The organism is Streptomyces sp. NBC_01241, from assembly GCF_041435435.1.
Classification (GTDB): Bacteria; Actinomycetota; Actinomycetes; order Streptomycetales; family Streptomycetaceae; genus Streptomyces.
On record NZ_CP108494.1, the window covers coordinates 1,777,942 to 1,827,500 of the forward strand.

A 49,559-nucleotide genomic window follows, 5' to 3' on the forward strand; every position below is an offset into this window, starting at 1 on the left:
CGCGTCCATCCGACGGCCCAGATGATGGGCGAGCAGGATGCCCTTGTGCAGTTCCACGGCCATGTCCGCGAGCTTGGCCTGGGTGAGCTGGAAGCCACCGATCGGCCTGCCGAACTGCTCCCGGGTCCTCGCATAGTCGAGGGCCGCTTCGAAGCTGGCGCGTGCCGCGCCCATGGCTCCCCAGACGATGCCGTAACGGGCATGGCTGAGACAGCTGAGCGGGCCGCGCAGACCGGTGACCCCGGGGAGTACGGCATCGGCCGGCAGCCGTACCTCGTCGAGGACCAGCTCGCTGGTGACGGAGGCGCGCAGCGACCACTTGTGCTTGATCTCGGGCGCCGAGAAGCCGGGGGTACCGGCCGGCACGACGAAGCCGCGGATTCCGCCGCCCGCGTCGCCCTCGTCGGTCTGCGCCCAGACGACGGCGACGCCGGCGACCGAGCCGTTGGTGATCCACATCTTGCGGCCGGTGAGTACCCAGTCCTCGCCATCGCGCTTGGCGTACGTCCGCATCCCGGCGGGGTCGGAGCCGTGGTCCGGCTCGGTGAGGCCGAAGCAGCCGATGATCTCGCCGGCCGCCATGCCCGGGAGCCACTGCTGCCGCTGCTCCTCGGAGCCGAAGCGGTGGATGGCGTACATGGCGAGCGATCCCTGTACGGAGACGAGGGAGCGGATTCCCGAGTCCGCCGCTTCGAGTTCCAGGCAGGCCAGCCCGTACTGGACGGCGGTGGCGCCCGCACAGCCGTAGCCCTGGAGGGACATGCCGAGGGCGCCGAGCGAGCCGAGCTCACGGGCCAGTTCGCGGATGCCGGGCAGCTCGCCGTTCTCGTACCACTCGGCGATGTGCGGCAGGACCCGGTCGGTGGCCCAGTCGCGGACGGTGTCGCGGATGGCGAGGTCCTCGGCGCTGAGCAGATCGTCGATGCCGATCGGGTCGGCGGGGTCGAAGGGCGGGAGCTTCGAGGACGGAGTGGTGGACATGAGGGTGCCTCCGGCGGCTCGCACGATGCTAAAACTAGCGGTGTTAGTTATGGCGTCGCACCGACGTTACGGCTCAGTGTCCCGCCCGTCCAGAGCCGGTCGCCTCGGCGGGTCGCGGGCGCCGGACGGGTATCGCCGGCGGCCGCTGCGCACAGCCTGCGACGGGCGCCTCCTGCGGACCGTGGATCTCCGGCGCCTCGCTCGCGTCGGCCTCGTGAGGTTCGCGGAGAACCGGCGACAGGCACTCCATCCTCCGCGGCAGCCGCAGCGCGGCGAGCGCCCCGATCAGCAGCAGAGCCGCACTGACCAGCAGCGTGACGTGCAGCCCGATGATGAAGGAATGACGGGCCGTGGAGCGCAGCGCCTCGCCCAGCGGACCGCCCAGCCGGTCCGCCACCTGGTAGGCCTCGCCGAGCGAGTGGGCGGCGGCCGCACCGTCCCCGGCGGGGACGCCCGCTGCGGGAAGTTTCGCGAGTCCGGGGGTGTAGGCGGCGTTCATGACGCTGCCGAGCAGGGCGATCCCCATGCCCGCGCCCAACTGGTACGAGGTCTCCCCTATCGCCGCCGCTCCGCCCGCCCGGTCGGCGGGCGCCTCGCTGAGCATGGATTCGTACGCCCCGAAGAGCGTGGACTGGAGCCCGAAGCCGAGCGCGACGAAGGCCGCGGTCAGCAGACCGGGCCGGTCGTGCTGCCCCATCGCCGTCAGGACCAGCACCGAGGCGGCCGTGAGCACGAAGCCCCAGCCGACCATCCGGCGCGGCCCGATGCGGCGCAGCGTGTACGAGCCGGTGGCGCCCGCGGCCATGGCCGCGAAGGTGAGCGGCAGCAGCCGCAGCCCGGTCTCCAGCGGACTCAGGCCGAGGACGAGCTGGAGGTACTGCACGGCTATCAGTTCCAGCCCGACCAGGGCGAGCATCGCGAGGACGATGCAGCCCACCGCCGTGGAGAACGCGGGCCTGGCGAACATCCCGATGTCGATCAGCGGATGCGTACGGCGCTTCTGGCGGCGTACGAAGGCGATGAGCAGTACGGCCCCGATCAGCAGCGGGCCCAGCGTGGCCGGGCTCAGCAGTCCCTCACCGGTGCCCGCCCGCTTCACCCCGAGGACGACACCGAGCACTCCGGCCGCGGCCATCAGCGCACCGAGCACATCCCACGGGCCGTCGTCGCTGCCGCGCGACTCGGGCAGCAGCAGGCGGCCGACCGGCAGGACCAGGGCCATCAGCGGGACATTGATCAGGAAGACGGAGCCCCACCAGAAGTGCTCGACGAGGAAGCCGCCTATGACGGGTCCGGTGGCGGCGCCGACGGCGGCGACCGCGGTCCAGACACCGATCGCCACGGCCCGCTCGCGCCGGTCGGGGAAGACCTGGCGGAGGATCGACAGCGTCGCGGGCATGATCATCGCGCCGCCGACTCCGAGCAGGGCACGGGCCGCTATCAGTACACCGGGACTGTCGGCCAGCGCGGCCACCCCGGAGGCGACGCCGAAGAGGGCATAGCCGAGCAGCAGGATGCGGCGCCGGCCGACCCGGTCACCCAGGGTGCCGAAGAGGATCAGCAGCGAGGCGCAGACCAGCGGATAGGCGTCCACGATCCAGAGCAGCCCGACGGCGCTGGGCCGCAGGTCCTCGGTGACGGCGGGGACGGCGACGTGGAGCACGGTCGCATCAAGGGCGACGAGCAGCAGGCTGAGGCAGAGAACGACGAGGACGACCCATCGGTTGGCACCGTCGGCGGCTGAGCGCAGCCGGAATCGGGCTGTGGTCGTCCAGGACATGCATGTACCTCCCAAAAGGCCCCTCGCGCTCGGCGGGCCAACCGGGAACGCAGCTGTTCACCGGCTCCCGGGGCCCGGCATCGACGGGCGAGTGATCCGTCAGCGTACGCGAGTTCGGAGCACTCACACGTGGTCCACCTCATACCTCGATGACCCGTGAAGTGTGGCGTACGCCACGCCGGCCGCCGCTCCGAACCCCTCGGACCTGCACGGACGCCCCTCCTCCGTACCCGGCACAGAAGGTACTCGGCGTCATGCCGCGAGCACGCGCCGGGCCCGCACAGAAGGAGGCCGGTGACCGGATGGATACGGTCCGCTTCCGCCTCCCCGGGGCGCCGGAGAAATTCACACCGGCGCCTCCTGCGCTTTTCTGCCCGCGCCCAAACACCCTTCCGAAATAAGTGCGAAATCAATAGCGTGGAGACTCCTGAGCGCGCTTCTTCGGATCAGGAATTAAGGGCCGACTGAGACATAGTCCACATCACATCGTCATCACAAAGAGACCGGATCGACCGGTTCACTCACTAACTCGCTGTAACGTCGATTGGGTGCGTACCGACATCTTTGCCCGCCTGGACCGGGAGCCGGAGCCGCCGAAGATAGAGCCGCCGCGGATGAGCCGTCACCGCATCGCTCTCTTCTGCGGGGCGTTGGCGTTCTATCTCGCCATCGTCGTTGCCGTGCTGGTCTCTTCCCGGCTGGTGGCCCTGGACTGGAAGGTCATGCTCTTCCGGCCGTATCAACAGTGGCCGGAAATCCACGCCTTCCTCGACTACTACATCGTGCTGGGCCAGCGCGGCCCCACCGCCACCATGGTCGCCTGCTGGCTCGGCTGGCGCTCCTGGCGGCAGCACACGATGCGGCCCCTGCTGACGCTCGGTGCCTCGCTGCTGCTGCTCAATGTGACGGTCGGCGCGGTCAAGATCGGCCTGGGCCGGCTCGGCCCGCACTACGCGACTCAGATCGGCTCGGCGGAGCTCTTCGCCGGCGGCGATATATTTCCCTCGGGCCACACCGCCAACGCCGTCGTGACCTGGGGAATCCTCGCCTATCTGGCGACCACCCCGAGGGCCAGGCGCTATCTGTCGGCCGCCTCGGCGATCGTCTCGCTCGGCGTCGGGCTCACCACCGTCTACCTCGGTACGCACTGGCTCAGCGATGTACTGCTCGGCTGGACCGCGGGGCTGCTGATCCTGCTGAGTCTGCCCTGGGTCGAGCCGCTGATCACCCGGGCCGAGGCCTGGATCTTCGCCCAGCGCGAAGCTCTGCGGGGACGCGGCCGTCCCGTTCCTTCCGTGCCCGTCGCGGCCTGCGGACCCCGGACCGTGGTGCTCCCGCAGCCGGTCGGCGCCACGGCGGAGACCCCGGTACTGGAGCCGGTCGCCGCCGGAGGACACCCGGCGACCACCACAGGCACGGTCGCGGGTGCCCGCTCGCGGGCGCACCCGGCGGCCCCGTCCCATCTGGTGCGCTCGGAACGGACCCCTGTCACCCCGGCCGGCAGCCGCCGCCCGCCGCACGCGGACCGTACGCCACGCGGCGGCACGGCCCCGGCCCGCCCGATGTCCGGCGGCTGAACGCCCCGGAAGCCTTGGGGCGGCCGGTACGCACAACCACCACCCCGCACCGCGAAGGCCCCGACTCCGGTCGGGGCCTTCGCGCATGCCGGGTCCGGGCCGCGCGAAGCCTCAGCCCACCCAGCACCGGGTGACAACGGCATCGTCGACCTCGAAGTTGATCCGTCCGGCCTGGAACTCCATGGTGATGATCGCGCCGGGCGGCAGGGACCTGACGCTGGTCCAGCCCTGCCTGCGGGCGCGCTGTTCGGCCGCGTCGACGGCGAGGCCTACGTACGCACCGGGCGTGTCGTCGGGCTGGGCGGGAGGGGTCGGTAGGTGTGCCATGCCTCTCACCGTAGGCGGCCGCGGACCGCGGCGGAAGCCGGGGCGCCGGCCGCCGCACTGCATCCCCGCCTCCCCTGCCGGTCACACTTGTGTCACAGGATCACGACACGCCTGCCACGCGCATCACGCCACCCCGACATGCGGTCCGCCACCCGACACACAGTAATCACACAAGCCAGGAAACGATCGTACGGAAGACCCGAAAACAAAGCAGAATACCCGCTTCCGAGCGGGTGGAATTCTTTCGCCGAATAACCCACGTAAATGAGCATGCCACCGGGAATTCACGCTTCCTTATGGCAGCCTTATCTTCTCGTCACAAAATCCACACCACAGGCCGGGGATGCCCCCACAGCCGCTCACTGCCGCCCATATAACGGACAACTCGAACCTCCGCGATGCGTCTGCGAACCGTCCCGACCGCCCCTCGGTCATGCACCGGTCCACGCATCGGTCCCCGCGTCAGGACGGCTGTGGTGGCAGCGTTCGGTCCAGGGCCCGGGAGAGCCGGTCCCTGGCCACCCTGATCGCGTCCTTGAGCTCCGGCGGTTCCACGACCTCGAAGTCGATTCCCAGCAGCATGACGTGGATGACCAGCACATCGAGACCGGCGGCCCCTGTGCGCAGCAGACAGCTGTCGGCGCCGTCCGCCTCCAGCACCCCGGAGGTCGGCGAGATCCGCTCGGCCGCGTGCTCGATCCCGGTCTTCAGCCGGATCACCGCGCGGCTCGCGTACACGGTGGTGGAGATCCCCTTCGAGACGTAGGCGGCCAGATCCTCGGCCGGTGCGGCGCGGGGGACGAATCGGGGGCCGTGCGGCGGCGTGGGGGTGATCCGGTCCGCGCGGAACGTCCGCCAGTCCGCACGGTCCAGGTCCCAGGCGACGAGATACCAGCGGCGCTCGGTACACACCAGCCGGTGCGGTTCGACGGTCCGGCGCGATGCGGAACCGGAGTGGTCCCGGTACGCGAAGCGCAGCCGCTCGCTGTCCCGGCAGGCTCCGGCCAGTTCGGTGAGGACCCCCGGATCGGCGGTGGACGCGCCGGGGCCGCGGAGCAGCGGCACGGTAAAGGTGTTCAGCGCACTCACCCGGCGCCGGAGCCGGTCCGGCAGCACCTGTTCGAGCTTGGCCAGGGCGCGTACGGACGTCTCGCCGATGCCCTCGACGCCGTTGCCCGCCGCGGTGCGCAGCCCCACGGCGACGGCGACGGCCTCCTCGTCGTCGAGGAGCAGCGGCGGCAGCTGGGCACCGGCACCGAGCTGGTATCCGCCGCCGGTGCCGGGGCCGGCATGGACCGGGTAGCCGAGTTCGCGCAGCTTGGCGACGTCACGCCGGACGGTCCGCGGGGTGACGCCGAGCCGTTCGGCGAGATCGGCGCCCGCCCAGTCCCGGTGCGCCTGGAGCAGTGAGAGCAGGCGCAGCAGCCGTGCCGAGGTCTCCAACATGGGGGCGAGTCTGCCAAAGGTTGCGGACAGCCTCGGTCCGCAACCGACCGCCGACGGCCTACCGGGCCTGTGCCGGGTCCGGTTCGATCCGTACGCACAGGTCGTTGTCGCCCGAGTAGCAGGGAGTCGCGCGGACGCCCTCTCCGGCGCTGCGGCCGGGATAGACAAAGCTGTTCCTGCGGTCCCAGACATCGTCGAGGATGCGCGAGATCCGTACATCGCCGGCCGGCCTGCCGGCCGCCTGCTTCCCGTCGGTCCGAGTCCGCTCGGAGGGCTCCTGGGCGCCGGCCGTCCCTGGCACGAGCCAGAGCGTCCACAGCTGCTGCCCGGTGACCGGACCGGTGCCCAGCCGGTCGAGGGGAAGCGTGAAGGAGAACGTCCCCTCCTTCCCGGTGACCGGCACCCGGCAGGTCCGGTCGGGAGCACCCGTCAGTCGCGCCTCGACGCGGGCGTCGTCGCCGAGGGCGGTCCCGTACAGCGCGCCCTCCACGGTTATCGCGTCCCCGTCGAAGGTGACCGGCCCGGCCTCGGCGTGCGGTGAGCGGATCCAGCAACGCACCGCGAGCCGGCCGTCGGCGGTCGGGTACGGGATACGGACCGCGATCCGCCCGGTGTCGGGTGTGCGGTCCATCAGGAGCCGGATGTCCCGGATCCCGGGCCGCACGGCCACCGCCCCGTCGTCGTCGGTGCCCGGCGCACGCACATGGACGTCCCAGCGGCCCTCGGCGGGCTCCACGGTGCTCGCCAGCACCGCTCGCAGCCGTCCCTCGCCGAGCGGGGTCAGGGGCAGTCGTACGGAGGTGCCGTCGCCGCCCTTGTCCTTGGCGCCGCGCAGCCGGAGCAGCAGTTCGGGCGCCTCCCCGTCCTCGTACCTTTCGGGCCTCTCGGGCCTTTCGGGGCCGGGGCCGAGATGCAGGTCGAAGACGATCCCGCCGTCGGCGTCCGCGGTGCAGTCGGCTTGCGGTGCCGGGTGCTCTGTGGAGACGGTCATGCGGGGTTCCCCTTGCGAATGACATCGGCGGCCTTGTGGCGCAGGGCGTACGCCCCGTCCAGCACGGTGCCGCGGGCGCGGTGCAGTGTGGTGCGCAGAGCGCCGTGCGCGCGGTCGCGCGGGGTTCGGGAGGCGAGTTCGGCGAAGAGCCGTTCGTGGCGTTCGGCGATCCGCGACGGGTCGAACCGCTCTGCCGCGGCCCGCGCGGCGCGCCCCGAGCGGCGCCGTGCTTCGTCGTCGTCGATCAGACCGAGCAGGGCACCCGTCACCGCCGCCGCGTCACCGACCGGCACCAGGCGTCCGTCGGTGCCGTCCTCGATGATCTCGCGGGGTCCGTGCGGGCAGTCGGTGGCGACGACCGGCAGTCCGCAGCGCATCGCCTCGACGATGGTCATGCCGAAGGACTCGCGGTCCGAGGTGACCGCGGCGATCGCGCCCTTCGGCCACTCGGCTTCCAGCGGGTTGACCGGCCCCATCAGGAACACGTGGTTGTGCAGGCCGAGTTCACCGATGAGCGCGAGCAGCGCCAGGCGCTCGTTCCCCGTCGCGTCGCCGCCGCCGTAGATGCGCAGCCGCCAGTCCGGTCGGGCGGCGACCACACCGGCGAACGCCCGGACGAGGAGGTCGTACCGCTTGACCTTGTGCAGCCGTCCTGCGGCGATCACCCATTTACCGGTGCCGTCGGCGGGCGCGATCGCGGGCGCGGGCACGCCGTTGGGGATGGACTCGATCCGTACGCCGGGCAGCTTGAACCCGCTCCGGTAGGCGCGGGCGTCGGCCTCGGTAACGGTGGTGAGTGCGTCGAGCAGGGCGTAGCGGTGCCCGATCTCGCGGCGCAGCCGGTAACTGTGGCTGTCGAGGGTGAGGTGCTCCTGCCCGATCAGGACCGGGCCGCGCCGGGTCTGCCTGCTGATCTGCACATTGAGCCCGGGCCGGGTTCCGACCACCACATCCGCGTCCATGGAGCGCAGATGGTCCGCCACCCGTGCGTCGGTCAGCCTGCTGTACTGCCGGTACCTGCTGTCGCCGCGTGGGAACACGGTTGCGGGGCGGGCGTGTTCGGCCGCGTCGCCGTCGTACGCCGGACTCTTCTTCCGCAGGTCGACGAGGTGGTTCAGGCGCACGCCCGCAGGGGGTCCCAGCGCGGGGACGTCCCGGTGCCGGAAGACGGACACGATCTCGATGTCATGGTGCTCGGCCAGGGCCCCGGCGAGATTGAACGTCGTACGGATGGTGCCCCCGACTCCGTAGGCGTTGTGGAGCAGGAACGAAATATGCATGAATCGCCACGTCTCCCGGTTCGGCTGGTCGGCTGGTCGGCTGGTCGGCTGGTCGGCTGGTCGGCTGGTCGGCTGGTCGGCTGGTCGGCTGGTCGGCTGGTCGGCTGGTCGGCTGGTCGGCTGCGAACGACACGTGCCATGACGACGGAGTGGCCGGTGTGCGGTTCACTCCGGGACCAGCCGGATTCAGCCACTTTCACTTTCACCTGTTTTCCCGCTTTGTCGACGTATCAGCGAACCGGCCCACAGTCGAGTCGACCACATCACCGCGCGGAAAACGCGGAAAATCTGGATGAACAGGTCGCAAGCGGCCCTTCCGATCCCGGGATTCACCCTCTGCTCCGGTTGGTTCGATTACGTTCCCTTTCTCGCGTGACCCCGGCCACGGATCGCCCGTTGTCTTCTTCATGAGCCGGGAACCGCCCGGCGCACGCACCGAGTTCGAGGAGCCAACCGTGCCGCGCATGCTCGACGTCAGCGAGGACGTACGCGCCGAGATCGGCGATGCCGAAGCCGACCGGCTGCTCGTCGGCGACAACACCCCAGGCAGTTACGACTGCACCTCCTGCCGCACCCCCGGCGACTCCGAACAGGAACGCACCAGCACGGTTCTCTTCGTCGGTGACGAGACCGCCGTCCTCGCCTTCGCGCACGCGACCTGCATCCCCTCGCAGGTCGTCCAGGTCGCCGAGGATCAGCTTCAGGGCGCGGTACGCAGCATCACCGGCGGCGACGCGGAGCACCGGGAGTACCCGGAGGACCCCGGCACCGAACAGGCCGTCCTCGGGATCACCAGCGGCCTCGTCCTGATCGACGACGAGGTCCACCCGGCCCTCGTCGTCGAGCCGACCGGCCCGATCGCCCGTCCGGGCACCGATGGCAGCCGGGGGGACGAATTCCTCCAGCTGCTGCTGGAGCAGGGCTTCCAGCCGGTCCATCGGATGGACCGGCTGCCCACGGTGCTGCACGGCTGGTCGATCCTGCTCGCGATGGGCCAGCTGCACGCCGTGCTCCAGCCGGGCACCGATGGCGGCGCGCCGGTCGCCTGGTGGCAGGCACATGCGCCGCTCCAGGTCACCGAGGGCTGGCGGACCACGGCCAACAAGTCGCAGACCGTGCTCGTCTTCGCCGCCCCGGCGGGGGTGATCGGCCAGCAGCCCCGCGAGGACCTGCTGCGCGACGCGCTGGACAAGGCCGCCGCCGGCGGGCTCCTGGTCGCCGCCGCGATGCCGCTGGCCGGGACCTGACCGTGGCCGTCGGCACCTCGCACCTGCGGCGAACAGCTATTTCTCCGCCGGGCCCGCATCCGACGGCCAGTGGGGTCGTTGGCACATACGTGCACTCATACGACTCCTCCCGCCAGCGCCCGAGCCCGATCCCTGCCATGCGCCCCGCGCAGGACCCCTCGGGCGGTCAGTCCCACACCCCGATCTACGACGCGCTGTACTCCGAGTACCGCCGGTCGTTCCGGGCGCTGCCGGGTGATCGTAGCGGCGAGGAGAATCTCGGCTTCGTGGCCTTCGGCAGCGGGTGGTCCGGCAGTCGCATGCCGCTGAGCAGCCACTCCGGTCACTCCGGCGCCCTCTCGGTACACAGCGGGGTCACGGGACACACCGGCGGCACGAGCACGCACACCAGCGGTCTCGGTTCCTGGCAGCGGGTGGGGCGGCACTCCGGGCGGTCCCAGCCCGCGGCTCTGCCCCCGGGATCGGGATCGCGAGGGGCCTGACTACGACGGAGCCCCGGACCGTTTCGGATGCGAAACGGTCCGGGGCTCCGTCGTGGGGCCTGCGTGCTACTTGTTGCGGCCACGCTTCTCGCGCACCCGCACCGAGATGTGGATCGGGGTGCCCTCGAAGCCGAACTCCTCGCGCAGCCGGCGCTCGACGAAGCGTCGGTAGCCGTGCTCCAGGAAGCCCGAGGAGAACAGCACGAAGCGCGGCGGCTTGGTGCCCGCCTGGGTACCGAAGAGGATCCGGGGCTGCTTGCCGCCGCGGACGGGGTGCGGGTGCGAGGCGACGACCTCGCCGAGGAAGGCGTTCAGCCGGCCGGTGGGGACGCGGGTCTCCCAGCCGGCGAGGGCGGTCTGGATCGCCGGGACCAGCTTCTCCATGTGCCTGCCGGTGACGGCGGAGACGTTGACCCGCGGGGCCCACGCGATCTGCGCGAGCTCCGTCTCGATCTCGCGCTCCAGGTAGTAGCGGCGCTCCTCGTCGAGGGTGTCCCACTTGTTGTACGCGATCACCAGGGCACGCCCGGCCTCCACGGCCATGGTGATGATGCGCTGGTCCTGGACGCTGATGGACTCGCCGGCGTCGATCAGGATGACGGCGACCTCGGCCTTCTCCACGGCGGCGGCGGTACGCAGCGAGGCGTAGTAGTCCGCGCCCTCCTGGAGGTGGACGCGGCGGCGGATACCCGCCGTGTCGATGAACTTCCAGGTGATGCCGCCGAGCTCGATCAGCTCGTCGACCGGGTCACGGGTGGTGCCCGCGAGCTCGTTGACGACGACGCGGTCCTCGTTCGCCACCTTGTTCAGCAGCGAGGACTTGCCGACGTTCGGACGGCCGATGAGCGCGATCCGGCGCGGTCCGCCGACGGCGGTGCCGAAGCGCTGCGCCGGCGCCTCGGGAAGAGCTTCGAGCACCGCGTCGAGCAGGTCGCCCGTGCCGCGGCCGTGCAGCGAGGAGACCGGGTGCGGCTCGCCGAGGCCCAGCGACCAGAGCGCGGTGGCGTCCGCCTCGCCGCTCTGCCCGTCGACCTTGTTGGCGCACAGCACGACGGGCTTGCCGGCCCGGCGCAGCAGCTTGACGACGGCCTCGTCGGTGTCGGTCGCGCCGACCGTCGAGTCGACCACGAAGACGACCGCGTCCGCCGCTTCGATGGCGTACTCGGCCTGGGCGGCGACGGAGGCGTCGATGCCCAGTACGTCCTGTTCCCAGCCGCCGGTGTCGACGACCTTGAAGCGGCGGCCCGCCCATTCGGCCTCGTAGGTGACGCGGTCGCGGGTGACGCCCGGCTTGTCCTCGACGACCGCCTCGCGGCGGCCGATGATCCGGTTCACCAGCGTCGACTTGCCGACATTGGGGCGGCCGACGACGGCGAGCACGGGAAGCGGTCCGTGACCGGCCTCACCGATCGCGCCCTCGACCTCTTCGGCGTCGAAGCCCTCCTCCGCGGCGAGCTCCATGAACTCCGCGTACTCGGCGTCGCCAAGCGCTCCGTGCTCGTGGTCCGAGCCGTCGGAGTGAATCTGGTCGTTCATGAAGTCCGTTCCTCTTTGCGTCATCATCGATGGGCCACGACCACGCGGCCCACTACTCAAGTCTTACCTACGCCCGGTGAAACGCCTGGCGTCTTCCAGATGGGCGGTCAGCCGCGCCTGGATCCGCACCGTCGCCTCGTCCAGCGCCTTCCGCGTCCGCCGCCCACTTCGGTCGCCCGCCTCGAAGGCGTCGCCGAAGACGACATCGACCCGGCTGCGCAACGGCGGCAGTGCCGATACCAGCCGTCCGCGGCGCTCGGTGCTTCCCAGTACGGCCACGGGCACGATCGGCGCCCCGCTGCGTACGGCGAAATACGCGAGCCCGGCACGCAGGGAGGCGAAGTCGCCCTCGCCCCTGGTGCCCTCGGGGAAGATCCCGAGCACCCCGCCGTTCTCCAGCACGCCGAGGGCGTCGGTGATGGCGGTGCGGTCGACGGTCGTACGGTCCACCTTCAGCTGCCCGATTCCGCGCAGGAACGGGTCGAGCGGGCCGACGAACGCCTCTTTCTTGATCAGGAAGTGGACCGGCCGGGGCGCGGTGCCCATCAGCATCGGACCGTCGATGTTGTGGGAGTGGTTCACCGCGAGTATGACGGGTCCGGAGGCGGGAACCCGCCAAGCACCGAGGACGCGGGGCTTCCACAGCCCGTACATCAGGCCGATCCCGATCCCGCGACCGACCGCCGCACCGCGCAGCGAGGACGAGCCCGTGGCACGGGTCACTTCACGGCCCGCTTCTCCTCGACGAGGGTGACGACGCACTCGATGACCTGCTGGAGGGTCAACTCGGTGGTGTCCACCTCGACGGCATCGTCCGCCTTGGCCAGCGGGGAGGTCTTGCGGCCGGAGTCGGCCGCGTCCCGCTTGATCAGCGCCTTTTGGGTGGCGGCGACGTCGGAGCCCTTGACCTCCCCGCTGCGGCGGGCGGCACGCGCCTCCGGCGATGCGGTGAGGAAGATCTTCAGGTCGGCGCCGGGCAGCACCGTAGTGCCGATGTCGCGGCCCTCGACCACTATGCCCCGGTCGGCCGCGGCGGCGATGGTGCGCTGCAGCTCGGTGATCCGGGTGCGCACCTCGGGAACCGCGCTGACGGCGCTGACCTTGGAGGTGACCTCCTGGGTGCGGATCGGGCCCGAGGCGTCCTCGCCGTCGACGGTGATCGTCGGGGCGGCCGGGTCCGTACCGGAGACGATGACGGGCTTCGCGGCGGCGGTCGCCACCTCCATCGCGTCCTGCACGTCGATACCGTTGTTCAGCATCCACCAGGTGATCGCCCGGTACTGGGCGCCGGTGTCCAGGTAGCTCAGGCCGAGCTGGGCGGCGACGGCCTTGGACGTGCTCGACTTGCCGGTGCCGGAGGGCCCGTCGATGGCGACGATCACTGCGGCCGGAGCCGTCCGGGTGGCGGCGCTTGCGGTTTCCACGGTGGTGGACACCTTCCTGGTACACGGGGTGGGCGGGACGGGGACGCGCGAACCCGCCCCGCACAAGGTTACCGAGTGTCGGCGCGGTCCTCTGCACCCCTGTGGACAACCGCCTCCCGGTCCCGCCGCCCCGCGCCTACTGGCGTATCGACCAGCCCCGCTCGCGCAGTGCCGTGCGCAGCTCGGCGGCCGCGCTCGGCTCGACCATGAGCTGGACCAGGCCCGCCTGCTGCCCGGTGGCGTGCTCGATGCGGACGTCCTCGACGTTGACTCCGGCCCGGCCGGCGTCGGCGAAGATCCCGGCCAGTTCGCCCGGCCGGTCGCTGATGAGTACGGACACGATCTCGTACGAGGCGGGGGCCGTCCCGTGTTTGCCGGGGACCCGGACCCGGCCCGCGTTGCCGCGGCGCAGCACGTCCTCAATACCCTCGGTGCCCGCGCGGCGCTTGTCGTCGTCGCCGGACTGCAGACCGCGCAGCGCGCGTACCGTCTCGTCCAGATCGGCTGCGACCCCGGCCAGCACGTCCGCGACCGGGCCGGGGTTGGCGGAGAGGATCTCCACCCACATCCGGGGGTCGGAGGCGGCGATCCGGGTCACGTCCCTGATGCCCTGGCCGCAGAGGCGTACGGCGGTCTCGTCGGCCTCCTCCAGCCGGGCGGCGACCATCGACGAGATCAGCTGCGGGGTGTGGGAAACGAGAGCGACGGCCCGGTCGTGGGCGTCGGCGTCCATGACGACCGGGACGGCGCGGCAGAGCGCGACCAGTTCCAGGGCGAGGTTGAGGACCTCGGTGTCGGTGTCACGGGTCGGAGTGAGGACCCAGGGGCGGCCCTCGAAGAGATCCGCGGTGGCGGCGAGGGGGCCGGACCGCTCCTTGCCGGCCATCGGGTGCGTACCGATGTACGGGCCGAGGTCGATGCCACGGGCTTCCAGTTCGCGGCGCGGGCCGCCCTTGACGCTGGCGACGTCGAGGTAGCCGCGGGCGACACCGTCCCGCATGGCGGTGGCCAGGACCGAGGCGACATGGGCGGGCGGCACGGCGATGATCGCCAGATCGACGGGGCCCTCGGGCGCCTCGTCCGTACCGGCGCCGAGCGCCGCCGCGGTGCGGGCCGAATCGGGGTCGTGGTCGGCGAGGTGGACCTGGATGCCGCGCCCGGCGAGGGCGAGGGCCGCGGAGGTGCCGACGAGGCCCGTTCCGATGACGAGGGCGGTTCTCACTGGGCGATGTCCTTGCGGAGGGCGGCGGTGGCACCGAGGTACACGTGCGCGATCTCGGACTTGGGAAGGTACGTCTCGACGTGCGCGAGGATCCGTACCACGCGGGGCATGGCACCCACGATGTCCAGTTCCTGGGCGCAGATCAGTGGTACGTCGACGATACCGAGCCCGCGCGCCGCGGCGGCCGGGAAGTCGCTGTGCAGATCGGGAGTGGCCGTGAACCAGATGCTGATCAGGTCGTCCGCGACGAGGCTGTTGCGCTCCAGGACGGCGGTGAGCAGGGCACTGACCCGCTCGGCCATGTGTCCGGCCTCGTCCTGCTCCAGTTGGACGGCTCCACGGACCGCTCGTACCGCCACGTCGTGCTCCTCGCTTCTTCGTACGTGTCGCGCCTGCTGTCCGCCTGCGTGATCTTTCTGCACGGTCAGCCTAGAGGGGCGGCGCGACGGGCGGCCGGGGCGCTCTCCCAGTGAGACGGGGCGGGACGAGGCGGTGAGGCGGGAGAAGGGCGGCGGCCGGAGGGTTCCGCCGTGGTGGCGAAGACCTTCCGGCCGGGCGAGGTGTCCCGGGCGGCCTTCTGTACGTGACCGGTTCCTCCGGCCGCCCGCCCTCTGGGCTCAGAGCTGCTGTTCCCGGACCAGTTCCTCGAGCGAGCGGCCCTCCGGGACCTCTCCCGTCGGAGTCAGCCTGTCGACCGCCGTCGGAAGCGAACGGGCGATCACGTCGGCCGCCCGTTCCGTGGAGACCCCGGTCTCCCGGGCGACCCTCTTCAGGGTCTCGTCCGGCAGCGCCTCGGCGATCTGGGCGCCGCTGACCGCATGGTTCGCACCGGTCCCGACCCAGGACTGCGCCTGGTCGACGAGGCCGGACCTGGTGAGCATCCCGATCAGCCCTTCGAGCGCGTTGGCACTGCCGCCCGACCCGCCCTGGCCGCCGCCCAGCGCACCCAGCAACGAGCCGAGGATGTTCCCGGCGCCACCAGCACCACCGGAGGCGCCGGAGGCACCGCCGCCCTGGCCGCCGCCCAGCAAACCGCCCAGCAGGCTACCGAGGTCGTTTCCCGCCATGGTCACGCCTTTCCAGAGGAGGTGATTTATCGACAATGTCGATCAGATCCCGGGCTTCTGCCACTTGAACCGCGGGCGCTTCGCTCACGTACCCTCGCCGGCATGATCACCCCTGCGCCAGAGGCCCTCGTACGCGATCACACGGTCTACGCCTGTGTGATGGGCTCACGCGCCTTCGGGCTCGCCACGGACGGCAGCGACACGGACCGGCGCGGTGTCTTCCTCGCGCCGACCCCGCTGTTCTGGGGGTTCGAAAAGCCGCCCACGCATGTCGAGGGCCCGGCGCAGGAGCAGTTCTCCTGGGAGCTGGAGCGCTTCTGCGTGCTGGCCCTGCGTGCCAACCCCAATGTGCTGGAGTGCCTGCACTCAGCGCTGGTGGAACACGTCGACGCCGTGGGCCGCGAACTCCTGTCCCTGCGCGGGGCGTTCCTGTCCCGGCTGGCCCATCAGACGTTCGTCCGCTACGCGTCGGGCCAGCGCAGGAAGCTGGAGGCGGACGTCCGGCAGTACGGGGCGCCGCGCTGGAAGCACGCCATGCATCTGCTGCGGCTGCTGGCCAGTGCCCGGGATCTGCTGCGTACGGGCGAGCTCACGATCGAGGTGGGCGCGGCCCGGGAGGAGCTGCTGGCGGTGAAGCGCGGCGAGGTCCCGTGGGCCGAGGTCGAACGCCGCATGACCCGCCTGGCCGAGGAGAACGACGCGGCGGTCACCGCCTCACCACTGCCGGCCGGACCGGACCGGGCCCGGGTGGAGGACTTCCTGGTCCGCACCCGCCGGGCGTCCGCGTCGTAATCCGACCAGGGGCGAACGCCCGGGGTGGGCGGCGGGCGGGGCCCGCTCGGCCGTCACCCCGGAATCGGCAGGGCACCCCCGTTCGTACGGCGAACCGGTCGTCCACGGCATCCGCGCCCCTGGACGGAAATTCGTCCGCATCGATCATTCGTCCGCACGGATCAAGAGTCCCAGAGCGCCCCCAGCGACAGCAGGTCGCTCCGGTACTCGATCCGCTCCGACCACTCCTTGGGCCAGGCCCCCGCCCCCAGATGCGCCCCGGCGAGCGCGCCGGTCAGGCAGCCGAGGGAGTCCGAGTCGCCCCGGGTGCAGGCGGCCCGGCGCAGGGCCGTGACGGGTTCTTCGGGGAAGAGCAGGAAGCAGTGCAGGGCCGTGGCCAGGGCCTCCTCGGCGATCCAGCCGTCGCCGGTCGTCTCGCAGGGATCGGTCTCCGGGGACGGGGCGCGCAGGGCGTCCTGGACGCGGGCCAGCGCGGTGAGGCATTCCTCCCAGCCGCGCCGGATGTACAGCTCCGGCGAGGAGTCGCCCGCGTACCGCCAGAGGTCGCCGAGCCAGCGCGTGAGATAGCGGCTGCTGTTCTCGTACGCGTAGCTGCGCAGCTGCCCGATCAGGCCCATCGGCTCCGCGCCCTGCGCCAGCAGGTACACCGCGCGGGCCATCAGGTCGGACGCGGCGAGCGCGGTCGGATGTCCGTGGGTGAGGGCCGCCTGCAGCTGGGCGGCGCCGGAGCGCTGTTCGTCGCTCAGCCCCGGCACGAGCCCGACCGGCGCGACCCGCATGTTGGCGCCGCAGCCCTTGGAGCCGGTCTGGCTGGCCTCCTGCCAGAGCCGGTCGCTGTCGAGCAGGCGGCAGGCGGTCATGCAGGTGCGGCCGGGGGCACGGTTGTTGTCGGGCGAGTGGTACCAGTCGACGAACTCCTCGCGGACCGGGCGGGCCAGCCTGAGCGGGGTGAGCAGCCCGCGGTCCATGGCGGTGCGGATGCCCCGCCCCAGGGCCAGCGTCATCTGGGTGTCGTCGGTGACGATCGCCGGCTTCGGCAGCCGCATCCGGCGCCACGGCCCGCACTTGGCAAGGATCGAGGGCACGTTGTTGAACTCGGTCGGGAAGCCCAGTGCATCGCCGAGCGCGAGCCCGGTCAGTGCGCCGGTGGCGGCCTGTTTGGTGATGGTCCTGGTCACGATCACGTGGTTCTTCCTTCCGGTCTCAGGAGTGGAGGGTGCAGGGCGGTAGCGGCACCCGCCCGGTAGAGAGCGGCCGGCTTTCCCCGTCCGCCGGTAAGGCGCGGCGATCCCTCCACGGCCTGGACGAAGCCGGGCGTGGTGAGGACCTTGCGCCGGAAGTTGGGCCGGTCCAGGTCGACGCCCCAGACCGTCTCGTAGACCCGCTGGAGCTCCCCCAGGGTGAATTCGGGCGGGCAGAAGGCGGTGGCCAGGCAGCTGTATTCGAGCCTGGCGCCGATGCGGTGGTGCGCGTCGGCCAGGATGCGGTCGTGGTCGAAGGCGAGCGGGCCGAGGCTTTCGGCGTCCCACCACCGGGCGTTGGCGGCGTCGCCGCCGCCTCGCGGTTCGGGCAGGTCGGGGACGAGTGCGGCGAAGGCGACGGAGACGACCCGCATCCTCGGGTCGCGGTCCGGGTCGCTGTAGGTGCGCAGTTGTTCCAGGTGGAACGCGGACACGGCGCCCTCGGTCAGGCCGGTCTCCTCGCCGAGCTCCCGCCGGGCGGCTTCCTCGGCGGACTCACGGGACTGGACGAAGCCGCCGGGCAGTGCCCACTGGCCCTTGTACGGGTCCTCGCCCCGCTCGACGAGCAGAACGTTCAGCCGGGTTTCGCGGACCGTGAAGACGGCGAGGTCGACGGTGACCGCGAAGGGTTCGAAGGCGTACGGGTCGTAGCCCGCGGGAACGTCGGCACTCATCGGTGCTCCGGGAGGGGCGCGGCGAAGTTCCAGCCGGCGGCGAGCAGGGTGTCGACGGCGCCGACCGCGGTGGCCAGGCGTTCTTCGTGGGTTCCGGTGAGTTCGATGAACCGCCTGCCGGTACGGGTGAGTTCGGCGCGGAAACGGTCGGTCATCCAGGGCCGCAGCTCCTCGCCGTCGCGCAGCCCGTCGTCCTCGAAGGCGACGCCCTCGTGGTCGGTGAGCAGCCACAGGTGGTGGGCGACGCGGTCGGCGGTCTCCTCGACGAGCGGGTTGCGGCCGCCGATGTACCGCTCGTGCCAGACGGTGGTGGCGAAGGAGTCGGTGTCGCAGAAGAGCACCGGTGACCCGGTGCGCGCGGCCGCCTCCTCCTTGGCGTTCTGCGCCTCGGCGATCAACGGGAAGTCCTCGGTGGTGAAGGCGACGTCCTCCCACTGCGCCCCGGGCCACCGGGCGCGCAGCTCGGCCAGCTTCTGTTCGCTGAACTCCCGCCCGTACTCGGCGACGTAGCGGGTCTGCGCCCAGACGCCGCCGCGCCGCCGGTAGTGGTCGGCGAGGGCGAGGGCCATCGTCGTGGTCCCGGTGGATTCCGCGCCGAGGACGACGATCCGGCGGCTGAGCGCGGCCCGTACGGGCGGTTCGAGGAAGTCCCAGCAGCCGACCGGGTCCTTGCGGACGGCGGTTCCGGAGACCGGGAAGACCGTGCGGTCGGGGTCGACGCAGACGGATTCGGCGCCGAACCGGCACGCCAGTTCGTCCCCGTACGACTCCGAGGTGAAGACGGCGTCCACCGGCTCGGGCACGGCCCCGGTGAAGACGGCCATGTGGGCGTCCCAGATGGCCGGGTCGTGGAGATCCATGCGGATGTCGTCGACGGCGCCCACGACCCGTACGTCCGGATGCACCTCCCGCATCCACGCCACCCGTTCGTCGAGCGGCACGGACTCGACGGAGGCGGCGCACACCAGGACCGTCAGCCGCTCGCACCGGTCCTGCGCGGTGCGGACGAGGTGGTGGTGACCGGCGTGGGGCGGGTAGAACTTGCCGAGGACGAGCCCGTGCGCGAAGCGCTTCACGCCGCTGCCCCGTGGAGACCGACCAGTCACAGCGACCCCCCACGCCCGCGGCCCACGCCGACCCCGTACCCGGGTGCCGCCGCCTCCACGGGCCGGTGCCGTACGGCGAGATCGCGCCGCCAGTTGCGCAGGCCGGTCAGGCACAGCGCGAGGAAGCCGACGTACAGCAGGGAGGTCAGATACAGCTCCTTGTACGCGTACAGCGGGATGTACACCACATCGGCGGCGATCCAGAGCCACCACGACTCGACGAGCTTCCTGCACTGCCCGTACGTCGCCGTCAGGGACAGCGCGGTCGTCAGGGCGTCCCAGAAGGGCACGGTCGAGTCGGTGGCGTGGTCCAGCAGGACGGTGAGGGCAACGGCCCCCACCACCCCTGCCGCGAGCAGCCAGGTCCATTCGGTGCGGGTGGTGCGCCGCACCGGCAGGTCCGGTGCACCTGGTCCACCCCCGTGGGTCCAGGTCCACCAGCCGTAGGCGGCAAGGGTGATGAAGACGATCTGGAGGCCGGCGTCGGCGTACAGGCCGGACTGGGTGAACAGGAGGATGAAGAAAAGGTTGTTGGCGATGCCGATCGGCCAGTTGGCGAGGTGCTGGCGGGCCACGAGCCAGACGCACAGCGCCCCACTGCCGAAGCCGAGCACCTCGGTCCAGCTGACCGGGGTGCCGAGGACCGTCACCAGGGGTTGCTGCAGGGGATCGAGGACATCCGCGAGACTCACTCCCGCCTCCTTAATAGTCACTCTGACTATAAAGGCGGAACGGGCGCAGCAAAAGACCCGCGGCCGGTTCCTGTTCGAAATTCGAAAACAGGAACCGGCCGCGGGCCGTGGAGCGGACGGAGCCGGGTTACGGAGCCGGGCTACGCAGTCGGGTTACAGACCGACCTCGCGCATCAGCATGCCGACCTCGGTGTTGGTGAGGCGGCGCAGCCAGCCGGACTTCTGGTCGCCCAGCGGGATCGGCCCGAAGGCGGTCCGTACGAGCCGCTCGACCGGGAAGCCGGCCTCCGCCAGCATCCGGCGGACGATGTGCTTGCGGCCCTCGTGGAGGGTCACCTCGACCAGGTAGTTCTTGCCGGTGTTCTCGACGACCCGGAAGTGGTCGGCGCGGGCGTACCCGTCCTCCAGCTGGATGCCGTCCTTGAGCCGCTTGCCCAGGTCGCGCGGGAGCGGTCCCTGGATGGCGGCCAGGTAGGTCTTCTTCACCCCGTACTTGGGGTGGGTCAGGCGGTGGGCGAGCTCGCCGTGGTTGGTGAGCATGATGATGCCCTCGGTCTCGGTGTCCAGCCGGCCGACGTGGAAGAGCCGCGTCTCACGGTTGGTGACATAGTCGCCGAGGCACTGGCGGCCGTCCGGGTCCTCCATGGAGGAGATGACACCGGCGGGCTTGTTCAGCGCGAAGAAGAGGAACGACTGGGCGGCCACGGTCAGGCCGTCGACCTTGATCTCGTCCTTGTTCACGTCGATGCGCATGCCCTGCTCGACGACGATCTCGCCGTTGACCTCGACGCGGGCCTGCTCGATCAGCTCCTCGCACGCACGGCGCGAGCCCATGCCGGCCCGGGCAAGGACCTTCTGCAGCCGCTCGCCCTCCTGCTCGGCGCCGGGGTGGGTCTTGGGCGTCCTGACCTCGGGCTTGCCCGCGTACCTGTCCCGGTTGCGCTGCTCGATCTTGGCGTCGAGCTCACGCGGACGGGACGGGGCGCCGTACGGGGCCCGCCGGCCGCCGCCCTTGGAACCGCCCGACGCGGCCTTCGGGCCGCCCTTGGCGCCGCCGCGGGCGGCCGCGCCGCGGCCCTTGCGGGTGCCGCCGTCGCCGCCGGGCTTGTCGTTGCCCACGTCGTAGCGCCGCTCCTCGGGCCGGGGCCGGCGGGGGCGCTGCTCCTGCTTATCGTCGCGCTCGGAGCGGGGAACCCGGGGGTTCGGGTTACTGTTCCTGCCGCTGCCGCTGTTGTTCCTGCCGCCGCTCCTGGCTCCGCCGCCGCTGCTTCCGCTGTTCCTGCCACTGCTTCGCATCAAAAATCCGTCTTGTCGTCTGCGTGAGTATCCGGGGTGTCCGGTGCGTCCGGATCGAACGACGGCACACCCTCTAGCGTCTCAGCCTCGATCGCGTCCGCCTCGGGAAGGAAGGGCGCGAGCTCCGGGAGCTCATCCAGGCCACGCAGGCCCATCCGCTCCAGAAAGTAGTTCGTCGTCCTGTACAGGATCGCACCTGTTTCGGGTTCCGCGCCCGCTTCCTCGACCAGGCCCCGCTGGAGCAGGGTCCGCATGACCCCGTCGCAGTTCACGCCGCGGACCGCGGACACCCTCGACCGGCTGACCGGCTGGCGGTACGCGACCACGGCGAGAGTCTCCAGGGCCGCCTGTGTGAGACGGGCCTGCCGGCCGTCCAGGACGAAGCCCTCGACGGCCGCCGCGTACTCCGGGCGGGTGTAGAAGCGCCAGCCGCCCGCGACCAGCCGCAAATCGAAACCGCGGTGCTGTGCGGCGTACTCGTCGGCCAGCTCGTGAAGGGCGTCGGCGACGGCCCTGCGGGGCCGCTCCAGCACCTTGGCGAGGTGCTCCTCGGTGGCGGGCTCGTCGACGACCATGAGGACGGCCTCCAGGGCGGGCTTGAGATCAAGGTCCGCGACGGGGGAACCGGTGGTGTCCTGCTGACTCATGCCTTCACATCCTCCTGGGCGTCCTGCGCCTCGGTCACCTCGGTGTCGAACTCGTCCGTCACGACGGGCCCGGCCCCCTCTCCCCCGGCCCAGCGCACCAGAAGCTCGCCGAGCGCCTCGTCCTGATCGAGCGCGACGGCCTTCTCCCGGTACAGCTCCAGCAGCGCGAGGAACCGGGCGACGACGGTGAGGGTGTCCTGGGCGTCCTCGGCGAGCATCCGGAAACTGATCTCCCCCGCCTGCCGCAGCCGCGCGACCACGATCTCGGCCTGTTCCCGCACACTGACCAGCGGTGCGTGGATGTGGTCGACGTACACCTGCGGCTCGGGCCTGGGCTGCATCGCCTTCACGGCCAGCCGGGCGAACCCCTCGGCCCCGATGCTGATGACGACCTCGGGCAGCAGCTCGGCGTAGTGCGGCTCCAGCCCCACGGTCCGGGGGAAGCGCCGCCCCTCCGACTCCAGCCGGTCGCTGAAGATGTCGGCGACGCGTTTGTACGCGCGGTACTGGAGCAGCCGGGCGAAGAGCAGGTCCCGCGCTTCGAGCAGCGCCAGATCCGCCTCGTCCTCCACCTCGGCGGCGGGCAGCAGCCGGGCGGCCTTCAGATCGAGCAGGGTCGAGGCGACGACGAGGAACTCGGTGGTCTGATCCAGGTCCCAGTCCGGCCCCATGGCGCGGATGTGCGCCATGAACTCGTCGGTGACCTTGGACAGTGCGACTTCGGTCACATCCAGCTTGTGCCGGGAGATGAGCTGCAGGAGCAGATCGAAGGGCCCCTCGAAGTTGGCCAGCCGTACGGTGAACCGCCCGTCGTCGGCGGGCTCGGGGGGCGAGGCCAAGGTTGCCGCTACGGCGGTCTCGGCGGGCGTTACGGGCGCCTCGGGCCCGGCGGACGCGACGGATACGGCGACCACCGCCGCATCGGCCCCGCCGTCGCCGCCCCCCACCGGAGCGGCCCGGCCGCCCGGACCGCGTCCCAAGGGGCGGCGAGGGGTGCGGGCGGGCTCGTCGGTCGTCGGCATGAGGGTCCAGGGACGGCGGGATACGGGCGGCGGGCGTACGAGAAGGCCCGGACGCGCTCCGGGCAGGCTACCGGCGCCCCACCGGTCAGCGGCCGCGCAGCCGCCGTACGAGGATGCTCGCGTCGCCCCGCGACTCCAGGTCCGCGAGAACCACCGCGACCGCCTCGCGGACGATCCGCCCGCGGTCGACCGCGAGCCCGTGCTCCCCGCGCAGCACCAGACGGGCGTGTTCGAGGTCCATCAGTTCCTCGGCCGAGACGTAGACGGTGATCTTCTCGTCGTGCCGCTCCCGGCCGCTGGGCCGCCGGTTCGCCCCGCGTCCGCCTCCGCGCCTGCGCTGCTGCTGAACGGCGGGGGCGGGAACCGCCTCCTGGGCCGACGACTGCGCGGACGCCGATGTGGCGGGCTGAGTGGCCGGCCGCTGGGCCGACGGGGACTGCTGGGGCCTGCGTCCCGGCTGCGCCGCCACCGCGCCCCGGCCGCCGTCACCGCCGCGGCTGCGTGATTCCCCCGCGTCGGCATCCGCCGCGGAGTGCTCCTCCCGAGCCGCGGTCTCCGCCGCCCCGGACCCGTCGGCTGCGGGATCGCTCTCCCCGGCCGGACCGGGCACCCGGGCGTCGCCGTTCGCCTTGCGCCGCCGGTCCGCCGGGGACGACGCCTGCAGGCCCATCCCCCCCGTGGTACGGAACAGTTCGTCGGCCCCGGGCAGACTCACTCGGCGTGACACCGGGCGAGCACCTCCCTGGCGAGCTGGCGGTAGGCGGCGGCACCGACCGAGTTGGAGGCGTACGTGGTGATGGGCTCACCGGCGACCGTGGTCTCCGGAAAGCGCACGGTGCGCCCGATGACCGTGTGGTAGACGTGATCGTCGAAGGCCTCGACGACGCGCGCGAGGACCTCGCGGCTGTGCACCGTACGGGAGTCGTACATCGTGGCGAGGATGCCGTCGAGCTCCAGATCCGGGTTGAGCCGCTCCTGGACCTTCTCGATCGTCTCGGTGAGCAGTGCCACGCCTCGCAGCGCGAAGAACTCGCACTCGAGCGGCACTATGACCTTGTGGGCGGCCGTCAGGGCGTTCACGGTGAGCAGGCCCAGCGAGGGCTGGCAGTCGATGACGATGTAGTCGTAGTCGGCCATCAGCGGCTTCAGGGCACGCTGCAGCGTGGACTCCCGGGCCACCTCGCTCACCAACTGCACCTCGGCAGCCGACAGGTCGATATTGCTGGGCAGCAGGTCCATGTTCGGGACCGCGGTCTTCAGCAGGACCTCGTCGGCCGACATGCCCCGCTCCATGAGCAGGTTGTAGACCGTGAGGTCGAGCTCCATCGGGTTGACGCCGAGCCCGACCGACAGGGCTCCCTGCGGGTCGAAGTCGACGAGCAGGACACGGCGCCCGTACTCCGCGAGCGCGGCACCCAGGTTGATGGTCGACGTGGTCTTGCCCACGCCGCCCTTCTGGTTGCACATCGCGATGATCTTCGCGGGACCGTGGTCGGTCAGCGGTCCCGGGATCGGGAAGTAGGGCAGGGGCCGACCGGTCGGGCCGATCCGCTCGCGGCGCTGGCGGGCAGCGTCGGGCGCGAGGGTGGCCGCGTACTCCGGATCGGGCTCGTACTCGGCGTCGGGGTCGTAGAAGTGCCCCTGGGGCACCTCGTCGAAGTCGGCGAAGTGGGCGGTCTCTCGGCCACTCTCGTTGCCGGCCATGGCGTTCACGTGTAGGCCGTCCATCATCTGGGGGGCTGTCGTCATGTGCTGATTGGTGGCGAAGGTGCGGACAGCGACGGAGCCGACAGCCTCCAGCCCGTGCGGGCTCCGGCCCCGTGCAGGCATCCCTGATTGAACACCCCCGGGAGTAATTGTCGACTCATTCACAAGTCGTCTTACCTCCTTGGACGTGACCAGGAAACTTATCGATAGGTCAGCGTGGCACCATGCCGACGATTGGCGACTCTATGGCGTGTCACCGCTCCACAGCAACACAATCCACCGGACCCGGCCCGATGTGTCGGCAATCGAACACCTCCCTGTCAAGGGCACGCAGCCACCCGGGCGCACTTTTAAAGAGTGCACGAATCGGCTAAAGGGTTACGTTCGAGACGAGTTGAACGAGGGCCGCGCAGGGGCCCGACACGCGTCCGGCCGGACCTTGCTGGGCAAGGTCCGGCCGGACGCGTGAGGTTGACGGGAAGTGTTGACCCCTCAGCCGAGAAGCGAGCTCAGCTCGACGTGCTCCAGGCCGTGCGCCTCGGCCACCTCGCGGTAAACGACCTGCCCGTCATGGGTGTTGAGACCCTTGGCGAGTGCGGCGTCACGGCGCAGCGCCTCGGCCCAGCCGCGGTTGGCGAGCTCCACGATGTACGGCAGCGTGGCGTTGGTGAGGGCGTACGTGGAGGTATTCGGCACCGCGCCCGGCATGTTCGCGACGCAGTAGAAGACCGAGTTGTGGACCATGAAGGTCGGCTCGGCGTGCGTCGTCGGGTGGGAGTCCTCGAAGCAGCCGCCCTGATCGATCGCAATGTCGACAAGTACACTTCCGGGCTTCATCCTGGCGACGAGCTCGTTGGTGACCAGCTTCGGGGCCTTCGCGCCGGGGATCAGCACGGCGCCGATGACGAGGTCGGCCTCGACAACGGCCTTCTCCAGCTCGAAAGCGTTGGAGACGACGGTCTTGACCTTGGTGCCGAAGACCTTGTCGGCCTCGCGCAGCTTATTGATGTCCTTGTCGAGCAGCGTGACGTGGAAGCCGAGACCGACGGCGATCTGCGTGGCGTTCCAGCCGGAGACACCGCCGCCGATGACGACGGCCTCACCGGGGGCCGTGCCCGGGACGCCGCCCGGCAGCACGCCACGGCCGCCGACCGAGCGCATCAGGTGGTAGGCGCCGACCTGCGGGGCCAGCCGGCCCGCGACCTCGGACATCGGGGCGAGCAGCGGCAGCGCGCGGCTCGCGGTCTCGACCGTCTCGTACGCGATGGCCGTGGTGCCCGACTCCAGCAGCGCGTCCGTGCACTCGCGGGAGGCGGCGAGGTGCAGGTAGGTGAAGAGCGTCTGGTCCTTGCGCAGGCGGTGGTACTCCTCGGCAACCGGCTCCTTGACCTTGAGCAGCAGGTCGGCGGTGGCCCAGACCTCGTCGGCGGTGGGGAGGATCTGCGCCCCGGCGGCGATGTACTCCTCGTCCGTGATCGAGGAGCCGGCCCCGGCGCTCTCCTCGACGACGACCTGGTGGCCGTGACGTACGAGCTCGTTCACACCGGCGGGCGTGATCGCCACGCGGAACTCGTTGTTCTTGACTTCGCGGGGGATGCCGACCTTCACGTCGATCACGGTCCTTGGCTCAGAGGGTTACCCGGACATAGCTCTACATACCCGGGTAGACACAGCGTAAATGGAGACACCGCGAACGAACGCGGTAGAGCCAGTCTAATGAAGGGGTTCCCGCTGTCTAGCCTTACAAAGCATTAATTTTCACTCACCGCACTACGGATTTCGTAGGCTGCACCCTTCTCGCCAAGCAATCTGTCGGCAAGACCGCGGTGCAGCCGGGCCGCAGCCGGGTCGCCGAGCCGGTCGAACGTGTCGGCCAGCCGCAGTTCCAGCGCCGCCTGCAGCCGCACGTCCCCCGCCTGCCCGGCCCAGTGAACGGCCTCCTGGCAGGTGCGCAGCGACTCGCGCGGCCGGCCCGCGTACTCCTGCACCCGGGCCGCCTCGCTCAGCGCCCGCGCCTGGGCCGGCACATCACCGAGCCTGCGGTACCCGGCCGCGGCGGCCCGCCAGTTCCGCAGCGCCTCGCCGTACCGCCCCGCGTAGGTGTGGACGGCACCGAGCCGCCCGTACAGCCGCGCCTCGTCGGCCCGCTCGCCCTGGGTGAGCCGCTGCGCCAGCGCCCGGCCGTACCAGTCGGAGGCCCGCTGGAAGTCCCCCAGCTCGGCGTAGGCGCCACCCACGGATTCCATCGCGCGGCCGATGGCGTACGGATCCTTCGCGGCCCGTCCGGCGTCCAGCGCGGCCCGGTAGCGGGTCAGCGCCTCCCGCGTACGGCCGGTCCTCGCGTCGAGGTCCGCGAGGTTGAGCAGCGCGGCGGCCTGCTCGCGCGGCAGGTCGCGCCGCTCGGCGACGGCCAGGACCAGGCCGTGCAGTCCGTACAGCTCGGGCGCGGCGGCCTCGGTGCCCTGGTGCACGGCCAGCGCCCGCACCAGCGCGGCCACCAACCGCCTTGCCAGGGTGTCGAGTTCGCCGTCCTCAACAGCGATCCGGGCCGAGGCGAGCAGGGCGGGCCGACGGCTCCGCAGCCATGCGGCGGCCGCATCGGGGCCGGGGAAGCGCAGCGAGCGCGGCAGCCCGGCGAGCTTGCGGCGGGCCGCGGAACCCTCGGGTTCGGTGACCGCCCGGCAGGACTGCAGCAGCCGTACGGTCCGCTCCAGCATCCGGGCCCTGGCAAGTTGATTCTCCGCCGGCCGGTCCATGGTCTCCAGCAGCGCCCGCAGCAGCGGGGCGAGGCAGCCGGGCACCTCGTACTGCGGCTCGTCCGCCCCATCGCTGCGCAGCAGCCCCAGTGCCACGAAGTCGTCGAGCGTCGTCCGGGCCGCGGAGACGGAGCAGCCGGCCAGCGCGGAGGCGGTGTGGGCGTCGGCGAGCCCGGCGGGGGCGAGGGCGAGCAGGCGCAGTATCCGTGCGGCGGCCGGCGGCAGGGAGTCGTGGACGAGGCGGAAGGCACGGGCCAGCGGGCGGGCGCCGGTGGACTGCTCCGGGTCGTCCGGGAGCTCGCGCAGCTGTTTGGTGACGTCGGCGACGGACGCCATGGGGTGCGTGGCGAGCCAGCCGCCGGCCAGCACGAGGGCGGCCGGCAGTCCGCCGCATTCCTCGGCGAGGGTTTCGGCGGTCCGTGGGTCGACGGTGATCCTGACCTGGCCGATGAGGCGGGCGAGCAGCCGGACGGCGGAGCCCGCGTCCAGCCCGCCGATGGTGCAGGGGCGGACGTCCGGGATTCCGGTCAGCGGGCCCTCGGAGGTGGCGACGACCAGGCAGTCGGGGTTGTCCGGCAGCAGCGGGTCGACCTGTTCCGCGTCCACGGCACCGTCGAGGAGGAGCAGGGCACTGCGCCCGGCGAGCGCCTCGCGGACCAGCTGGGAGAGTTCGTCCCCGTCGGCGCCGGGCGGGCCCGTGATGCCCAGCTGGTCGAGCAGCTCCCGGGCGGTGCGCTCGGTGGGAACCGGCGTGCCGCCGAGTTCGGTGAGCCGGGCCCGGAACAGACCGTCGGGGTGGTCGCCGGTGGAGAGCAGTCGGCGGGTGAGCTCGCCGGCGAGTGCGGTGCGTCCGGAGCCGGGACGTCCGGCGATCAGCAGGACCCGGGCGCGGGCGGCCTTGCGACCGGCCAGGGTGTCCAGTCCGGCCCGCTCGATGTCGGCGCGCAGCGCCTTCATCTCGCGTTCGCGGCCGAAGAATTGGGGTGGTGCGGCGCCGGACGGCTCCTCGGTTCCCGCCGCCTTGGCCGGGCCGCTGGTGTCCACCGCCTGATCCGTCACGGGCCACGCTCCACTTCGCTGCACGCGTTGCCCGCCGGGACTCCGGTCAGGGCATTCCGAGCGTAGTTCAGGCGAGTGGACCAATTCCGTGGAGCGGGGCGCAGAGGTCCCCCGATCGGATCAGCATCTTTTCCGATCGGGGGACTCGGGTGAACCGTTCAGCGGCCGGCCCTCGGACCGCCGGACGGCGCACGGCCCTTACGAGCCGTCGGGCAACGCACCGTCAGACCCCGAACGGTCGGGCGGGCCACGGCGCCTCGGCCGGACGCAGCGAGTCGATCCCGTCACCGGCGAGCGCCGCCGCGAGCGAAAGGACGCCCACGACGAGGCAGCTGTTGTGCAGGTCCCCGGCGAGCACCCCCCGTACCAGCTCCTGGAGCGGCACCCGGGCCAGCTCCATGTCGGACTCCTCCTCGGAGACCAGGTAACGCTCGCAGTCGGCCTCGGAGAGCTGCCGGGCCAGGAAGATCCGTACGGCTTCGTCGCAGCCGCCGGGGGTGGTGTAGACGTCGGTCAGCACCCGCCAGTCCTCGGCCTTGGCGTACGCCTCCTCGTAGAGCTCGCGCTGGGCCGCGTGCAGCGGGTTCTCACCGGGGATGTCGAGCAGTCCGGCCGGGATCTCCCAGAGCTTGTGGCGCACCGGGTGGCGGTACTGCCGCAGGACGAGGACCCGGTTCTCCTCGTCGAGCGCGAGCACGGCGACCGAACCCGGGTGGACCTGGTAGTCGCGGCGTACGACCGTGCCGTCGGGCATCACCACGTCATCGGTGCGGACGCTGGTCTTGTTGCCGGTGAAGGGCGTCTTGGTCGCGGTGACCTGCCACTCCTCGGGCGTGTCCTGGAAACCCATCTCGTCCTCCCACAAAAACCGGAACCGGGGCACGCATCCTCGATGGATCCGTACCCCGGTCAACGTTAGTGCCTGTGCACCGCCGGACTACTTGCCCGACGCGGCACCCTGCTGTGAGTCGGCCCCGGCGCCCGTCTTGCGCGCGACGGCCGCCTTCACCAGGCCCGCGAAGAGCGGGTGCGGGCGGGTCGGGCGGGAGCGGAGCTCCGGGTGCGCCTGGGTGGCGACCAGGTAGGGGTGGATCTCGCGCGGGTACTCGACGTACTCGACGAGCTTGTTGTCCGGGGAAGTGCCGGAGAAGACCAGACCGGCCTTCTTCTCCAGCTCGGCACGGTAGGCGTTGTTGACCTCGTAGCGGTGGCGGTGGCGCTCCTCCACGTACGGCTGGTCGTCGTACGCCTCACGGACCAGCGAGCCCTCGGCGAGCTTCGCCGGGTACAGGCCGAGCCGCATGGTGCCGCCCAGGTCGCCCGCGCCCTCGACGTACGCCAGCTGCTCCTCCATCGTCGAGATGACGGGGTGCGAGGTGGCGGCGTCGAACTCGGTGGAGTTGGCATCGGGGATCTCGGCGAGGTTGCGCGCCGCCTCGATCACGATGCACTGCAGGCCGAGGCAGAGGCCGAGCAGCGGAACCTTGTTCTCGCGGGCGTACTGGATGGCGCCGATCTTGCCGTTGACCCCGCGGTCGCCGAAGCCGCCGGGGACGCAGATCGCGTCGACGTCGGAAAGCTGCTTCGCGGCACCGGCCGGGGTCTTGCAGTCGTCGGAGGCGACCCACTTGACCTTGACGCGGGCCTTGTTCGCGAAACCGCCGGCCCGGATGGCCTCGGTGACCGAGAGGTAGGCGTCGGGCAGGTCGATGTACTTGCCGACGAGCGCGACGGTGATCTCGTGGTCGGGGTTGTGGACGCGGTCCAGCAGGTCGTCCCACGTGGTCCAGTCGACGTCACGGAACGGCAGGTCGAGCTTGCGCACGACGTACGCGTCCAGGCCCTCGGTGTGCAGCACCTTGGGGATGTCGTAGATCGACTTGGCGTCCACGCAGGCCACCACGGCGGCCTCGTCGACGTCGCACATCAGCGAGATCTTGCGCTTGATGGCGGTCGGTACGTCACGGTCGGCGCGCAGCACGATGGCGTCGGGCTGGATGCCGATGTTGCGCAGCGCGGCGACGGAGTGCTGGGTCGGCTTGGTCTTGAGCTCGCCGGACGGGCCGATGTAGGGCAGCAGCGAGATGTGCACGACGAAGACGTTGTCCCGGCCGACCTCGTGGCGGACCTGGCGGACGGTCTCCAGGAACGGCAGCGACTCGATGTCACCGACCGTGCCGCCGACCTCGGTGATGACGACATCGACGTCGTCGGTCGCCATGCGGCGGATGCGGTGCTTGATCTCGTTGGTGATGTGCGGAATGACCTGCACGGTGTCACCGAGGTACTCGCCGCGCCGCTCCTTGGCGATCACCTGCGAGTAGACCTGGCCGGTGGTGACGTTGGCGGAGCCGTCGAGGTCGACGTCGAGGAAACGCTCGTAGTGGCCGATGTCCAGGTCGGTCTCGGCGCCGTCGTTGGTGACGAACACCTCACCGTGCTGGAAGGGGTTCATCGTGCCCGGGTCGACGTTCAGATACGGGTCGAGCTTCTGCATGGTGACCCGGAGGCCGCGCGCCTTGAGCAGGGCACCGAGGCTGGAGGCAGTCAGACCCTTGCCGAGGGAAGAGGCGACACCCCCGGTGACGAAGATGTGCTTGGTCGTCGTGGATGTGGGCTGCATAGCCAAAGGGGGCTCCCGTGGTCGCGATCGTGAGGTGCGTACCGGCGTTGCCGTCCGGAGATTTCCGGAGGTGCCGTCGCTGCGGTTCGGGGGCCTCGTCTGCTGTTGCGGACGACCACCGGTCCACGGGCTACCAGGGTATCAGCGACAAAGGGGGCCTGCTTCCGGCCACGCCCCGCACCACCACCCCACGTGATCACCGCGGGCCCCTCACGCCACACCCGTTCGGCTCAGGCTCATCGATGAGCGTTACCGAGACAGTCGCGCAGATCATTCCGGTGCGTCGTATCCTGCTCGGACACTCGCTCCGGGCGAGGTACCGAGCTCGCAGGTTCCCCCACAACAACCCCTTGCGACGACCTCTTGACCCGCAGTAATGCCCTACGGGGCGACATGGCCGTTCGACTGGAGATGCACGTGGCCGGGCGCATCGAGGATTACGCACTCATCGGAGACATGCAGACCGCCGCCCTGGTCTGCCGGGACGGCACAGTGGACTGGCTGTGCCTTCCCCGCTTCGATTCGCATGCCATTTTCGCGGGACTTCTGGGTACCGAGGAGCATGGTTTCTGGCGCCTGGGACCGGCGCGGGAGGACGGGGCGGAGCCGCCGTCCGCGGACCGCCGCCGCTACCGCGGGGACTCCCTCGTCCTGGAATCGGAGTGGGACACACCGCGCGGAACGGTCAGAGTGACCGATTTCATGCCCCCGCGTGACGGTGCCCCCCAGGTCATCCGCATCGTGGAGGGGATCAGCGGCCGGGTACCGATGCGCTCCGAGCTGCGGATGCGGTTCAGCTATGGGCGGGTGACGCCGTGGGTGCACAAGGTCGACGGCCGTACGGTCGCCGTCGCGGGCCCGGACTCCGTCTGGCTGGACACCCCCGCCGACACCTACGGCGAGAACCTGACGACGTACTCCGATTTCACGGTCGCGCCGGGTGACCGGGTCGCGTTCACGATCAGCTGGCAGCCCTCGCACCACGAGCCGCCGGGCCTGCCGGACCCGGAGGGCTCGCTGGACGCGACCGCGGACTTCTGGCGTGAATGGGTCGAGCAGTGCACGTACCACGGGCCCTACCGCGAGGCCGTGGTCCGCTCGCTGATCACCCTCAAGGCCCTGACGTACGCGCCGACCGGCGGCATCGTCGCCGCGCCGACCACCTCCCTGCCCGAGGACATCGGCGGTTCCCGGAACTGGGACTACCGCTACACCTGGCTGCGCGACGCCGCGATCACCCTCTCCTCCCTGCTGCGCACCGGCTACCGCGAGGAGGCCCGCGCCTGGCGCGAATGGCTGCTGCGGGCGGTCGCCGGCGACCCGGAAAACCTGCAGATCATGTACGGCATCGCGGGCGAGCGCGAGCTGGGCGAGGCCGAGCTGGACTGGCTGCCCGGTTACGAGAACTCCGGCCCGGTCCGGGTCGGCAACGGCGCGGCGGGCCAGCTCCAGCTGGATGTGTACGGCGAGGTCATCGAGGCACTGCACCTCGCCCATATGACGGGCCTGACCCGCAACGACTACGCGATGGGTCTCCAGCTCAAGCTGATCGAGTACCTGGAGAAGCACTGGGGCGAGCCGGACGAGGGCATCTGGGAGGTGCGCGGCCCGCGCCGCCACTTCGTCCACTCGAAGGTGATGGCCTGGGTCGCCGTCGACCGCACCATCAAGCTGATCGAGTCCGGGGACGCGGAAGGGCCGCTGGAGCGGCTGCGTGAGCTGCGCGACGACATCCACCGCGATGTCTGCGACCGGGGCTACGACGCGGAACGCAACACCTTCACCCAGTCCTACGGGTCGAAGGAGCTGGATGCCTCCCTCCTGCTGATCCCCCAGATGGGATTCCTCCCGCCGGACGACAAGCGCGTGATCGGCACGATCGAGGCGATCCAGCGCGAACTGTCCACGGAGGACGGCTTCGTGCTGCGCTACCCCACCAAGGGCGAGGACGCGGGCGTCGACGGCCTGGAGGGCGACGAGGGCGCGTTCCTGGCCTGCTCGTTCTGGCTGGCCGACGACCTGGCGATGATCGGCCGGGTCGACGAGGCGCGCCAGCTCTTCGAACGGCTGCTGGCCCTGCGCAACGATCTGGGCCTGCTCGCGGAGGAGTGGGACCCCCGGCTGCAGCGCCAGGTGGGGAACTTCCCCCAGGCGTTCAGCCATGTGCCGCTGATCGACACGGCACTGCGCCTGACGGCGAGCGGGGCGTACGTCGGCTGACCGCCGGGTGGGATCCAGGGCTCCGGCAGCCGGCGGCCGGCCCGCCTCGGTGCGCCCTTCACGGCCCTGTCGATTGTGGCATACGCCACAATCGACAGGGGGTCGTGCAATTCGTCTGCCCGCGGGACGAGTTGTCGGGAAGGAAGGCCTCACGGTCCGGTCCGTGACCACCCGGTGATGTCTCCGGAGCGCGAGCACGGGTAGCGTCCGACCCCATGGACAATCAGGGCGGAATCACCGTGCAGCGGGCCCTTGAGCTGCCGGGACTGCGCAGCGGGCTGCCGGAGGTGGTGGCCGGCACGGACCGGCTGAACCGTACGGTGCGCTGGGTGCACGCGGGCGAGGTCCCGAACATCGCTTCGCTGCTCAAGGGCGGCGAGTTGCTGCTCACCACCGGCCTGGGGCTCGGCACCCGCCCCGCCGAGCAGCGCGCCTTCGTCCGCAGGCTCGCCGACCGCGGGATCGCCGCTCTCGTGGTGGAGCTCGGACCGCGGTTCGGCAGGCTGCCCGCGTCGATCGTGGACGCCGCCCGCGCGGCGGGTCTGCCGCTGGTGCAGCTGCACCGGGAGGTGCCGTTCGTGACGGTGACCGAGGAGATCCACACCGAGATCGTCAACGGTCACTACGCGCTGCTGCGACAGGCCGAGGACGTGCACCGGCGGTGCACGGAGGCGCTGCTCGGCGGCGGTGGTGTGCCCCAGGTGCTGGGCATCCTGGCGGACTTCGCGGCCAATCCGGTCTTCCTGGAGACGGCGGACGGCCAGTTGCTGTACGCGGCGGGACCCACGTCCGGCCCGGTCGGCGCCGATCCCCTCCAGGTGTGGGACGGGATGCGCGGCGGCCGGGCGGCCCGTGAGTCGCCGCCCGCCGGTTCGGTGCTGGTGGATGTTCCGGGTGGCGGTCCGGGGACGGGTTCGGTACGGGCCAGGCTGGTGCTGCTGTCCGTGTCCGGGCCGCTGGTGCCGGTGCACCGGATGGCGGCGGAGCGGGCGGCCGGGATTCTCGCCGTCGTGCTGATGCAGGCCCGCCAGGAGGAGGAGCTCGCGGCGCGTGGCCGGGGCGACTTCCTGACGGATCTCGCGGAGGGCCGGATCACGCCGGAGGACGCGCCGGCGCAGGCCCGCGTGCTGGGCTTCAAGCCGGGTGAGATGCCGTTGCTGCCGGTGGTGATGCGGCTGGCTCCCGAGCTGTCCGTATCGGGGAACTGGGCGCTGCTGGCGCGCGCTGTGCTGGAGGAGCTCTCGTCGGTGGGTGTGCCGGTGCTGCTCGGCGTGCGGCCCGTGGAGGGGCGGGTTCCGGTGCTGCTGGGGCTGCGGTCGGAGACGGAGCGCACGGCGGTCGCGGACCGGGTCGCGGCGGCGCTGCGCGCCGGGGTGGAGCGGGCCGGTCTCGAGCGCGCCGGATCGCATCCGCCGGTTGTGGTGGTGGGCGTGGCGGGTGGCTGGGCGGCGGCCGGAGCGGGGCTGCGGCACGCGGCGGAGACGGCGACGGCCGCGCACGGTCTCAGCGACCGGCCCTGGTACGACGCCCGGCGCCTGGACATCGATCTGCTGCTGTGGCGGCTGCGGGACCATCCGGATCTGGCGGCGTTCGTGGACCGCGCGATCGGTCCGCTGCGCGATCACGACCGCACCTCGCGCCCGCCGCTGCTGCCGACGCTGGAGACCTATCTCGCCCACGCGGGCCGCAAGGCGGAGACGGCACGCGAACTGCACCTGAACCGCCAGACGCTGTACAACCGGCTGGCCCGCATAGGCGAGCTCCTCGGCACCGATCTGGACGACCCCCAGGCCGTCCTGGCCCTGAGCCTGGCCCTGCGCGCCCGCCGCCACACGTCGTAGCGGCGCAGCGGCCCCCAGGAGGGTGCTGAAGATCTCGGCCGGGCTCGCGACGCCCCGCCGAGATCTTCAGCACCCTCCCAGCAGCCCGTTCACCGCGTCCGGGCTGCCGCCAGCGGCTGCGTCAACTCGTCGTAGACACTGAGCACTTGAGCGATCGTGTCGTCCTCCGTCGGCCAACTCGCGGCCTGCGCACGGCCCGCGGTCACCAGCTCCGCACGCCGCTCCGGGTCGCCGAGCAGCCTGGCCACCGCCCGCCCGAGCGCCTCGGCGTTCCCGTACGGTACGAGCTCCGCCGCGTCCCCCACGAGGTCGGGCACCCCTCCGACCGCGGTGGCAACCAGCGGAACGCCGAACCGCAGCGCCTCCTGGGCCAGCACCGAGCGCGCCTCCCACCGGCTGGACAGCACGGCCAGATCGGCGACGGCGAGGAGTTCCGCGAGGTCGTCGCGGCTGCCGACGATCCGTACGGGCAGGTCCTCGTTCCGGATCCGGCGCTGCAGAGCGGCCCGCTCGTGCCCCTCCCCCACGATGATCAGCAGCGGTACGGGGTCGATTTCGCGCCATATCCGTGCGGCGTCGAGCAGCAGGTCGTACCCGTGGTGCGGTACGAGACTCCCGTACGACATGATCAACGGCCGTTCCACCGCTCCGAGTTCGGCCCGAATCTTGTCTGCGTGGACGAGGGCGGCGGGGGACGATACCGGGGCGGAGACCGGCGAGAGCCGGGCATCGCGCGCGCCTCGGAGCCGCGCCCGGTCGACCAGGTCCGATGTCGTACCGAGCACAACCGCCGCCGTACGGGCGGCCCTTCGCTCCATCAAGTGGAGCAGTTGGCCGCGGGCGCCTTCGGCGTGCGCGCGGGCGTGCCAGGTGACGACCAGCGGGACACGCCTGCCGCGGAGCGCGAGAGCGGCGCGCACGGCGGCGTGCAGACCATGCGCGTGGACCACGTCCGCCGTCAGGCAGGCGGTACGCAGCGCGGCGACGGCCGCGGGATCGCTGCGCCGCGGTACGGGGGTGAACCGGACGCCCGTACCGGAGAAGTCGTAGGCGTGGTCCAGTTCGGCCGGGGCGCAGACGGTGACGTGCACGCCTCTCGCCACCAGTCCCGCGGCCAGCGAGCCGACGTGGGCGCTGCTGCCCGCGCTGCCGCCGCCCAGGACTTGGACCGTACGCAGCTGTGACACGTTGAATGGCTCCCGGGGGTCCCTGTGCGGGTGATGGCACCGCCAAGGATGCCAGCCCGTACGCACGTTCCGGCACAGTCGAGCCACTGTCGCGGTGCGGACAACAGCAACCGGCCATGGCCTACCACTCGCACGGATGATGAAGCGGCGCGATGTTGTCGTGACCGTGCGTCAGGGGCTCCCCGTCAGCGGTCCGCCGTCAACTGGACGAGCCGGCTGACCCGGTCCCCGTACACCGTCGCCGCGACGAGCCCCGCCGCATGGGCGACGAGCCCGGCCCGGCCACGGCCCGCGACGATGGCGACCCCGACCGCGGCGCCCAGGGCGTGGGCCCCGGTGTCCCCGATCATGGTGCGCTCACCCAGGTCGTCGGCGACGAGGGCCGCCACAGCCCCCATCGGCGCGGCGGCGAGCGGGCCGCCCAACAGCCCCGGGGCCCCGAGGGCGAGCACGGTGGCGGCGGCCGCTGCGGGCCGTACGTCCGTCAGATTGACGAGGTGCGCGGTCGCGGCGATCACGACGCCGGCGAGGATCCGGTCGACGGGCCGGTCCTTGAGCAGCGCACCGGCGGCGAGCCCGGCGGCCCCGATCCCGAACAGCTTCACCGCGCCGCTGGTCACCTCACCGTCCCGCAGGGCCCCCAGGTGGGCGCGGAACCCGCGGCGCGGATCGTCCGCACCGACGAGGTCGTCGTACGCCCCGCAGCCGCCTGCCGCGAGTACGGCGAGCGCGGCGGCGTACTTGGTGCGGACCGGGAGGGGCAGGACGGCGGTTCCGGCTGCGGCGCCGAGGGCGACGGCCGGTCCCGCGTACAGATCGACGGTGCGGCCCGCGTGGTTGGTGCGCTGCCAGCCCCTGCGCGGCCGGGCCCGCAACGCCCGGTACACACCCCCCGCGACGGCGGCTGCGACGGCACCGGACACGGCGGCCCTGCTGAATGCTGCTCCCATACGGGCCAGGCTACGCACCGGCCCGCAGGCACCGTTCAACGGCCGCCCCCGTACGGAGACCACCGGGCGGACCCCGGCAACTCGGCACGGAAGCGCGCCGGGTGGGCTCAGCGCACCAGCCCACCCGGCGACCGGACGCGCACGCGCGCCGACCGGCCGCGCAGCCCGCTCGCCACCGTGCGGGCCGCCCCCGCTACCCGTCCGCCCGCGCCGCGGCCAGCAGTTCCTCCGCATGGGCCCGTGCGGTCTGCGAGTCCTCCTGGCCCGCGAGCATCCGGGACAGCTCCCGTACCCGGTCCTCGCCCTCCAGGACCGTGACCCCGCTGCTGGTCACCGACCCGTCGACCGTCTTCTCGACCAGCAGCTGCCGGTCGGCGAAGGCCGCCACCTGCGGCAGATGCGTCACGACGACGACCTGCGCGGACCTGGCGAGCTTCGCGAGCCGCCGCCCGACCTCGACGGCGGCCTTGCCGCCGACCCCCGCGTCGACCTCGTCGAAGAGATACGTGGGTACGGGATCGGAGCCGGCGAAGACCACCTCGACGGCGAGCATCACCCGGGACAGCTCACCGCCCGACGCGCCCTTGGCGATCGGCCGCGGCTGGGCACCGGGGTGCGGGGCCAGCAGCAGCTCGACCTCGTCGGCGCCGGACGGCCCGTAAGCCACGCTCCGCCCGTCGATCTCGATGCCGGACGCCTCGTCGGCCGCCTCGGTCTGCCGGATGTCGAAGGAGACCCGGGCGTGCGGCATGGCCAGGGAGGCCAGTTCCGCGGTCACCGCCTCGGCGAAGCGCTCCGCAGCCCCCGTACGCGCATCGGTCAACGCCTGTCCGAGGCCGGAGAGTTCGGTACGCAGCGCGTCCCGCTCCGCCGTCAGCTCGCCGATGCGGTCGTCGTCACCCTCCAGTTCGGTGAGCCGGGCGGCCCCTTCCTCGGCCCAGGCGAGCACGGCGGTGATGTCCTCGCCGTACTTGCGGGTGAGGCCGGTGAGTGCGGCGCGCCGCTCCTCCACCGCGGCGAGCCGCAGCGGATCGGCGTCCAGCTGGTCGGCGTATCCGGCCAGTTCGCCCGCCACGTCGGCGAGCAGGATCGAGATCTCGCCGATCCGGTCGGCGAGCGCGGCCAGCGCCGCATCGTGGGCGCGTACGGCGTCCAGGGACCGTCCGGCGGCCGCGACCACGGTCGTCGCGTCGATGCCCTCCGGGTCCTCCGGGTTGCCCGCGAGCGCGGTGTGCGCGAGGGACGCCGCGGAGGCGAGCGCTTCGGCGTGGCCGAGCCGCTCGGCCTCGGCTGCCAGGTCGCCGTCCTCGCCCGCCCGTGGTTCGACCGCGGCGATCTCGCCCAGCCCGAAGCGCAGCAGATCCGCTTCCTGGGCGCGTTCGCGGGCGCGCGTCGTCAGCTCGTCGAGCTCCGTGACGACGGCCCGCAGCCTGCGGTACGCCGCCGCGTACTCGGCGTGCGGCACGGCGACACCGTCGCCCGCGTACCGGTCGAGCGCCTGCCGCTGCCGCGCGGGCTTGAGCAGCCCCTGCTGGTCGGTCTGGCCGTGCACGGCGACGAGTTCGTCGGCGAGCTCGGCGAGCACCCCCACCGGCACGGATCTGCCGCCGAGATGCGCCCGGGAGCGCCCCTCCGCGGAAACGGTCCGGCTGATCAGCAGCGCGCCGTCGTCGAACTCGGCCCCGGCCTCCTCGGCCCGCCGGGCCACGGCGTCGCCGTCGGACACCGTGATCCGCCCCTCGACGACCGCGGCCTTGGCCCCGATCCGCACCAGGGCGGGATCGGCACGCCCGCCGAGCAGCAGCCCCAGGCTGGTGACGACCATGGTCTTGCCCGCGCCGGTCTCACCCGTCACCGCGGTGAAACCGGGCGACAGCTCGACCACCGCGTCGTCGATGACTCCGAGCGACCGTATCCGCATCTCCTCCAACACGGACATGACCTTACGAGGTCCGGGCCCCGATGTGCGACGGACCCCGCCCTCCAGGGGGCACTCTCCCGTGTGCACCTTCGGAATGTGCGCCGCCGCCGGAAAGATGCCCACCGGTCAGTGCGGCGCTCCCCGCCACCCCGAGACGGGCAGTGCGAACTTCGCGACCAGCCGGTCCGTGAACGAGGCGTGGTGCAGCCTTGCCAGCCGTACGGGCACCGCACCGCGCCGCACCTCGACCCGCGCGCCCGCGGGCAGCTCCACGGTCCTGCGGCCGTCGCACCACAGCACCCCGTGCGGGGTGTGCTGCTGGACCTCGACGGCGAGCACCGAGGCCGGCGAGGTCACCAGTGGCTTGGCGAACAGCGCGTGGGCGCTGATCGGCACCATCAGCAGCGCCTCGACCTCGGGCCAGACGACGGGACCGCCCGCGGAGAAGGCGTAGGCGGTCGATCCGGTCGGGGTCGCGCAGACGATCCCGTCGCAGCCGAACCCCGTCACCGGGCGGCCGTCGATCTCCAGGACGACCTCCAGCATCCGCTCGGGCGACACCTTCTGCACGGCCGCCTCGTTGAGCGCCCAGTCGGTGTGGACGATGTCGCCGTTGCTGCGCACGACGACGTCGAGCGTCATGCGTTCCTCGACCTGGTACGCCCGGGTGACGACCCGGTCGACGACCTTGTCCAGGTCGTCGCGCTCGGCCTCGGCGAGGAAGCCGACCCGGCCCAGGTTGACGCCGAGCATCGGCACCCCGGAGGCCCGGGAGAGCTCGGCACCGCGCAGCAGCGTCCCGTCCCCGCCGAGCACGACCAGCAGCTCGCAGCCGTCCACGGCCGCCGGTGTGGTGTCCGTGGCCGTCTCGACGGCCGGCGGCAGTGGCAGATCGGCCGCCTCGGTGGCCAGCACGCGGACGCCGAGGCCGCTGCGGAGCAGTCCCTGCACGACCAGCTCGGCGCTGCGGATCGCGGCCGGGCGGCCGGTGTGTGCCAAAAGGAAGACAGTTCGTGCCGCATTCGTCGTCAACGAGGCCCCTCCGCCACTGCACGGTCGACATCCGCGGGATCCAGCTCTGGTGCGCCGGCCCGCAGCCAGAGAAAGTACTCGACATTTCCCGCGGGCCCCGGCAGCGGGCTCGCCGTCACCCCCCGTACTCCGAGGCCAAGCGCCCACGCCCGGCGCGCCACCTCCCGTACCGCTTCTGCCCGCAACTCGGGGCTGCGCACCACTCCGCCGCTGCCGAGCCGCTCCTTGCCGACCTCGAACTGCGGCTTGACCATGAGGACCAGGTCCGCGTCGGGGGCGGTGCAGCGCGCCAGGGCAGGCAGGACAAGGCCCAGCGGGATGAACGACAGATCGCCGACCACCAGGTCCACCGGCTCCCCGTCGATCGCTTCGAGCGTCAACTCCCGTACGTTGGTGCGATCCTTCACGGTGACGCGCGCATCGGACTGGAGCGACCAGGCGAGCTGCCCGTAACCGACGTCGACGGCGACGACATGACCGGCGCCGGCCCGCAGCAGTACGTCGGTGAAGCCGCCGGTCGACGCCCCGGCGTCCAGCGCCCGCCGCCCCTCGATCCTCAGCCCGAGGGGCACGAAGGCGGCGAGGGCGCCGGCGAGCTTGTGCCCGCCGCGCGAGACGTACTCGGGATCGCTGTCGTCCTTGAGCACGACGACGGCGGCGCTGGTCTCGACCTGGGTGGCGGGTTTGGTCGCGGTGTTGCCGCCGACGGTCACCCGCCCTGCGGCGATCAGCTGGCTCGCATGCTCGCGTGAGCGGGCGAGATTACGTCGTACCAGCTCGGCGTCGAGGCGGTGTCGTGCCACTCCTGCCACGTTCGGTTCAGCTCCTGTTGTCGTACGAGGGCATCGGTGCGGGTACCGGTGCGGGTGCGGGCCTGGCGTCCAGCGCGGTCAGCGCGTCGCGCAGCCCACGATGTACATCCTCGTACACCTCGATGTGTCCGTCGGCCGGTAGGTGGTCCGCATCGGCGAGACGCTCCAGCCGCGCGTCGACCTCGGCGTTGCCGGTGGGGGTGCGTCCGATACCGAGGGGCGCGGATGCGGCGGGTTCGGGAGAGGGCGCGGCGGCATGGGGCGGGGCCGCGTCCGCGCCGTCGGGGGTTCTCGCTGACGGGTCCTCCGTCCCCTCCGCGGGGGCCGCTCCGGGCGCTGTTCCGGGCACCGGCATCGAGTCGCTCATGCGGGAAACGCTACAGCGAAGGGCTGCGGTACCGTCGATCACGATGGCGACCATGGCGGAGTGCCGCAGCGCACTCGACAAACTTTCCGGCAACCTCGCGGGGGCCGACGGCGACGTGCGCAGCGCGGCCGCCCTCGACCGCTCCCTGAGCTGCCACATCAGGGATCTCGACGTCACCTTCACCGGCCGGCTGGCCGATGGCCGGATCCAGGTCCTGGACACGGTCGAGGGCCCGCCCCGGGAGAAGGCGGAGATCCGGCTCGCGATGACCGGCGACGACCTGGTGGCGATGGTGAACGGCGGGCTGAACTTCGCCAAGGCGTGGGGTTCGGGCCGGGTCCGGCTGGAGGCCGGCTTCCGCGATCTGCTGAGACTCAGGTCGCTGCTGTAGCCGCGGGACGGGCCGTTTCCCGGGAGCCGCCCCGGGCGGTCGGGCCGGTCAGCCCCTGGCCGACGCCGACGCCCCGGCGGACGCCCTGCCCTGCACGGCCACCCCGCCGCTCCGCGGCTTGCGCGCGGCCGGCACCACCAACGGCGTCCCCGTCTCCGGATCGTCGATGACCTGGCAGCGCAGCCCGAAGACCCGCTCCACCAGCTCCGCGGTGACGACCTCGCCCGGCGCCCCCTGAGCAATCACCTCGCCCTCCCGCATCGCGATGAGGTGCGTGGCGTATCGCGCGGCGTGATTCAGATCGTGCAGAACGGCCACGAGGGTGCGCCCCTGTGTCTCGTGCAGCTCCGCACAGAGATCGAGGACGTCGATCTGGTGCTGGATGTCGAGGTACGTCGTCGGCTCGTCGAGCAGCAGCAGCGGCGTCTGCTGGGCGAGCGCCATGGCGATCCAGACCCGCTGCCGCTGCCCGCCGGACAATTCGTCGACATAGCGATCGGCAAGCGCGCCGACTCCGGTCGCCGTCATCGATTCCTCGACAATGCGCTCGTCGTCCGGTGACCACTGACGCAGCAGCCCCTGGTGCGGGTACCGGCCGCGCCCGACGAGGTCGGCCACCGTGATGCCGTCCGGTGCGATGGAGGACTGCGGCAGCAGCCCCAGCGTCCTGGCGACCTGCTTCGCCGGCATCCCATGGATCGTCCGCCCGTCCAGGAGCACCCGCCCGCCGGTCGGCTTCAGCATTCGCGAGAGCGCGCGCAACAGGGTCGACTTGCCACAGGCGTTGGGGCCGACGATCACCGTGAACGAGTTGTCGGGTATCTCGACCGAGAGGTTCTCCGCGATGACCCGCCGGTCGTAGCCGAGGGTCACCGAGTCCGCGGTGAGGCGCTGCATGGTCGTACTCCCGGAGTCGGCGGTGATCGGGTGCGAGGGCCATCCGGACGGCGACACACCACACAGGGGCAAAGTTAGGTTAGCCTACCCTCCCTATGAACTCGCTCGCCTCTGCGCTCGATTCGCCGGGAGCCGTCCGCCCTACAGCCCCAGCCTGGCGATCGCCTTCCCACTGTCCAGCCCGCACGAGCCGTCTTCGGCGTAGGACCACGCCGCCCCGCAGAGCGCCCGCAGCCCGTCGAGCACGTCCCCGTCCCCCTCCAGCACCAGATCGTCGCCGCGCACCGCCGCCGTCCAGCCGCCGCAGCCGAATGCATCGCCCGTACGCGTCACTTCGGGCTGCCCGGTCAGCAGCCCCCGCAGGTCGGCGTCCACATACGTCGGCCGGTGCTTCGGCTCGGCGGCCACCAACTGCGCGGCGCCCGTCACCCCGGTGAGCACCAGCAGGGAATCCACACCGCCGTTGAACGCCCCTTCGATGTCCGTGTCCAGCCGGTCCCCGACCACCAGCGGGCGTTCGGCCCCGGTCCGCAGCACCGTCTCCCGGTGCATCGGCGGCAATGGCTTCCCGGCGACCTGTGGCTCGGCCCCCGTCGCGATCCGTACGACCTCCACCGCCGCGCCGTTCCCCGGCGCGATCCCCCGGGCGCTCGGAATCGTCAGATCCGTGTTGGACGCGAACCACGGCACCCCGCGCGCGATCGCGTACGCCGCCTCGGCGAACCGCCCCCACGCCATGTCGGGCCCGCCGTACCCCTGCGCCACCGCGACCGGCTCGTCGTCCGCCGATTCCACCGGCACCAGCCCGCGCTCCCGCAACGCGACGCGCAGCCCCTCGCCACCCACCACCAGGACCCGCGCCCCGGCGGGCAGTTGATCGGCGATCAACCGGGCGACCGCCTGTGCCGAGGTGATCACATCGGCGGACTCAGCCGGAACCCCGAGTTCGGTCAGATGCTCGGCCACCGCGGCCGGGGTCCGCAGGGCATTGTTGGTCACATACGCGAGGTGCATCCCGCCGTCCCGCGCCGCTCCCAGCGAGTCGACGGCGTGGACGATCGCGTGGCCGCCCGCGTACACCACCCCGTCGAGATCGAGCAGCGCCGTGTCGTACGCCTCGTTCAACGCGATGCTGCTGCCGGCCGGCCTGGTCCTGCTCGCCTGACTCATTCTTTGCGCTCCTCATTCCATGCTTCTGTCCAGATCATCGCGCATCGCGGCCGCACACATACGATGCAGAAATGAAGACATCAGGTCCGGCCGGCCAGGGACTGCGACTCATCCCGTTCCGCGGGCTGCGATACGTCCCCGAGCGGGTCGGCAGTCTCGCAGCGGTGACCTCACCGCCGTACGACGTCGTCGTGCGCCCCGACGGGCTGCACCACCTGGAGTCGGCGGACCCGCACAACATCGTCCGGCTGATCCTGCCGCAGGCCGACACGGCCGCGGCCCGCCACAATCAGGCCGCCGAGACCCTGAACCGCTGGCTGGCCGAGGGCATACTCGCTCCTGATCCCGAGCCCGCCCTGTACGTCTACGAACAGCGCAACGACGAGATCCTGCAACGCGGCATCGTCGGGGCGCTGGCGCTCTCCGCCCCCGCCGACGGCATCGTGCTGCCGCACGAGGACGTGATGGCCCATGTGGTCGAGGACCGGGCCGACCTGATGCGCACCACCGCCGCCCACCTCGAACCACTGCTGCTCACGTACCGCAACAACGGCGACGGCTCGGGCGCGACCGCCGTCATCGAGCGGACCATCGAGCGACCACCGCTGCTCGCCACCACCACCGAGGACGGTTACAGCCACCGGCTCTGGGCGGTCACCGACGCGGCCGACCGGGCCGAGATCGAGACCGACCTCGCCCACCACCAGGCCCTGATCGCCGACGGCCATCACCGCTGGGCCACCTATCTCCGCCTCCAGCAGGAGCACACCGCGCCCGGCCCCTGGGACTTCGGCCTGGTCCTCCTCGTCGACACGGCCCGCTACCCGCTCCGGGTCCGCGCCATCCACCGGCTGCTGCACCGCCTCCCGGTCGCCGACGCCCTCACCGCGCTGAATGGCCTCTTCCGCATCCGCGACGTCGAAGGCCCCCTCCCCAAGGCCCTGGACGCACTCGCCGAGGCGGCCACCGAAGGCAACGCGTTCCTGCTCGCGGGCGACGGCGGCTTCCATCTCGTCGACCGCCCCGACACCGGCCTTCTGCACCGTACGATTCCGGCCGACCGCCCGACCGCCTGGCAGACCCTCGACGCGACGGTCCTGCACGCAGCTCTGCTCGACCACGTCTGGCAGATCCCCGACGCCCCGGAACACATCGCGTACATCCACGACACCGCGGCAGCCGTCGAACAGGCCGAACGTCACAACGCCACGGCGGTCCTGATGCATCCGGTACGCGAGGAGGTCGTCCGGGACCTCGCGCGACAGGGCGTCACCATGCCCCGCAAGTCGACCTCCTTCGGCCCCAAGCCGGCCACCGGCCTGGTCCTGCGAAGCCTCACTCTCGATTGACGCACGCGGCAACAAAAAGGGCGGCACCCCTCCAGGGGGTGCCGCCCTCTCTCACGCCTTACGCCTCGGACGTGCCGTCCTCGTCAGTGGCCTCGTCCTTGTCGTCGTCCGCGACGCCGTTCTCGTCCCTGTCCTCGTCCTCGTCGTCACCGAGGGCATCGACGAACTCGACACCGTCCAGTTCGGCGAGCCGGTCCGAGGCATCGGTGGAGCCGTCCTTGTCGGCCTCCAGCGCCTTCCCGAACCACTCACGCGCCTCGTCCTCGCGCCCCGCTGCCAGCAGCGCGTCCGCGTACGCGTAGCGCAGTCGCGGCGTCCATGGGTGCACGGCGCTCGAGGCGAGCTCGGGGCTCTGCAGCGTGACGATGGCGGCATCGATCTGTCCCATGTCCCTGCGGGCGCCCGCGGCCACGAGACGCATCTCGACCTGACCGGCCTTGTCCAGCTTCTGCACCTCGGGCTCGCCGGCCATGGCCATCGCCCGCTCGGGCCGCCCGAGTCCACGCTCACAGTCCGCCATGACGGGCCACAGCTCTACGGAACCGGTCATCCGCTTGGCCGCCCGGAACTCCGCCAGAGCCTCGGAGTACTTCTGCGTCGCGTACGCGGCGAACCCGGCCGCCTCACGCACCGCAGCGACCCGCGAGGCCAGCCGCAAGGCGATCCGCGAGTACGCGTAAGCCTGCTCGGGGTCCTCGTCGATCAGCCGGGCCACCATGACGAGGTTCCTGGCAACGTCCTCGGCAAGCGTCTTCGGCAGGCTCATCAGCTCCTGCCGCACGTCCTTGTCGATCTCGTCACCGGTGACGTCGTCAGGAATCGGAAGCCGCTTGATGGGCTCGCGGTCCCGGTCGTCCCGCCGCTCGTACCCACCCCGGTCGTCTCGCCCGCGGTAACCGTCCCGGCCGCCACGGTCATCGCGCTGTCCGCGATATCCCCCGCCACGACTGTCGTCCCGACGGAACCCGCCACCACCGGTGGGCCGGCTGTCGTCGTCCCGACGCGGCCCACGCGGCCGGTCGTCCCGCCGATCGAACCCACCAGGGCGCCCGCCCCGGTCGTCGTCCCGACGCGGCCCACGGTCACGGTCGCGGTCATCGCGACGGAACCCACCACCGGAACCACCGCCACGGTTGTCGTCCCGACGGAACCCACCGGGACGGTCATCCCGCCGATCGTCCCGACGGAACCCACCACCGGAACCACCACCGCGACTGTCATCACGACGCGGCCCACGGTCACGGTCACGGTCGTCCCGACGGAACCCACCACCACCGGTGGGCCGGCTGTCGTCGTCCCGACGCGGCCCACGCGGCCGGTCGTCCCGCCGCTCGAACCCACCAGGGCGCCCGCCCCGGTCGTCGTCCCGACGCGGCCCACGGTCACGGTCGCGGTCATCGCGACGGAACCCACCACCGGAACCACCGCCACGGTTGTCGTCCCGACGGAACCCACCGGGCCGGTCATCCCGCCGATCGTCCCGACGGAACCCACCACCGGAACCACCACCGCGACTGTCATCACGACGCGGCCCACGGTCACGGTCACGATCACGGTCGTCCCGACGGAACCCGCCACCACCGGTGGGCCGGCTGTCGTCGTCCCGACGCGGTCCGCGCGGCCGGTCGTCCCGCCGCTCGAACCCACCAGGGCGCCCGCCCCGGTCGTCGTCCCGACGCGGCCCACGGTCGCGGTCATCGCGACGGAACCCACCACCGGAACCACCACCGCGGCTGTCGTCCCGACGGAACCCACCGGGACGGTCATCCCGCCGCTCGAACCCACCAGGGCGCCCGCCCCGGTCGTCGTCCCGACGCGGCCCACGGTCACGGTCGCGGTCATCGCGACGGAACCCACCACCGGAACCACCACCGCGGTTGTCGTCCCGACGGAAGCCACCACCGGAACCACCACCGCGACTGTCATCACGACGCGGCCCACGGTCACGATCACGGTCGTCCCGACGGAACCCGCCACCACCGGTGGGCCGGCTGTCGTCGCGCCGGGAGCCACCGCGGTCGTTGTCCCGGCGCGGTCCGCCGGAGCGGTCGTCACGACGGCCGCTGAAGCCGCCTCGGTCACCACCGTCCCGGCGACGCGGCTCGCGCTCCGAACGATCGTCGGGAGAGTTGGTGGACATCGGCGTGACTCCTTCATCGGGTACTACAAGACATTCTTACGCAGTCGGACACCCGACGCGCTACGACAAAACAAAAGGACCCCTGGCCCCAGCATGAACGCTGGGACCAAGGGTCCTTGAAAGATTGTTCGGCGGCGTCCTACTCTCCCACAGGGTCCCCCCTGCAGTACCATCGGCGCTGAAAGGCTTAGCTTCCGGGTTCGGAATGTAACCGGGCGTTTCCCTAACGCAATGACCACCGAAACCCTATCGGGCCACCCCGCAGAGCGGGATATCGGCACTTAGCGAACAAGCACACTTTTCAATTAAGTAGTGAAGTTGTTCAACCGGTGCGACTGTTCGCAACCCGGGAACAACACAGTGGACGCGAGCAACTGAGGACAAGCCCTCGGCCTATTAGTACCAGTCAGCTCCACCCGTTACCGGGCTTCCACATCTGGCCTATCAACCCAGTCGTCTACTGGGAGCCTTAACCAATCAAGTTGGTGGGAATACTCATCTCGAAGCAGGCTTCCCGCTTAGATGCTTTCAGCGGTTATCCTTTCCGAACGTAGCCAACCAGCCATGCCCTTGGCAGAACAACTGGCACACCAGAGGTTCGTCCGTCCCGGTCCTCTCGTACTAGGGACAGCCCTTCTCAATATTCCTACGCGCGCAGCGGATAGGGACCGAACTGTCTCACGACGTTCTAAACCCAGCTCGCGTACCGCTTTAATGGGCGAACAGCCCAACCCTTGGGACCGACTCCAGCCCCAGGATGCGACGAGCCGACATCGAGGTGCCAAACCATCCCGTCGATATGGACTCTTGGGGAAGATCAGCCTGTTATCCCCGGGGTACCTTTTATCCGTTGAGCGACAGCGCTTCCACAAGCCACTGCCGGATCACTAGTCCCGACTTTCGTCCCTGCTCGACCCGTCGGTCTCACAGTCAAGCTCCCTTGTGCACTTACACTCAACACCTGATTGCCAACCAGGCTGAGGGAACCTTTGGGCGCCTCCGTTACTCTTTAGGAGGCAACCGCCCCAGTTAAACTACCCATCAGACACTGTCCCTGATCCGGATCACGGACCGAGGTTAGACATCCAGCACGACCAGAGTGGTATTTCAACGACGACTCCACAACCACTGGCGTGGCCGCTTCAAAGTCTCCCACCTATCCTACACAAGCCGAACCGAACACCAATATCAAACTGTAGTAAAGGTCCCGGGGTCTTTCCGTCCTGCTGCGCGAAACGAGCATCTTTACTCGTAGTGCAATTTCACCGGGCCTATGGTTGAGACAGTCGAGAAGTCGTTACGCCATTCGTGCAGGTCGGAACTTACCCGACAAGGAATTTCGCTACCTTAGGATGGTTATAGTTACCACCGCCGTTTACTGGCGCTTAAGTTCTCAGCTTCGCCGACCCGAAAGTCGGCTAACCGGTCCCCTTAACGTTCCAGCACCGGGCAGGCGTCAGTCCGTATACATCGCCTTACGGCTTCGCACGGACCTGTGTTTTTAGTAAACAGTCGCTTCTCGCTGGTCTCTGCGGCCACCCCCAGCTCGGAGAGCAAGTCTCCTCACCAGTGATGGCCCCCCTTCTCCCGAAGTTACGGGGGCATTTTGCCGAGTTCCTTAACCATAGTTCACCCGAACGCCTCGGTATTCTCTACCTGACTACCTGAGTCGGTTTAGGGTACGGGCCGCCATGAAACTCGCTAGAGGCTTTTCTCGACAGCATAGGATCATCCACTTCACCACAATCGGCTCGGCATCAGGTCTCAGCCTTAACGTGTGACGGATTTACCTACCACACGGCCTACACCCTTACCCCGGGACTACCACCGCCCGGGCTGGACTACCTTCCTGCGTCACCCCATCGCTTACCTAGTACAAGTCTGGTTCGTCGGCTCCACCACTACCCTCAACTCCGAAGAGATCGGGCCGGCTTCACGGACTTAGCATCGCCTGATTCAGTATTGGGCGTTTCAAAGCGGGTACCGGAATATCAACCGGTTGTCCATCGACTACGCCTGTCGGCCTCGCCTTAGGTCCCGACTTACCCTGGGCAGATCAGCTTGACCCAGGAACCCTTAGTCAATCGGCGCACACGTTTCTCACGTGTGTATCGCTACTCATGCCTGCATTCTCACTCGTGAACCGTCCACAACTCGCTTCCGCGGCTGCTTCACCCGGCACACGACGCTCCCCTACCCATCCCAGCAGGCGTTGGCCCTATACGCTGGAATGACACGACTTCGGCGGTACGCTTGAGCCCCGCTACATTGTCGGCGCGGAATCACTTGACCAGTGAGCTATTACGC

42 protein-coding genes, 2 rRNA genes and 1 pseudogene (2 of these 45 only partly in view) are annotated in these 49,559 nt (G+C 70.9%); 8 read left to right on the plus strand and 37 right to left on the minus strand.

Annotation, left to right across the window (positions count from 1 at the left end; translation table 11 throughout):
• On the minus strand, positions 1–981 hold the 5' portion of the coding sequence (locus OG306_RS07600) for an acyl-CoA dehydrogenase family protein (protein WP_266745336.1). The gene continues 231 nt to the left of window position 1, outside the view; the window shows 981 of its 1,212 coding nt (coding positions 1–981); the start codon lies at positions 979–981; its stop codon lies beyond the left edge, outside the window.
• Positions 982–1,054: 73 nt separating this feature from the next.
• Positions 1,055–2,761 carry an MFS transporter gene (locus OG306_RS07605; RefSeq protein ID WP_266745337.1) on the minus strand — a complete coding sequence of 569 codons (1,707 nt, stop codon included), beginning with the start codon at positions 2,759–2,761 and terminating at the stop codon, positions 1,055–1,057.
• A gap of 548 nt (positions 2,762–3,309) precedes the next feature.
• Here OG306_RS07605 and OG306_RS07610 point away from each other — a divergent pair.
• Positions 3,310–4,338: a phosphatase PAP2 family protein gene (locus tag OG306_RS07610; protein ID WP_266745338.1), complete on the plus strand. Its 1,029-nt coding sequence runs from the start codon at positions 3,310–3,312 to the stop codon at positions 4,336–4,338.
• Positions 4,339–4,449: 111 nt separating this feature from the next.
• Here OG306_RS07610 and OG306_RS07615 read toward each other — a convergent pair whose 3' ends face one another.
• The 4 genes from OG306_RS07615 to OG306_RS07630 form a co-directional block, all read right to left on the minus strand.
• A complete protein-coding gene (locus OG306_RS07615) occupies positions 4,450–4,665 on the minus strand; it encodes an I78 family peptidase inhibitor (RefSeq protein ID WP_266745339.1) in 216 nt (71 codons plus the stop codon).
• Positions 4,666–5,127: 462 nt separating this feature from the next.
• Positions 5,128–6,111, minus strand: a complete 984-nt coding sequence (locus OG306_RS07620) for a helix-turn-helix transcriptional regulator (protein ID WP_266745340.1) — start codon at positions 6,109–6,111, stop codon at positions 5,128–5,130.
• Between the two features lie 58 nt (positions 6,112–6,169).
• On the minus strand, positions 6,170–7,102 hold the full coding sequence (locus OG306_RS07625) for a transferase (RefSeq protein ID WP_266745341.1): 933 nt from the start codon (positions 7,100–7,102) through the stop codon (positions 6,170–6,172).
• Entirely contained in the window at positions 7,099–8,382 is a 1,284-nt protein-coding gene (locus tag OG306_RS07630; RefSeq protein WP_266745342.1) for a glycosyltransferase, read from the minus strand. Before OG306_RS07630 ends, OG306_RS07625 begins: the two co-directional genes overlap by 4 nt.
• A gap of 455 nt (positions 8,383–8,837) precedes the next feature.
• Here OG306_RS07630 and OG306_RS07640 point away from each other — a divergent pair, with 455 nt between their 5' ends.
• Entirely contained in the window at positions 8,838–9,629 is a 792-nt protein-coding gene (locus OG306_RS07640; RefSeq protein ID WP_266752109.1) for a hypothetical protein, read from the plus strand.
• Between the two features lie 137 nt (positions 9,630–9,766).
• Positions 9,767–10,111 (plus strand): hypothetical protein, encoded by a 345-nt coding sequence (locus OG306_RS07645; RefSeq protein ID WP_266745343.1) that lies wholly within the window; start codon positions 9,767–9,769, stop codon positions 10,109–10,111.
• Positions 10,112–10,177: 66 nt separating this feature from the next.
• On the opposite strand, the gene der is transcribed toward OG306_RS07645, so the two are convergent.
• The 6 genes from der to OG306_RS07675 all read right to left on the minus strand — a co-directional run bounded on the left by der (position 10,178) and on the right by OG306_RS07675 (position 15,360).
• A complete protein-coding gene (gene der, locus OG306_RS07650) occupies positions 10,178–11,647 on the minus strand; it encodes a ribosome biogenesis GTPase Der (RefSeq protein ID WP_266745344.1) in 1,470 nt (489 codons plus the stop codon).
• Positions 11,648–11,710: 63 nt separating this feature from the next.
• Entirely contained in the window at positions 11,711–12,370 is a 660-nt protein-coding gene (locus OG306_RS07655) for a lysophospholipid acyltransferase family protein (protein WP_266745345.1), read from the minus strand.
• Entirely contained in the window at positions 12,367–13,083 is a 717-nt protein-coding gene (cmk, locus tag OG306_RS07660) for a (d)CMP kinase (RefSeq protein ID WP_266745346.1), read from the minus strand. Before cmk ends, OG306_RS07655 begins: the two co-directional genes overlap by 4 nt.
• 124 nt (positions 13,084–13,207) lie before the next feature.
• The gene (locus tag OG306_RS07665; protein ID WP_266745347.1) at positions 13,208–14,293 is read right to left on the minus strand and encodes a prephenate dehydrogenase; all 1,086 of its coding nucleotides are present in this window, start codon (positions 14,291–14,293) and stop codon (positions 13,208–13,210) included.
• The gene (aroH, locus tag OG306_RS07670; protein ID WP_266745348.1) at positions 14,290–14,652 is read right to left on the minus strand and encodes a chorismate mutase; all 363 of its coding nucleotides are present in this window, start codon (positions 14,650–14,652) and stop codon (positions 14,290–14,292) included. The genes OG306_RS07665 and aroH overlap by 4 nt, the downstream gene beginning before the upstream one ends.
• Before the next feature lie 258 nt (positions 14,653–14,910).
• Entirely contained in the window at positions 14,911–15,360 is a 450-nt protein-coding gene (locus tag OG306_RS07675) for a YidB family protein (protein ID WP_266745349.1), read from the minus strand.
• A 102-nt stretch (positions 15,361–15,462) separates the two neighbouring features.
• Between OG306_RS07675 and OG306_RS07680 the strand changes: the two genes are divergently transcribed.
• Complete coding sequence (locus tag OG306_RS07680; RefSeq protein ID WP_371665202.1) at positions 15,463–16,152, plus strand: nucleotidyltransferase domain-containing protein; 690 nt, start codon at positions 15,463–15,465, stop codon at positions 16,150–16,152.
• Positions 16,153–16,313: 161 nt separating this feature from the next.
• On the opposite strand, the gene OG306_RS07685 is transcribed toward OG306_RS07680, so the two are convergent.
• From OG306_RS07685 to OG306_RS07745, 13 genes are all read right to left on the minus strand, one after another.
• On the minus strand, positions 16,314–17,336 hold the full coding sequence (locus OG306_RS07685; RefSeq protein WP_266745351.1) for an ADP-ribosylglycohydrolase family protein: 1,023 nt from the start codon (positions 17,334–17,336) through the stop codon (positions 16,314–16,316).
• Complete coding sequence (locus OG306_RS07690) at positions 17,333–18,067, minus strand: NUDIX hydrolase (RefSeq protein WP_266907087.1); 735 nt, start codon at positions 18,065–18,067, stop codon at positions 17,333–17,335. Before OG306_RS07690 ends, OG306_RS07685 begins: the two co-directional genes overlap by 4 nt.
• Positions 18,064–19,143 carry an AAA family ATPase gene (locus OG306_RS07695; protein WP_266745353.1) on the minus strand — a complete coding sequence of 360 codons (1,080 nt, stop codon included), beginning with the start codon at positions 19,141–19,143 and terminating at the stop codon, positions 18,064–18,066. Before OG306_RS07695 ends, OG306_RS07690 begins: the two co-directional genes overlap by 4 nt.
• A gap of 26 nt (positions 19,144–19,169) precedes the next feature.
• On the minus strand, positions 19,170–19,865 hold the full coding sequence (gene pnuC, locus OG306_RS07700) for a nicotinamide riboside transporter PnuC (RefSeq protein WP_266745354.1): 696 nt from the start codon (positions 19,863–19,865) through the stop codon (positions 19,170–19,172).
• A 153-nt stretch (positions 19,866–20,018) separates the two neighbouring features.
• The gene (locus tag OG306_RS07705; protein WP_266745355.1) at positions 20,019–21,161 is read right to left on the minus strand and encodes a pseudouridine synthase; all 1,143 of its coding nucleotides are present in this window, start codon (positions 21,159–21,161) and stop codon (positions 20,019–20,021) included.
• On the minus strand, positions 21,161–21,808 hold the full coding sequence (gene scpB, locus OG306_RS07710) for an SMC-Scp complex subunit ScpB (protein WP_266745356.1): 648 nt from the start codon (positions 21,806–21,808) through the stop codon (positions 21,161–21,163). Before scpB ends, OG306_RS07705 begins: the two co-directional genes overlap by 1 nt.
• Positions 21,805–22,830, minus strand: a complete 1,026-nt coding sequence (locus tag OG306_RS07715; protein ID WP_266907085.1) for a segregation and condensation protein A — start codon at positions 22,828–22,830, stop codon at positions 21,805–21,807. The genes scpB and OG306_RS07715 overlap by 4 nt, the downstream gene beginning before the upstream one ends.
• An 85-nt stretch (positions 22,831–22,915) precedes the next feature.
• Positions 22,916–23,545, minus strand: coding sequence for a hypothetical protein (locus OG306_RS07720; RefSeq protein ID WP_266745358.1), 630 nt, complete (start codon positions 23,543–23,545; stop codon positions 22,916–22,918).
• Positions 23,542–24,660, minus strand: a complete 1,119-nt coding sequence (locus tag OG306_RS07725; RefSeq protein ID WP_266745359.1) for a ParA family protein — start codon at positions 24,658–24,660, stop codon at positions 23,542–23,544. Before OG306_RS07725 ends, OG306_RS07720 begins: the two co-directional genes overlap by 4 nt.
• 369 nt (positions 24,661–25,029) lie before the next feature.
• Positions 25,030–26,145 (minus strand): alanine dehydrogenase, encoded by a 1,116-nt coding sequence (gene ald, locus OG306_RS07730; protein ID WP_266752110.1) that lies wholly within the window; start codon positions 26,143–26,145, stop codon positions 25,030–25,032.
• A 143-nt stretch (positions 26,146–26,288) separates the two neighbouring features.
• Complete coding sequence (locus OG306_RS07735; protein ID WP_266745360.1) at positions 26,289–28,352, minus strand: tetratricopeptide repeat protein; 2,064 nt, start codon at positions 28,350–28,352, stop codon at positions 26,289–26,291.
• Between the two features lie 223 nt (positions 28,353–28,575).
• A complete protein-coding gene (locus tag OG306_RS07740) occupies positions 28,576–29,202 on the minus strand; it encodes an NUDIX domain-containing protein (RefSeq protein ID WP_266745361.1) in 627 nt (208 codons plus the stop codon).
• A gap of 87 nt (positions 29,203–29,289) precedes the next feature.
• Entirely contained in the window at positions 29,290–30,975 is a 1,686-nt protein-coding gene (locus tag OG306_RS07745) for a CTP synthase (protein ID WP_266745362.1), read from the minus strand.
• Between the two features lie 417 nt (positions 30,976–31,392).
• Here OG306_RS07745 and OG306_RS07750 point away from each other — a divergent pair, with 417 nt between their 5' ends.
• Both OG306_RS07750 and OG306_RS07755 read left to right on the plus strand, forming a co-directional pair.
• Entirely contained in the window at positions 31,393–33,195 is a 1,803-nt protein-coding gene (locus OG306_RS07750; protein WP_266752111.1) for a glycoside hydrolase family 15 protein, read from the plus strand.
• Between the two features lie 215 nt (positions 33,196–33,410).
• Positions 33,411–35,036: a PucR family transcriptional regulator gene (locus OG306_RS07755; protein WP_266745363.1), complete on the plus strand. Its 1,626-nt coding sequence runs from the start codon at positions 33,411–33,413 to the stop codon at positions 35,034–35,036.
• An 89-nt stretch (positions 35,037–35,125) separates the two neighbouring features.
• On the opposite strand, the gene OG306_RS07760 is transcribed toward OG306_RS07755, so the two are convergent.
• From OG306_RS07760 to OG306_RS07785, 6 genes are all read right to left on the minus strand, one after another.
• Positions 35,126–36,223: a glycosyltransferase family 4 protein gene (locus tag OG306_RS07760; protein WP_266745364.1), complete on the minus strand. Its 1,098-nt coding sequence runs from the start codon at positions 36,221–36,223 to the stop codon at positions 35,126–35,128.
• A 185-nt stretch (positions 36,224–36,408) separates the two neighbouring features.
• A complete protein-coding gene (locus OG306_RS07765) occupies positions 36,409–37,173 on the minus strand; it encodes a hypothetical protein (RefSeq protein WP_266745365.1) in 765 nt (254 codons plus the stop codon).
• 193 nt (positions 37,174–37,366) lie between these two features.
• Positions 37,367–39,112 carry a DNA repair protein RecN gene (recN, locus tag OG306_RS07770; protein WP_266745366.1) on the minus strand — a complete coding sequence of 582 codons (1,746 nt, stop codon included), beginning with the start codon at positions 39,110–39,112 and terminating at the stop codon, positions 37,367–37,369.
• A gap of 108 nt (positions 39,113–39,220) precedes the next feature.
• The gene (locus tag OG306_RS07775; protein WP_266745367.1) at positions 39,221–40,126 is read right to left on the minus strand and encodes an NAD kinase; all 906 of its coding nucleotides are present in this window, start codon (positions 40,124–40,126) and stop codon (positions 39,221–39,223) included.
• The gene (locus OG306_RS07780) at positions 40,123–40,938 is read right to left on the minus strand and encodes a TlyA family RNA methyltransferase (RefSeq protein ID WP_266745368.1); all 816 of its coding nucleotides are present in this window, start codon (positions 40,936–40,938) and stop codon (positions 40,123–40,125) included. The genes OG306_RS07775 and OG306_RS07780 overlap by 4 nt, the downstream gene beginning before the upstream one ends.
• Positions 40,939–40,945: 7 nt before the next feature.
• Positions 40,946–41,305, minus strand: coding sequence for a hypothetical protein (locus tag OG306_RS07785; RefSeq protein WP_266745369.1), 360 nt, complete (start codon positions 41,303–41,305; stop codon positions 40,946–40,948).
• Between the two features lie 43 nt (positions 41,306–41,348).
• Here OG306_RS07785 and OG306_RS07790 point away from each other — a divergent pair, with 43 nt between their 5' ends.
• Positions 41,349–41,696 (plus strand): SCP2 sterol-binding domain-containing protein, encoded by a 348-nt coding sequence (locus tag OG306_RS07790; protein ID WP_266745370.1) that lies wholly within the window; start codon positions 41,349–41,351, stop codon positions 41,694–41,696.
• A gap of 48 nt (positions 41,697–41,744) precedes the next feature.
• Here the strand turns inward: OG306_RS07790 and OG306_RS07795 are convergent, their stop codons facing one another.
• Positions 41,745–42,593, minus strand: coding sequence for an ABC transporter ATP-binding protein (locus OG306_RS07795; protein ID WP_266745371.1), 849 nt, complete (start codon positions 42,591–42,593; stop codon positions 41,745–41,747).
• Positions 42,594–42,734: 141 nt separating this feature from the next.
• Positions 42,735–43,763 carry an HAD hydrolase-like protein gene (locus OG306_RS07800; protein ID WP_266745372.1) on the minus strand — a complete coding sequence of 343 codons (1,029 nt, stop codon included), beginning with the start codon at positions 43,761–43,763 and terminating at the stop codon, positions 42,735–42,737.
• A 71-nt stretch (positions 43,764–43,834) separates the two neighbouring features.
• Between OG306_RS07800 and OG306_RS07805 the strand changes: the two genes are divergently transcribed.
• Positions 43,835–45,112, plus strand: a complete 1,278-nt coding sequence (locus tag OG306_RS07805; RefSeq protein WP_266745373.1) for a DUF1015 domain-containing protein — start codon at positions 43,835–43,837, stop codon at positions 45,110–45,112.
• A 58-nt stretch (positions 45,113–45,170) separates the two neighbouring features.
• Here the strand turns inward: OG306_RS07805 and OG306_RS07810 are convergent, their stop codons facing one another.
• The 4 genes and pseudogenes from OG306_RS07810 to OG306_RS07825 form a co-directional block, all read right to left on the minus strand.
• Entirely contained in the window at positions 45,171–45,878 is a 708-nt protein-coding gene (locus tag OG306_RS07810; protein WP_266745374.1) for a tetratricopeptide repeat protein, read from the minus strand.
• 144 nt (positions 45,879–46,022) lie between these two features.
• Positions 46,023–46,598: pseudogene (locus OG306_RS40895) on the minus strand (hypothetical protein); the annotation flags it as partial.
• A gap of 780 nt (positions 46,599–47,378) precedes the next feature.
• Positions 47,379–47,495, minus strand: a 5S ribosomal RNA gene (gene rrf, locus OG306_RS07820).
• 133 nt (positions 47,496–47,628) lie between these two features.
• Positions 47,629–49,559: ribosomal RNA gene (locus OG306_RS07825) — 23S ribosomal RNA — on the minus strand (it continues 1,194 nt past the right edge of the window).

Excerpts from the sequence above, each read along its gene's own strand:
- OG306_RS07605 (WP_266745337.1), bottom strand. The coding sequence starts at position 2,761 with ATGTCCTGGACGACCACAGCCCGATTCCGGCTGCGCTCAGCCGCCGAC.
- OG306_RS07615 (WP_266745339.1), bottom strand. The coding sequence starts at position 4,665 with ATGGCACACCTACCGACCCCTCCCGCCCAGCCCGACGACACGCCCGGT.
- OG306_RS07620 (WP_266745340.1), bottom strand. The coding sequence starts at position 6,111 with ATGTTGGAGACCTCGGCACGGCTGCTGCGCCTGCTCTCACTGCTCCAG.
- OG306_RS07625 (WP_266745341.1), bottom strand. The coding sequence starts at position 7,102 with ATGACCGTCTCCACAGAGCACCCGGCACCGCAAGCCGACTGCACCGCG.
- OG306_RS07630 (WP_266745342.1), bottom strand. The coding sequence starts at position 8,382 with ATGCATATTTCGTTCCTGCTCCACAACGCCTACGGAGTCGGGGGCACC.
- OG306_RS07645 (WP_266745343.1), top strand. The coding sequence starts at position 9,767 with ATGCGCCCCGCGCAGGACCCCTCGGGCGGTCAGTCCCACACCCCGATC.
- der (WP_266745344.1), bottom strand. The coding sequence starts at position 11,647 with ATGAACGACCAGATTCACTCCGACGGCTCGGACCACGAGCACGGAGCG.
- OG306_RS07675 (WP_266745349.1), bottom strand. The coding sequence starts at position 15,360 with ATGGCGGGAAACGACCTCGGTAGCCTGCTGGGCGGTTTGCTGGGCGGC.
- OG306_RS07680 (WP_371665202.1), top strand. The coding sequence starts at position 15,463 with ATGATCACCCCTGCGCCAGAGGCCCTCGTACGCGATCACACGGTCTAC.
- OG306_RS07690 (WP_266907087.1), bottom strand. The coding sequence starts at position 18,067 with ATGAGTGCCGACGTTCCCGCGGGCTACGACCCGTACGCCTTCGAACCC.
- OG306_RS07705 (WP_266745355.1), bottom strand. The coding sequence starts at position 21,161 with ATGCGAAGCAGTGGCAGGAACAGCGGAAGCAGCGGCGGCGGAGCCAGG.
- scpB (WP_266745356.1), bottom strand. The coding sequence starts at position 21,808 with ATGAGTCAGCAGGACACCACCGGTTCCCCCGTCGCGGACCTTGATCTC.
- OG306_RS07715 (WP_266907085.1), bottom strand. The coding sequence starts at position 22,830 with ATGCCGACGACCGACGAGCCCGCCCGCACCCCTCGCCGCCCCTTGGGA.
- OG306_RS07725 (WP_266745359.1), bottom strand. The coding sequence starts at position 24,660 with ATGCCTGCACGGGGCCGGAGCCCGCACGGGCTGGAGGCTGTCGGCTCC.
- OG306_RS07740 (WP_266745361.1), bottom strand. The coding sequence starts at position 29,202 with ATGGGTTTCCAGGACACGCCCGAGGAGTGGCAGGTCACCGCGACCAAG.
- OG306_RS07745 (WP_266745362.1), bottom strand. The coding sequence starts at position 30,975 with ATGCAGCCCACATCCACGACGACCAAGCACATCTTCGTCACCGGGGGT.
- OG306_RS07755 (WP_266745363.1), top strand. The coding sequence starts at position 33,411 with ATGGACAATCAGGGCGGAATCACCGTGCAGCGGGCCCTTGAGCTGCCG.
- OG306_RS07765 (WP_266745365.1), bottom strand. The coding sequence starts at position 37,173 with ATGGGAGCAGCATTCAGCAGGGCCGCCGTGTCCGGTGCCGTCGCAGCC.
- recN (WP_266745366.1), bottom strand. The coding sequence starts at position 39,112 with ATGTCCGTGTTGGAGGAGATGCGGATACGGTCGCTCGGAGTCATCGAC.
- OG306_RS07785 (WP_266745369.1), bottom strand. The coding sequence starts at position 41,305 with ATGAGCGACTCGATGCCGGTGCCCGGAACAGCGCCCGGAGCGGCCCCC.
- OG306_RS07790 (WP_266745370.1), top strand. The coding sequence starts at position 41,349 with ATGGCGACCATGGCGGAGTGCCGCAGCGCACTCGACAAACTTTCCGGC.
- OG306_RS07795 (WP_266745371.1), bottom strand. The coding sequence starts at position 42,593 with ATGCAGCGCCTCACCGCGGACTCGGTGACCCTCGGCTACGACCGGCGG.
- OG306_RS07800 (WP_266745372.1), bottom strand. The coding sequence starts at position 43,763 with ATGAGTCAGGCGAGCAGGACCAGGCCGGCCGGCAGCAGCATCGCGTTG.
- OG306_RS07805 (WP_266745373.1), top strand. The coding sequence starts at position 43,835 with ATGAAGACATCAGGTCCGGCCGGCCAGGGACTGCGACTCATCCCGTTC.
- OG306_RS07810 (WP_266745374.1), bottom strand. The coding sequence starts at position 45,878 with ATGAGCCTGCCGAAGACGCTTGCCGAGGACGTTGCCAGGAACCTCGTC.